We start from the raw sequence: 57,671 nt of genomic DNA on the forward strand, positions 1-57,671 counted from the left end.
GATCTCCACCGGTTTGCCGCCCGGCCCCAGCACCACGGTGTGGATCGACTGGTAGCCGTTCGGTTTCGGGTTCGCGACGTAGTCGTCAAACTCATCCGGCATGTGGCGGTAATGGGTGTGAACAATCCCCAGCGCGGCATAACAGTCCTGCAGGCGCTCGGCAACGATTCGTACGGCGCGCACATCAAACAGCTCATCAAAGGCGAGATGCTTTTTCTGCATTTTGCGCCAGATGCTGTAGATATGCTTCGGCCGGCCATAGACCTCGGCCTTCACGCCCTCTTCTTTCATCGACTTACGTAAGCCGCCGACAAACTCCTCGATGTAGTGTTCGCGGTCGATACGGCGTTCGTGCAACAGCTTAGCGATACGTTTGTATTCCGCCGGATGCAGGTAGCGGAAGCAGTAATCCTCCAGCTCCCATTTCAGCTGGCCGATCCCCAGACGGTTCGCCAGCGGGGCATAGATATTGGTGCACTCTTTCGCCGCCAGCACGCGTTCGTCTTCCGGCGCATCTTTGACTTCGCGCAGATGGGCTACGCGTTCGGCGAGCTTAATGACCACGCAGCGGAAGTCATCCACCATGGCCAGCAGCATACGGCGAACGTTATCGACCTGTTCGGAAGAGACGGAGTCGGTATGGGTAGCTTTAAGCTGACGGATAGCCGCCATGTCGCGTACGCCGTGTATCAGCGAGACGATCGACTTACCGACGCTTTCGCGCAGCACCTCTTCGGAGACCACCTCGGCGTCGGCCAGCGGGAAGAGCATGGCGGCGAGCAAAGTGTCAATATCCATGCTCAGCATGGAGAGGATCTCCACCATCTCTACGCCGCGCCACAGCAGCAGCTCGGCATCGGGATGCCCTTGGGTGGTGCGCAGACAATAGGCCCAGGTTTCGGTTAAGCGTTCACACGACTGCTGGCTGGAAATCCCCAGACTTGCGATCCATTTTTGTGGGTCAAACTCACCAGCTTTATTGAGATGTGCACTTCTTACCGCAACCATTGTCCTCTCCTTTTGGGACCGTGCCTGTCGAATTCGACAAGCCGAAACTAATCGATGTGCTCAAACAACGCCATGGATTCCAGGTGTCCAGTGTGCGGGAACATATCCAGCATTGCCAGACGCGTAATTTGGTAACCCGCACGCAATAATGCCTCACTATCCCGGGCAAGCGTCGCCGGATTGCAGGAGACATAAACCACGCGCGTTGGCGCGAGTTTAATAATATGCTGCATCACGCCAGGCGCGCCAGCGCGTGCCGGGTCGAGCAGGATTTTATCGAAACCGTGCTTCGCCCAGGGCTGCTGCGTGACATCCTCTTCCAGGTTCTCATGAAAGAATGTCACGTTGTTCAGCTCATTGTGACGGGCGTTGTCACGCCCTTTTTCCACCAGCGCTGCCACCCCTTCGACCCCCACCACGCTCTGTGCCCGCGTGGCCAGCGGCAAGGTGAAGTTACCCATACCACAAAACAGATCCAGTACCCGGTCGTCACGCTGAACGTCAAGCCAGGCCATTGCGGTCTCCACCATTTGCTGGTTAACCCCGTCGTTGACCTGAATAAAATCGCGTGGGCTGAACGTTAAGCGTAGCCCGTCTGAATCATACCAGGGGCTTTCACCGCTAAGCTGCTCAAGTATCTCGCTTTGCGGAGCGAGATAAAGCGCAAGCTGATGGGAATGCGAAAAGCGTTCCAGTTTTTCGCGATCTTTCGCACTGAGCGGCGCGGTATGGCGCAAGACCATCATTGGCCCGTTGTTCGCCTGCACCAGTTCAACGTGGCCGAGATGACGCACACCCTCCAGTCCGGAGAGACATTCGCGCACCGCGGGGAGCAATGCCTCAAGTTGGGGCGCAAGAACGGGGCACTGTTTGACGTCAACAATATCGCTGGAGTTGGCTTTACGAAAACCCATTTCCAGGCGTTCTGTTTTCGGCTGATAGTTAAGGCTCAGCCGCGCACGACGCCGATAGCCCCAGGGCGTGTCGGCGATAATCTCGTTGACCTCATTTTTCAATAAACGCGCCAGCGCGCTGCTTTTGCTTTTCTCTTGCAGGGCAATGCTGGCATGCTGTTGCTGGCAACCGCCACAGACGCCAAAGTGCGGACAACGCGGGATTTCGCGTTCGGGGCTATCATTCAGGCGGCGTTTTACCTGGCCGCGGGCATACTGACGTTTCTCTTCCGTCAGGGTGATTTCCGCCCGTTCCCCCGGTAACAAACCCGGAATAAATAACGCCTTACCGTTATGGCGCGCCACGCCCTGACCGAAGGGATCAAGGTCGGTGACATCAACAGTTATGATCTGACGCGTCGTCACGCGTCGCTTTGCAGAGTAGAATTGCGCCATTGTCGGGATTTATCTCGTATGAACTTATTGACTCTAATTGTCCCATAACGGAACTCCATGACCAACTACAGCCTGCGTGCGCGCATGATGATTTTGATCCTCGCCCCGACCGTTCTCATCGGTTTGCTTCTGAGCATCTTCTTTGTTGTGCACCGCTATCATGACCTGCAGCGTCAGCTGGAAGACGCAGGAGCCAGCATTATCGAACCGCTGGCCGTCTCCAGTGAATACGGTATGAACTTGCAAAATCGCGAGTCAATCGGCCAGCTTATTAGCGTGTTACACCGGCGTCATTCGGAGATCGTGCGAGCCATTTCCGTCTATGACGAACATAACCGTCTGTTCGTGACCTCAAATTTCCACCTTGATCCTGGCACGCTGAAAATCCCGGATAACACGCCGTTTCCCCGCAGGCTGAGCGTGGTGCGCCGCGGCGATACCATGATTTTACGCACCCCGATTATCTCCGAAAGCTATTCGCCTGATGAATCCGCCGTATCGGATGCGAAAACCAGCAGTAATATGCTGGGATATGTGGCGCTGGAGTTGGATCTTAAGTCCGTGCGGCTCCAGCAGTACAAAGAAATTTTCATCTCCTCGGTGATGATGCTCTTCTGTATCGGTATCGCCCTGATCTTTGGCTGGCGCCTGATGCGCGACGTGACTAGCCCTATCCGCAACATGGTGAACACCGTTGACCGTATTCGTCGGGGTCAGCTTGATAGCCGCGTTGAAGGATTTATGCTCGGCGAGCTGGATATGTTGAAAAACGGCATTAACTCCATGGCGATGTCGCTGGCTGCCTACCACGAGGAGATGCAGCACAACGTTGACCAGGCCACCTCGGATTTACGTGAAACCCTGGAACAGATGGAGATCCAGAACGTCGAGCTGGATCTGGCCAAAAAGCGTGCCCAGGAGGCGGCGCGCATTAAATCTGAGTTCCTGGCCAATATGTCGCACGAGCTGCGTACGCCACTGAATGGCGTGATTGGCTTTACCCGCCTGACGCTGAAAACGGAGCTTAATCCAACCCAGCGCGATCATCTGCATACCATCGAGCGTTCGGCGAATAACCTGCTGACTATCATTAACGATGTGCTCGACTTCTCGAAGCTGGAAGCGGGCAAGCTGATTCTGGAGAGTATCCCCTTCCCGCTACGTAACACGCTGGATGAAGTGGTTACGCTACTGGCCCACTCCTCCCATGACAAGGGGCTGGAGTTAACGCTTAACATCAAGAATGATGTGCCGGACAACGTGATTGGCGACCCACTGCGCCTACAGCAGGTGATCACGAATCTGGTGGGCAATGCCATTAAATTTACCGAAAGCGGCAATATCGACGTCCTGGTGGAGAAACGCGCGCTCAGTAACACTAAAGTGCAGATTGAAGTACAGATCCGCGACACCGGCATTGGCATTCCTGAGCGCGATCAGTCCCGGCTGTTCCAGGCATTTCGTCAGGCGGATGCCAGTATCTCGCGGCGCCATGGCGGTACCGGGCTGGGTCTGGTCATCACCCAGAAGCTGGTGAAAGAGATGGGTGGGGATATCTCCTTCCACAGTCAGCCGAACCGGGGCTCCACCTTCTGGTTCCATATCAATCTCGATCTTAACCCCAACGTGGTGACCGATGGCCCGGTCATGGACTGCCTGCGGGGCAAGCGGCTGGCTTACGTTGAGCCGAATACCGCCGCGGCTCAGAGCACGCTGGATGTGCTCAGCATCACCCCGCTGGAGGTGATTTACAGCCCGACCTTCTCGGCGCTGCCGCAAGACCATTACGATATCCTACTGATGGGGATCCCGGTGACCATTACCGGTGAACTGACCATGCAGCAGGAGCGGCTGGCAAAAGCCGCGTCCATGACCGATTACCTGCTGTTAGCTCTCCCCTGCCACGCCCAGATTAACGCCGAAGAGCTGAAGCATGACGGCGCCGCGGCCTGTCTGTTAAAACCGCTCACCTCCACGCGCCTGTTGCCAGCACTGACTGAATATTGTCGTCTGAATCATTATGCCGTGCCGCTGGTGAACGATGAGAGCAAGCTGTCGATGACGGTGATGGCGGTGGACGATAACCCGGCAAACCTGAAGCTTATTGGCGTACTGCTGGAAGATCAGGTACAGCATATTGAACTGTGCGAAAGCGGGGCAAAAGCGGTGGAGCGCGCCCGGCAGATGCAGTTTGATCTGATTCTGATGGATATTCAGATGCCCGACATGGATGGCATCCGCGCCTGCGAACTAATTCGTCAACTGCCGCACCAGCAGCAAACGCCGGTGATTGCCGTTACGGCGCACGCGATGGCCGGACAGAAGGAGAAGCTGCTCGGCGCAGGCATGAATGACTATCTGGCCAAGCCGATCGATGAAGAGAAGCTGCATAGCCTGCTGCTGCGCTACAAACCCGGCCCGACAACCACCAGCTGGATTGCCCCGCCTGAAAGCCCGGAGCCGGCGATAAACAATAACGCTACCTTCGACTGGCAGCTGGCATTACGCCAGGCGGCGGGGAAACCGGATCTCGCCAGGGAGATGCTGCAAATGCTGATCGCTTTCCTGCCGGAAATTCGCAACAAGGTGGAAGAACAACTGGTTGGAGAAAATCCGCCGGATCTGCTTGAAGCCATCCATAAGCTGCATGGCAGCTGCGGCTATAGCGGCGTACCGCGTCTGAAAAATCTCTGTCAGCTACTGGAACAGCAGTTACGTTCCGGCACCCCGGAAAGCGAGCTGGAGCCTGAGTTTCTGGAACTGCTGGATGAGATGGATAACGTCACGCGGGAAGCCACCAAAATTCTGGTGTTGTAACCGCCAGCGGGAGCAAAGGGAGCTCAGGCTCCCATTCCCACTTTCACTGCCGCCGCAACGTTGCGGGCCGTCATGCGAACGTTCTCGCTGGCGTTTTCCAGCGCCTCTTCCAGCGTGCAGATGGTATAGAGGACGCTAAAGACGGCATCCAGTCCGTGGTCATGTACTACGCCCACGTCGGCGGTCAGGCTGCCGGCGATGCCGATAACCGGCTTGTTGTAACGTTTAGCGATTTTCGCCACGCCGACGGGCACTTTGCCGTGAATGGTCTGGCTGTCGATGCGCCCTTCACCGGTGATCACCAGATCCGCATCGGCTACCTGCCGATCAAGATCTAGCGCGTCGGTCACGATCTCAATTCCCTGGCGCAGGTGCGCACCACAGAACGCGTAGAGTGCGGCACCCATCCCCCCCGCAGCCCCCCCGCCTTCGAGGCTGAGTACATCAATGTCGAGATCCCGGGCGATCACCTGCGCATAGTGTTCCAGCGCCTTATCCAGCCGCGCGATCATCTCAGGGGTCGCCCCTTTTTGTGGGCCAAAGACGGCGGTAGCCCCCTCCTTGCCGGTGAGCGGATTGGTCACGTCACAGGCCACATCAATGCGGCACCCGGCCAGCCGTTTATCCAGACCGCTAATATCAATGCGTGAAATGTTCTCCAGCGCCTCGCCGCCGGGGCCAATTGGCTCACCCTGCGCGTTAAGAAGCTTCGCCCCCAGCGCCTGCACCATACCGGCACCGCCGTCGTTGGTTGCGCTGCCGCCGATGCCGATAATGATATGGTTAACGCCTGCATCCAGCGCATGGCGGATCAGCTCTCCGGTTCCCCAGGAGGTGGTTTTGAGTGGATTACGTTGAGCAGGGGCAACCAGTTCAAGGCCGCTCGCCGCAGCCATTTCAATAAAGGCGCTCTCTTTGTCACCCGAGCGGCCATAAAACCCCTCAACGCTTTCGCCCAGCGGCCCGGTTACGCGCACGTGAACAATTTCGCCCTGAGTGGCGGCCACCATTGCTTCGACGGTGCCTTCACCGCCATCAGCAACCGGCAGTTTGACGTACTCTGCCGTGGGAAAAATCTCGCAAAAACCTTGCTCAATCGCCGTTGCGACTGCCAGAGCACTCAAACTTTCTTTGTATGAGTCCGGTGCAATCACTATTTTCATAAGCCGTCCTTACGCCTGTTAACTCTCGTTAGCTTACACCCGAATAATCGGAGGAGATGCCGGCCCCGTCAGGAACCGGCATGCGGCTTAACGCACCATGCAGGGGCGTTTGTTATCAAACGTCCAGTTCGGGATCAGATACTGCATGCCCATCGCGTCATCACGCGCGCCCAGCCCGTGCTTCTGATACAACTCGTGGGCTTTCATTACCTGATCCATATCCAGTTCAACGCCAAGACCCGGCTTCGACGGCACCTGTACCATCCCGCCCTTGATCTCAAACGGCTCTTTGGTCAGACGCTGGTTCCCCTCCTGCCAGATCCAGTGGGTATCGATAGCGGTAATCGTCCCCGGTGCCGCGGCGGCCACGTGGGTAAACATCGCCAGCGAGATATCGAAGTGGTTATTGGAGTGTGAACCCCAGGTCAGGCCGAACTCGTGACACATCTGCGCCACCCGCACGGAACCATGCATCGTCCAGAAGTGCGGATCGGCCAGCGGAATATCGACCGACTGCAGCGAGAGCGTGTGCCCCATTTGACGCCAGTCGGTAGCGATCATATTAGTAGCGGTGGGCAGGCCCGTCGCGCGGCGGAACTCCGCCATCACTTCACGGCCTGAGAAGCCCTGTTCGGCACCGCACGGATCTTCCGCGTAGGCCAGTACCCCTTTCAGCTGTTTACCAATGCGGATGGCCTCTTCCAGCGACCAGGCCCCGTTGGGATCCAGCGTCACGCGCGCCTGCGGGAAACGTTTTGCCAGTGCGGTAATGGCCTCAGCCTCTTCTTCGCCAGCCAGCACGCCCCCTTTCAGTTTGAAATCGTTAAAGCCATATTTTTCATAGGCTGCCTCTGCCAGACGCACCACCGCATCCGGAGTCATCGCCTCCTCGTGACGGATGCGATACCAGTCGAGTTTCTCATCCGGCTGGCTTTGATACGGCAGCGGGGTCAGTTTGCGATTGCCCACAAAGAACAGGTAGCCCAGCATCTCCACTTCGCTGCGCTGTTGACCGTCGCCCAGCAGCGAGGCAACGTTGACGCCCAGGTGCTGACCGAGCAGATCAAGCAGCGCCGCTTCAATCCCCGTGACCACATGGATGGTCGTACGCAGGTCAAAGGTTTGTAGACCACGCCCGCCCGCATCACGATCGGCAAAGGTGCTACGTACTACGTTAAGGATGTTTTTGTATTCACCCAGCGGTTTGTCCACCACCAACGGAATCGCATCTTCAAGCGTTTTGCGGATCTTCTCACCGCCCGGAATCTCACCCACGCCAGTATGGCCAGCGTTGTCTTTAATGATCACGATGTTACGGGTGAAGAACGGGGCATGTGCGCCGCTCAGGTTCATTAACATGCTGTCATGGCCGGCGACCGGGATAACCTGCATGGAGGTGACGACAGGGGTAGAAAAAGTACTCATATTTCAATCCTTTTAATCAGTGGCGACCAAACGCCGGGCGTTTGCGATCAAATGTCCAGCCGGGGATGAGATACTGCATCGGGCCTGCGTCATTACGCGCCCCACCAGGCAGCTTTTTATACAGCGCATTGGCTTTATGGATCTGATCCCAGTCGAGCTCTACGCCGAGACCCGGCGCATCCGGAACAGCAATCATGCCGTTCTTAATTTCCAGAGGATTTTTGGTCAGGCGCGCATCGCCCTCCTGCCAAATCCAGTGCGTATCGATGGCGGTCGGCTTACCGGGCGCGGCGGCCCCCACGTGGGTAAACATCGCCAGCGAGATATCAAAGTGGTTATTGGAGTGGCAGCCCCAGGTTAAGCCCCAGTCGTCGCACAGTTGCGCAACGCGCACTGCGCCGGAGAGGGTCCAGAAATGGGGATCAGCCAGCGGGATATCGACCGAGTTCAGCATCACCGCATGACCCATTTCACGCCAGTTTGTCGCGATCATGTTGGTGGCCACTGGCAGTCCGGTGGCGCGGCGAAATTCCGCCATCACCTCGCGTCCGGAGAAGCCCTGCTCTGCCCCACACGGATCTTCCGCGTAGGTCAGGACATCCCCCAGCCCTTTACACAGCGCGATAGCCTCGTCCAGCAGCCAGGCTCCATTAGGATCCACGGTGATTCGCGCCTCAGGGAAACGCTTTTTCAGCGCCCGAATGCTGTCGATCTCCTGTTCGCCCGGCAGCACGCCGCCCTTCAGTTTGAAATCTTTAAAACCGTAACGATCTTGCGCCGCCTCGGCCAGGCGGACCACGGCCTCGCTGGAGAGCGCCTCCTGATGGCGCAGGTGATACCAGTCATGGCTGCCAGGCGTATGCGCCAGATAAGGCAGATCGGTTTTGTTGCGATCCCCGACATAGAACAGATAACCCAGCACCGTGACCGCATCGCGCTGTTTGCCCGGACCAAGCAGTTCGCAGACCGGCACATGCAGCGCTTTCCCCAGCAGATCAAGCAGCGCGGCCTCCAGCGCCGCCACCGCGTTGACCCGCAGTTCAAAGGTCCAGGCACCTTTGCCAAAGGTATCGAAATCTGCTGACTGATTGCCCTTATGTACCTGTTGCACCACTTTATTCAGGCGGGCGACCTCTTGCCCTACCACCAGCGAAGTGGCATCCACCAGCGTCTGATAAATAACTTCGCCGCCCGGCGCTTCACCGACGCCGGTATTCCCGGCGTTATCCGTCAGCACCACGATGTTACGGGTGAAGTAAGCATGGTGCGCACCGCCGATATTCAGCAGCATACTGTCCTGGCCGGCGACAGGGATAACCTGCATATCCGTCACAATGGGGCTTGCTTGAGTGTTCATCAGGCGCGTTCTCCCACAGGTTTCAGTTCAATACGTTTAATATCTCCCACCAGCACCAGGTAGCTCAGTACGGCGACCAGAGCATGAACGCCCACATAAATCAGCGCGCCATTAAAGGAGCCCGTGGTTCCCACGATGTAACCAATGGCAATCGGGGTAACGATACCGGAGATATTGCCGAACATGTTGAACAGACCGCCGCTCAGGCCGCTGATCTCTTTTGGCGCGGTATCGGCCATGACGGCCCATCCCAGCGCACCGATGCCCTTGCCGAAGAAGGCCATCGCCATAAAGCCGATAATCATCCACTCGGCGCTTACGTAGTTGCAGAAGATCATGGTCATGGAGAGCAGCATGCCCAGTACGATGGGGGTTTTACGCGCAATATTCAGCGAACCGGTACGACGCATCAGCCAGTCGGAAATGACCCCGCCCAGTACCCCACCAATAAAGCCGCAGACCGCCGGAACAGAGGCGACAAAGCCCGCTTTCAGAATCGACATGCCGCGCGCCTGCACCAGATAGACCGGGAACCAGGTGATAAAGAAATAGGTCAGGGCGTTGATACAGTATTGACCCAGATAGATGCCAATCATCATGCGCGAGCCGATGAGCTGTTTGATCTGCCCCCATTTCTGGCTGAACGGTACTTTTACTTTCTCGCTTTTCTGATCCATGTTGATCAGCGCGCCGCCTTCAGCAATGTACTCCAGCTCTTTTTTATTCACGCCAGGGTGTTGGTTCGGCTCGTGGATCACTTTCAGCCAGATAAAGCTGATTACGATCCCCAGTCCGCCCATGAAGAAGAACACGTGCGACCAGCCCACCTCGTGAGTCAGCCAGCCCATGATCGGTGCAAAAATAACCGTGGCGAAGTATTGCGCCGAGTTAAAGATCGCCACCGCCGTTCCCCTCTCCTGCGCCGGGAACCAGGCCGCCACGATTCGACTGTTTCCCGGGAACGATGGCGCTTCTGCCAGCCCGACCAGGAAGCGCAGCGTAAAGAGCGCAACGATAATGCCAAAACCGCTAAAGATATCGACGAACCCCTGCAGCAGGGTAAACATGGACCAGATAAAGATGGACCAGAAATAGACGCGTTTGGAGCCGAAGCGGTCAAGCAACCAGCCGCCGGGGATCTGGCCAATAACATAGGCCCATGAGAAAGCGGAGAAAACATAACCCATACCGACGGGATCGAGCCCGATATCTTTTGCCATCTCTGAACCGGCAATTGACAGGGTGGCGCGGTCGCCATAGTTAAAGGATGTGACGATAAACAACATCACCACTATCCAGTAGCGAGCGTTAGTGCGCTTCTCAGCGCTGCTTGCCGCGTGGCTAAATGTACTCATTGTTGCACTCCTGAATCATAGCTTTTATCGCTACGTTCATTCTGAACAGCACAACCTGTAGGGTAATCAGAATGACGTGTTAGTGTTTTGCAGTTTTTGTACTCAAGGTCATATTTGCCTTGTTGGCTGCATATTTTTTAACTGGCGAGAAAAGTATAAGAAAGGGGCAACCTCTCCCTCACCGTGCAACACCACAACATTGGCGGATCGCATGCAGGTTGTTTTTGGCATAAGCCCAACCCAATGGAAGGCAGTTCACGGAAACGTGGCTGAAGTGAAAAAGTGGGGGGAAGAAAGAGAAGAATGTGAAACAGGTCGCTTGACGCAATAGAAAGCCCTCCCGGCGCGGGAGGGCCAGCCTTTAGCCGAGAAGTGTGCCCCAGTGTTCAACCCAGGGGTTGGATTCGCTCTCGGGTTCAGGATGCTCGGCGGCGTCAATCATCAGCATGTCGCCCACGCGCTTAGCACTCTGTTCCTGTAACAGGGCATCGAACAGCTTACCGCCACCGCAGAAGTTGGCGTAGCTGCTGTCACCGAGCGCGATAATGCCGTAGCGCATCTCAGGCTGGTATCCCAGATCTTTAAGCCCCTGGAACAGCGGAACAATACTGTCGGGCAGATCGCCCTGCCCGGTAGTGGACGTGACGACCAGCGCAAACTGCCCCTGATACTTCTGCCAGTCGGCCAGTTCAGGATCTTCATACACCGTCGCTTTATGGCCCATCTCCCCAAGGATGGTCTCGGCCTCTTCGGCGACCAGTAGCGCGTTGCCGTACATCGTGCCGACAAAAATTCCGACCTCAGCCATACATGACTCCCTACGTTGAATGCGTTTGCTGTTCATCCTGAACGTTGGCGGCAGCAAACTCAACCCTTTCATTTTCGGGGAGTTGTCCACGCCAGCCAAACTGTGACAGGGCCTGCATCCATACCTCATCCAGCCCGGCGCGGATAACCAGCGGCTCGCCGGTGAAGGGATGCGTCAGACTCAGCTGGCTGGCATGCAGCATCAGACGATTGCAGCCAAAATGTTCTGCGGCGCTGCGGTTCTGGCGCAGGTCGCCATGCTTGCTGTCGCCGATAATCGGGTGGCGGAGATGGGCCAGATGACGACGAAGTTGATGTTTGCGCCCGGTTTTGGGCTCCAGCTCCACCAGACTGTATCGGGTAGTGGGGAATTTACTGGTAGCCACAGCCATTTCGGTGGTGGCAAAGCCGCGATAGTGCGTCACCGCAGGCTGTGGGTCTTTGTCTTCGCGCGCGTATTTATCGCCGATTTTATCCAGCTCTTCCACCAGCGGGTAATCGAGGGTCGCCGTCTCCGTTAACCAGCCGCGCACAATAGCGTGGTAACGTTTCTGGATCTGATGCTGTTCGAATTGCTGCGACAACAGGCGCCCGGCCTCGCTGGAAAGCCCCATCAGCAGGACACCAGAGGTAGGGCGATCGAGACGATGGACAGTAAATACGTGCTGCCCAATCTGGTCGCGCACGGTTTGCATCACCACCACTTTTTCATCGCGATCGAGCCAGCTGCGGTGCACAAGCCAGCCGGAGGGCTTATTCACCGCCACCAGCCACTCATCCTGATAAAGGATTTCAATCATGCTTTGCCGCCGAACAGGGCGTCGAGCGCCTCGAGTTCCGCCAGCAGCGCATCGCGCGCGGGGTGGGCGGCATCCAGCGCCATTTCGTAATAGGGTGCAACGGCAAAAGCTTGCGGCAGCGGATGACCGCTATCAAGCAGAGCGTGCAGTCGCGGGATCATTACCCACTGCAGCCACTCAAACGGTGCCAGGGTGTCCAGGCAGAATGGCTGCGTACTGGCAAACGCCTCTGGCGCTGGCGCCGCTGTTTGCCAGAGCTGCTGCGCCTGCATTAGGGCTTCGAGTGCGTGCAACTGCGCGCGCACGCTTTCGTGATGGGTCATATCACCTCCACTGAAAATCTGAACGGCGCGCAGCATAGCAAAGACCGCGCAGAAATAAAAAAAGGGAGCACTGTAAAAACAGTGCTCCCGGTTCGTTTCGCAGCAATCCAGCTACTTTTCGTGCTCCCTGCTCATCCGTGACAACTTTTCCTCTGACCCGAAGGCCTGGTCATCCGTTTACCGCTGCATCCTGCATCACACCGTCCTGGCGTGATTGTCCATCCTGAGACGTCCTGGCCTTCCTGACCCACCGGGCATCCTGACCGGCTCTCGTTCTCCTTCCTGGAGGTGTCCCTTACGCGTCCTGCGTGTTCCGCTTTGCTTCGTCCAGAAGCCTTCCTTGTAACGCCTTCCTGACGTGTCCTGCTTTAGTAACGCCATCATCCTGATGTTCGTTGCTGGTGTTGACTTCCTGTCAACGAATATAGAATCCGCCATTCCGCTTCGTCTTACAAGGCATGCTGTAAGCCTGACGAAGGCGGCGCTAAGTGAATAGCAGCGTGTGCTACCATATAAATGGTTGATTATATGAAGATAAAAAGAATTTTCTGAAAAACTATCTTAAGAAGATTCCAGCGATCTCTCACAAGCTTTGTAAGAGATCTCTTACAAGACGAGTAGTATGCCGGATTACACGACGGGCTGTAGTTGATTGAGGAAATCCGCAAGATTATTTGCGAGAACTTCACGTTGGCGGGTGCCGAGCGTCTCTCTAATCACCTTGCCGGAAAGGTTGCACAGGGAAATTACGTCCAGCTCGCTATCCAGTGTGGCAATAAAAAACGTAGGGGATAGCTTAAGGCGTTTCTGTGTGACCAGATGGCCGATCAGATTTTCCTGCACACGCTGGAAATCGGTTTCGCTCCAGCTTTGCAGCAACATCATCGTGCAATTGCCAAATCTGGCGCCCATATCCCCGGCAAACTGTGAGGTATAGAAAGCAGTAACGGCTGGTTGTACCACAATGTCCATCGCCCGTTCAATGCCCTTTACATTCTGCTCAGCAGTGAAAGGTTGCGGCTGCCAGATGACCGCGCCGTCGCAGGTGCTGATGATGCACGGAGAGGGAACCCCTACGTACTCTTCGCTTTGCGGCCAGGTGCCCTTTTGATCATGCCAGGCATCACAATAACGTGTGGTAAAGCCCTTCAGGGCAGCTGCGATCTCTTTTTCCACCGATTTCTCTCTTCACTTAAGCCAGGATACACTCAGCTCTATAGTTTACCGTTAAAGCGACAATGAAACATGTCTTACGAAGGAAATCAGGCCCTGACGGGCTTAACATTGGGTAAAACCACCGATTATCGTGATGTCTATGACGCCAGCCTGCTCCAGGGCGTGCCGCGTAGCCTGAACCGCGACCCGCTGGGGCTGAGCGCAGATGCTCTCCCCTTCCATGGCGGTGATATCTGGACGCTGTACGAGCTTTCATGGCTCAATTCGCGCGGCCTGCCGCAAGTAGCGGTGGGCCATGTCGAACTGGACTACACCAGCGTGAATCTGGTGGAATCCAAAAGCTTTAAGCTCTATCTCAATAGCTTTAATCAGACGCGATTCACGAGCTGGGAAGAGGTACAAGAAACCTTGCAGCGCGATTTAAGCGCCTGCGCCCAGGGTAAGGTGACGGTGGCGCTCTATCGCCTGCATGAACTGGAAGGCCAGCCCATCGCCCACCTGCACGGTACCTGTATCGACGAGCAGGCCATCGACATCGACAACTACGAATTTGACACCGCTTATCTGCAAGATGCTGCCAGCGGCGATGTAGTGGAAGAGACCCTGGTGAGCCACCTGCTCAAATCTAACTGTCTGATCACCCATCAGCCGGACTGGGGCTCGGTACAGATTCAGTACCGCGGTGGCAAAATCGATCGTGAAAAACTGCTGCGCTACCTCGTCTCTTTCCGTCATCACAACGAATTTCACGAGCAGTGCGTAGAGCGGATTTTTAATGACATTCTGCACTTCTGTCAGCCAGAGTCCCTGAGCGTGTACGCCCGCTATACCCGCCGCGGCGGCCTGGATATCAATCCATGGCGCAGTAACAGCAATTTTGTGCCGGCCACCGGCCGCCTGGTCCGTCAGTAAAGTAAATAATTTCACAATAATGCGCGGTCTGTTCCGCGCTTTAGGTTGTGAAAGGTCATAAGCCAGGGCTATTGTAATCAACAGGGAATGACGATAAACGTCCCATAAGGAGCTCACTTGATTACACATATTAGCCCGCTTGGCTCTATGGATATGTTGTCGCAGCTGGAAGTGGACATGCTTAAAAGCACGGCCAGCAGCGATCTTTATCAACTGTTTCGCAACTGTTCACTTGCCGTTCTGAACTCCGGAAGCCTGACCGATAACAGCAAAGAGCTGCTCTCGCGCTTCGAAAGTTTTGACATTAACGTCCTGCGTCGCGAACGCGGCGTGAAGCTGGAACTGATTAATCCTCCGGAAGATGCCTTTGTGGATGGGCGCATTATTCGCTCCCTGCAGGCGAACCTCTTTGCGGTGCTGCGTGACATCCTGTTTGTTAATGGCCAAATCAGCAACGCCGGGCGATTCCAGCATCTGGATCTGGAAAGCTCGACCCACATTACCAACCTGGTCTTTTCTATTTTACGTAACGCCCGTGCCCTGCACGTGGGCGAAGCGCCGAGTATGGTCGTCTGCTGGGGTGGCCACTCCATCAACGAAACCGAGTATTTGTATGCCCGTCGGGTGGGGACCCAACTGGGCCTGCGTGAACTGAATATCTGCACCGGCTGCGGCCCGGGCGCTATGGAAGCGCCAATGAAAGGGGCTGCCGTAGGCCATGCCCAGCAGCGCTACAAAGAGGGGCGTTTTATCGGGATGACCGAACCCTCGATCATTGCCGCTGAGCCGCCTAACCCGCTAGTTAACGAACTGATTATCATGCCGGATATCGAAAAACGCCTTGAGGCGTTTGTCCGTATTGCGCACGGTATAATCATCTTCCCGGGCGGGGTAGGTACCGCAGAAGAGCTGCTGTACTTGCTCGGCATTCTGATGCACCCGGCGAACAAGGGTCAGGTGCTGCCGCTGATCCTCACCGGCCCGAAAGAGAGTGCAGATTACTTCCGCGTGCTGGATGAATTTATTGTCCATACGCTGGGCGAAGCGGCTCGTCGTCACTATCGCATCATCATCGATGACGCGGCGGAAGTGGCGCGGCAGATGAAAAAAGCGATGCCGCTGGTCAAAGAGAACCGCCGCGAAACCGGCGATGCTTACAGCTTTAACTGGTCTATCCGTATCGCGCCGGATCTGCAGATCCCGTTTGAACCGTCGCATGAAAATATGGCGAACCTGAAACTTTACCCTGATCAGCCCGTGGAAGTTTTGGCTGCGGATCTGCGTCGTGCCTTCTCTGGCATCGTGGCGGGTAACGTGAAAGAGGTCGGGATCCGCGCCATCGAGGCGTACGGTCCTTATAAAATACATGGCGATCCTGAAATGATGCGCCGTATGGACGACCTGCTGCAGGGCTTCGTTGCTCAGCATCGTATGAAATTACCGGGCTCTGCCTATATCCCCTGCTACGAAATCTGCGCCTAATCTGCTTTTGCCCGGTTAACATGCCGGGCAATTTTCCTCCCCTGCGCCCCTCATCATCTTGTTCATAGTCATCAGGCATATAGACACACCCCTATCATTCCTCAATCTTATAGTTTTTCGCATTCTGCTACGTGCGCAAACGTTTACCTGGAATGTGTAACCGGAAAATATCACCACTAATCAAGGTTATTTGCTGGAATATCCTGAAAATCACCATCTTTACAGCGTAAGCCACCTATCTCTCTGGTAACGCTTTCAGCCTGTATGTCGTTAATGGTAGCCTTCGCGCCCGTAAATTCGCTTTGAAGTTTTTTTAGCAGATAAATGGTCTAAAGATATGCATCTCAAAAGTGGATTATTGCAATTGGGATCAAGATCACTGAAGGATTCATAACGAAAATGTATCTTTCCGCCCGCCAATAGTTACGGGCAAAAATTATATAAAAACCGTCACTAAACGAATTTCATATTACCGTTGGGCACTTTTTTATCGGATTCGACTAAAAAAACCTGACAATTCGCTTCCTCCAGGAGATACAGATGGAAACTACTCAAACCAGCACCGTTGCTTCGATTGATTCCCGAAGCGGCTGGCGCAAAACGGATACCATGTGGATGCTTGGCCTGTACGGCACAGCAATCGGCGCTGGTGTACTGTTCCTTCCAATCAACGCAGGCGTAGGCGGTCTGATCCCGCTGATCATCATGGCGATCATCGCTTTCCCGATGACCTACTTTGCCCACCGCGGTCTGACCCGTTTCGTCCTGTCCGGTAAAAACCCGGGTGAAGACATCACGGAAGTGGTTGAAGAACACTTCGGCGTTGGCGCAGGTAAACTGATTACCCTGCTCTACTTCTTCGCGATTTACCCGATTCTGTTGGTGTACAGCGTGGCAATCACCAACACGGTTGAAAGCTTTATGACGCACCAGCTGCAGATGACTCCGCCACCGCGCGCTATTCTGTCGCTGATCCTTATCGTGGGCATGATGACTATCGTTCGTTTCGGCGAGCAGATGATCGTGAAAGCGATGAGCGTGCTGGTCTTCCCGTTCGTTGCGGCGCTGATGCTGCTGGCTTGCTACCTGATCCCACAGTGGAACGGTGCAGCGCTGGAAACCCTGTCTCTGAGCAGCGCTTCCGCAACCGGCAACGGCCTGCTGTTGACCCTGTGGCTGGCAATCCCGGTGATGGTCTTCTCCTTCAACCACTCGCCGATCATCTCCTCCTTCGCAGTAGCGAAGCGTGAAGAGTACGGCGATAAAGCAGAGAAGAAATGCTCCAGCATTCTGGCACGTGCGCACATCATGATGGTGCTGACCGTTATGTTCTTCGTCTTCAGCTGCGTACTGAGCCTCTCTCCGGCGGATCTGGCGGCGGCGAAAGAGCAGAACATCTCTATTCTCTCTTACCTGGCGAACCACTTTAACGCACCGCTGATTGCCTGGATGGCGCCAATTATCGCCATTATCGCGATCACTAAATCCTTCCTGGGCCACTACCTGGGCGCACGTGAAGGCTTCAACGGTATGGTGATTAAATCTCTGCGCGGTAAAGGCAAGAGCATTGAAATCAACAAGCTGAACAAAATCACTGCGCTGTTTATGCTGCTGACCACCTGGGCAGTTGCAACCCTGAACCCAAGCATCCTGGGAATGATTGAAACCCTGGGCGGCCCGGTTATCGCGATGATTCTGTTCCTGATGCCGATGTATGCGATTCAGAAAGTGCCTGCGATGCGTAAATACAGCGGCCATATCAGCAACGTATTCGTTGTGATTATGGGCCTGATTGCCATCTCCGCTATCTTCTACTCGCTGTTCGCTTAATTCCTTTCGCGCCGTCCTCGGGCGGCGCACTCTCTCCTCTTCAGACTGAAAGCAACGGACGCATCATGATTAGCGTATTCGATATTTTCAAAATCGGCATTGGTCCCTCCAGCTCTCATACTGTTGGCCCAATGAAAGCCGGTAAACAATTCACGGACGATCTGATTTCACACGGCATTCTCCATGACACCACCCGCGTAGTCGTGGATGTCTACGGCTCCCTCTCCTTAACCGGAAAAGGTCACCATACGGATATCGCCATTATCATGGGTCTGGCGGGTAACCTGCCGGATACCGTCGATATTGATGCGATCCCGAGCTTTATCCAGGACGTGAATACCCACGGTCGTCTGCTGCTGGCGAACGGCGAGCATGAGGTTGAGTTCCCGGTTGACCACTGCATGAATTTCCATGCGGATAACCTGTCGCTGCATGAAAATGGCATGCGTATTACCGCGTTAGCTGGCGATAAAGTCCTGCACAGCAAAACCTATTACTCTATCGGCGGCGGTTTCATCGTCGACGAAGAACACTTCGGGCAAAGCAGCAACGACACCGTGGCGGTGCCTTACCCGTACAAATCGGCAGCCGATCTACAACGCCATTGTCAGGAGAGCGGTCTGTCGCTCTCTGGCCTGATGATGAAAAACGAGCTGGCGCTGCACAGCAAAGAAGAGCTGGAACAGCACTTTGCAAACGTCTGGGCAGTGATGCGTGGCGGGATCGAGCGCGGGATTACGACCGAAGGCGTATTACCGGGTAAGCTGCGCGTTCCACGTCGTGCCGCCGCGCTGCGCCGCATGCTGGTCAGCGCCGATAAGACCACCACAGACCCGATGGCGGTCGTGGACTGGATCAATATGTTTGCGCTGGCCGTGAACGAAGAGAACGCCGCTGGTGGACGTGTGGTAACGGCACCGACCAATGGCGCGTGCGGGATCGTGCCGGCAGTACTGGCTTACTACGACAAATTCATCCGCGAAGTGAACGCTAACTCACTGGCACGCTATATGCTGGTCACCAGCGCGATTGGTTCGCTCTATAAGATGAATGCGTCTATCTCCGGCGCCGAAGTGGGCTGTCAGGGTGAGGTTGGCGTGGCCTGCTCGATGGCTGCTGCCGGTCTGGCTGAGTTGCTCGGCGGTAGCCCGGCGCAAGTCTGTATTGCGGCGGAAATCGGTATGGAACACAACCTTGGCCTTACCTGCGACCCGGTTGCCGGACAGGTACAAGTCCCCTGCATTGAGCGTAACGCGATTGCCTCGGTAAAAGCGGTTAACGCTGCGCGTATGGCCCTGCGCCGCACCAGCGAGCCGCGCGTCTGCCTCGATAAGGTTATCGAAACCATGTTCGAGACCGGTAAAGACATGAACGCCAAATACCGCGAAACCTCCCGCGGCGGCCTGGCGATGAAAATCGTTGCCTGCGACTAACCTTTAGCGCCTCGTTTTTGCGAGGCGCTTTCCCGTTTCACCCACCACGCGTAGTTTCATCCTGCCGACAGTGATACCCTTTATTCACAAGATGGAAGGAGATTATCTGTGGCTGTTCATTTGCTTATTGTCGACGCGCTTAACCTGATTCGCCGTATCCATGCGGTACAGGGTACGCCCTGTAAGGATACCTGCGTCCACGCGCTGGAGCAGTTAATCCGCCACAGCGAGCCCACGCATGTGGTGGCGGTGTTTGACGACGAAGCGCGCAATACCGGCTGGCGACATCAGCGTTTGCCCGACTACAAAGCCGGACGCGCTCCTATGCCCGACGACCTGCACAGCGAAATGCCAGCCCTGCGTACGGCATTTGAACAGCATGGCGTTCCCTGCTGGGGGGCCCAGGGCAACGAAGCCGACGATCTCGCTGCTACGCTGGCAGTCAAAGTAGCCAGCGCCGGACACCAGGCCACTATCGTCTCTACCGACAAAGGCTACTGCCAGTTGCTCTCCCCCACCATCCGCATTCGTGATTACTTTCAGAAACGCTGGCTGGATGCCCCCTTTATCGCCAGTGAATTTGGCGTGACCCCTGAGCAACTCCCCGACTACTGGGGGCTGGCAGGCATTAGCAGTTCAAAGGTGCCCGGCGTGGCCGGTATCGGGCCGAAAAGCGCAGCCCAGCTCTTGAACGACTTTCACTCTCTGGAAGGTATCTATGACCGGCTGGATGAGGTGCCTGAAAAGTGGCGTAAGAAACTGGTGGAGCATAAAGAGATGGCGTTTATCTGTCGGGACGTGGCGAGATTACAGACGGATTTACAGCTCGACGGGAATTTACAGCAGTTGCGGTTAACGCGGTAATTCCCTTCAACCTAGCCCTCTCCCGGGGGAGAGGGGATCAGACCGCGCAGACTTTTCCCCCTCGCCCCTTGGGGATGAGGGGATTTCAGTGCACTATCGCTCGTCGCGGCGTCCACCGACCGCAGCCCACCAGCGACGAACATGTACCGTCACCTCTTCGCGATCGTGATACAACTGACGCGCCTGGATCACCACGTTAATACCGTTAGCATCCATCTGCTCCTGAATATAAGCCAGGTTCTGCGACACCTCTTCGTAGCGCTTCTTCATTGGCAGCTTGAGGTTGAAAATGGTTTCACGACACCAGCCATTTACCAGCCAGGAAGCCATCAGCGCAGCCACTTTCGCCGGTTTTTCCACCATATCGCATACCATCCAGGTGATGTTATTGCGGGTCGGGCGATAGCGGAAGCCATCCTCACGCAGCCAGGTCACCTGCCCGGTATCCATCAGGCTCTGCGCCATCGGGCCGTTATCAACGGAGGCAACCCACATGTTGCGCTTCACCAGCTGATAGGTCCAGCCACCAGGGCAAGCCCCCAGATCCACCGCGTGCATGCCATTAGCCAGGCGTTCGTCCCACTCATCAGCCGGAATAAAGACATGAAACGCCTCTTCCAGCTTCAGCGTGGAGCGGCTCGGCGCGTCAGACGGGAACTTCAGGCGCGGGATCCCCATATAGAACGGTGAGTTATTGGTGGTCAGCGAGTAGCCTGCGTAGCAGCAGCCCGGGGCAATGAAAAAGATATGCACAACAGGACGTTTTGGCGTCTCGTAGTTGGTCAGTACGCCTGCTTCACGCAGAGCTGCACGCAGCGGTACGGTGAATTTGCGGCAGAACTTCATCAACTCTTTGCTTTCGTTGGTATCAGCGACTTCAACGCGCAGATCGCCCCCCTTCTCAACGACACCCTGCAGCATACCGACGATAGGCGTAATACGATCTTCAGGCGGGAGATCTTTGAGCAGCTCGCCTGCCACAAACATCTGGCGGGCAAAAATCAGGGAGCTAAACGGCAGCTCGCGCACCAGTTTTTCCGCGTCATCCGGCTGATAGCACTCGAATACCACATAACCCGAGTCCTCTTTGACGCGGGCAAAACCAAATACCTCGCGCTTAGCGGCTTTATCGGTGATTTCCGCAGCGCACTCTTTCTCAAAGCCCGGGCGACAATATAAAACAACTTTATTCATGAACAACGCCCTTGCGTTTCAGACGGATAGAACCAATCAACATTAAAAACCACCCCACCAGGAAGCAGACGCCGCCGACAGGGGTAACAAACGCCCAGAGGCGTAAATGTGACAGCGCCAGGCAGTAAAGGCTGCCGCTGAACAATACGGTACCGAGCGCGAGGAAAACGCTGCTCCAGTAGAACCAGATGCTAATGCGGCGCTGCATGGCAACCGCTAAACCAAATATCGCCAGGGTATGAAACGCCTGATACTCAAGGCCGGTCTGGAGCCAGCCCATCTCGACAGCACCCAACGATTTACTTAATACATGCGCACCGAAGGCGCCCAGCGCAACGAAAATAAAGCCACTTATTGCGGCGAAAATTAGCATGAAACGGCTGGTCATGTTCCTGTCCCAAAGTCATGCGTGCAGGCACGCGAAATCATTTATTGCTCATAACGAAAGCGGAATTTCTCTTGCTCACTGGCCGCTTTCGCCAGTATCCATTGCCGGAAGGCGGCTATTTTACCCAGTTCTGCCTGACTGTCATGACAAACCAGATAAAACGCATTTTTACTGACCAGAACATCATTAAATGGACAGACCAGGCGGCCTGCCTCAATTTCGGACTGCGCCATCACGTTGTTCGCCAACGCCACGCCCTGCCCGTGAATAGCAGCCTGTAACACCATCGCGCTGTGGCTGAAGATGGGCCCCTGCTGCACATTGATATGGTTCAGACCCAACTGACGGGTATAAGTTTGCCAGTCGCGGCGAGAAGCATCATGCAAAAGGGTATGTTTCGCCAGGTCGGCAGGTGTTTTCAGCGCCTTTTCACCCGTTAATAATAGCGGTGAGCAGACCGGCAGCAGATATTCTGCGTATAATTTTTCGACACGCAAGCCCGGCCAGTTACCGCGACCATAAAAAATCGCCACGTCGACATCATCCGCGAGCTTATCTTCCTGACGGTCTACCGCCTGGATTCTAACGTCGATTCCCGGATAAGCTGAGTTAAAGCTTGTGAGCCTCGGCACCAGCCACTGGATGGCAAAACTGGGCAATAAACTGACCGTCAGGGCTCCTTTTGCACTGCGCGCTTGCAGTTTGCGGGTCGCCTCCGTCAGCTGTGAAAAAATCTCTTTGATATCCTGAAAATAGCTCTGTCCCTCTTCCGTTAATAAGAGAGAACGGTTGCGTCGACGGAACAGCTTAAGCCCCAGAAAGTCCTCAAGAGACTTGATTTGATGACTTACTGCGGCCTGCGTCACAAATAGCTCATCTGCCGCGCGAGTGAAACTCAAATGGCGGGCAGCAGCATCAAAAACACGTAATGCGTTCAGTGGTGGTAATCGCTTTGACATGGCTTTATGGCTTAGATGTTAAAGGCTTTTAACAAACAGGAAACAATAGTTAACCTATTAGTTTTTTTTATCTGAGCCATTATAATTTGTCCGTTGAGGAACTACCAGCAAATACCTATAGTGGCGGCACTTCCTGAGCCGGAACGAAGAGCTTTTTCGGAATGCGTGTTCTGAGGGGCTTTTGGCTTACGGTTGTGATGTTGTGTTGTTGTGTTTGCAATTGGTCTGCGATTCAGACCACGGTAGCAACGCTACCAATTTTTCACTTCCTGTACATTTACCCTGTCTGTCCATAGTGATTAATGTAGCACCGCCTAATTGCGGTGCTTTTTTTTGTCTGCTATTCCCTTACTTGTTCAGCTCTACCATCTCTTTTACATCAGAGCGGTTGATCTGCTGCTTATTCCCGTTGGCATCCTTATAGGAAATCATACCGGTATCGTTATCGGTCTGCGGCTTCCCTTCAGACACGATGGAACGACCATCGTTGGTATGCATCACATAGTTATTACCAGAACAGGCGCTCAGGGCAAAAGTAAACATACAGGCAGAGATGATCGCGGCAGTCTTTTTCATAATTCTTCTCCTTCAGCAATTAATGCTATTCATAGCTCGTTTTATGACAGGCTCAGACACTCACCTAACACTATTCAGCATAACGTGCTTCACGCAGGATGCCAGGATAAACAGACAATTCCGATAGAGATCAACCTCCTTGCTCTGCCGGGAATTTTGCGCGACGATCTAGCGATGACCATGAGGAGTCCCATGAACGCTTTCAGTCCTGCCCACTTTCGCGCCCAGTTTCCGGCGCTGGCTGATGCCGGCGTCTACCTTGATAGCGCCGCTACCGCCCTTAAGCCCACGGCGGTTATCGAAGCCACAAACCAGTTTTACAGCCTGAGCGCGGGCAATGTGCATCGTAGCCAGTTTGCCGAAGCCCAGCGCCTGACCGCGCGCTATGAAGCGGCTCGCGAACAGGTGGCGCGCCTGATCCATGCCGAAAGCGGCAAAAACATTGTCTGGACCCGCGGCACCACCGAAGCGATAAATATGGTGGCCCAGAGCTTTGCTCGCCCGCGTCTGCAGCCGGGTGACGAGATCATTGTCAGTGAAGCTGAGCATCACGCCAATCTTGTCCCGTGGTTGATAGTGGCAGAGCAGACCGGCGCCAAAGTCGTGAAATTGCCGCTGGGTGCCGACCTGCTGCCCGATATTTCGTGTCTGGAGGCGTTGATTACCCCACAAAGCCGGATCCTCGCTCTCGGGCAGATGTCGAACGTCACGGGGGGCTGCCCCGATCTCGCCCAGGCGATAACCCTGGCTCACGCCCATAATATGGTGGTAATGGTGGACGGCGCTCAGGGAGTGGTGCACTTCCCGGCGGATGTACAGGCGCTGGATATTGATTTCTACGCTTTCTCAGGCCACAAGCTGTATGGTCCTACCGGCATCGGCGTCCTTTACGGAAAGGCTGAATTACTGGAGCAGATGTCGCCCTGGCTGGGCGGTGGAAAAATGATTACTGAAGTCAGTTTTGACGGATTCAAAACACAGCCGGTCCCTTATCGCCTGGAGGCCGGTACGCCGAACGTCGCGGGGGTGATAGGCCTGAGCGCCGCCCTGGAGTGGCTTGCAGACATTGACGTGGCGCAGGCCGAAAGCTGGAGCCGTGGGCTGGCGACGCTGGCTGAAGAGGCATTGAAAACGCGTCCGGGCTTCCGTTCGTTCCGTGTTCAGGACTCCAGCCTGCTGGCCTTTGATTTTGCAGGCGTTCATCATAGCGATATGGTTACGTTGCTTGCCCAGTCAGGTATCGCCCTGCGTGCCGGGCAGCACTGCGCCCAGCCGCTGCTGGCAGCACTGGGCGTAAGCGGCACCCTGCGCGCGTCCTTCGCCCCTTACAATACCCAAAGCGATGTCGAGGCGCTGGTCGCCGCCGTGGATCGCGCACTTGCACTACTGGTGGATTAATGACAAGCCCTACCCTGGCCGGACACCCGTTCGGCACCGTCATCACTGAAGAGACGTTAAAAGAGACCTTCGCTCCACTTAATCAGTGGGAAGATAAATATCGCCAGCTCATCCTGCTTGGCAAACAGCTGCCAGCGCTTTCCGATGAACTCAAAGCGCAGGCCAGAGAGATCCCCGGTTGTGAAAACCGCGTCTGGCTGGGTGTCACCCGGGTAGGTGATAAGCTGCATTTTATGGGCGACAGTGAAGGGCGTATTGTGCGGGGACTGCTGGCCGTGCTGCTCACGGCTATCGAAGGTAAAAGCGCAGCGCAGCTGCTGGCACGCGACCCGCTCACGCTGTTCGATGAGCTGGGGTTACGCGCTCAGCTCAGCGCATCCCGCAGCCAGGGGCTGAATGCGCTGAGTGAAGCGGTGCTGGAGGCAGCGCGTCAGGCCTGACGGTTCGCCTTCGCCATCATCTTCTTCAGGGCGTGAGAGACCGCCACAAAGCCAAAGGAGGCGGTCACCATGGTGGCCGCACCAAAGCCGGAGGCACAATCCATCCGTTTTGGCCCTTCCGCCGTGCTCTTCATTGCGCAGACGGTGCCATCGGCCTGCGGATAAACCAACGCTTCCGTCGAGAAGACGCAGTCCACCCCCAGTTTACCTTTGCTGTTTTTGACCACGTTGAAATCGCTTTTCAGCCGCTCGCGTAATTTTGCCGCCAGCGGATCCTGAATGGTTTTTGCCAGATCGCTCACCTGAATCTGGGTCGGATCAATTTGCCCGCCAGCTCCCCCCGTGGTAACCAGGGGCACCTTATACCGACGGCAGTAAGCAATCAGCGCCGCTTTCGGGCGCACGCTATCAATAGCATCGATCACATAGCTATAACCGGCACTCATATACTGCGCCACGTTATCTGCCGTCACGAAATCATCGATCACCGTTACCCGGCACTCAGGGTTGATCTGGCGAATACGATCCGCCATGACTTCAGATTTGGCCAGGCCCACGCTGTCGCGCAGGGCATGGATCTGCCGGTTGGTATTGGTGACGCAGACATCATCCATGTCAATAAGCGTTATGGCGCCGATACCGGTTCGCGCCAGCGCTTCTGCCGCCCAGGAGCCGACACCGCCAATCCCGACTACGCAAACATGCGCCCCGGCAAAGAGTTGCAGGGCATTTTCACCGTAAAGACGCGCTGTGCCGCCAAAACGCTGGCGCCAGGCGTCGCTGATTACCACAGACATATGACCTCAGATGTAAAAAGGGGTGAGAGTTATCCCTCACCCCGGCCCCCGTCAGAGAGCAGAAAGCATGACGTTAATGTACCACATTTAGCCGCTAAAGACGCTGCCACCCGCGCCCGGCGCCGTTTTCAGCACCCAGACGCGGCCATAGTGGTTATACCAGCCCGCGCGGTGACCCGCATCCGGGCCAATCCCCTGATAGATATCGAAGTGCTGGCCCTTAATGGCGCCACCTACGTCGAGAGCGACCATCAGGCGCAGTTCGTACTGACCGGAGAACTTACCGTTATTATCCAGCGTCGGTACCTCTGCTAACAGCGTGGTGCCTGGCGGGATCACCGTACGGTCAGAGGCGACGGACGCGCGGCCAATCAGCGGCACCGCGCTTGCCCCTTTCACTGGCGCAAAGTTTTGCGGTTTAAAGAAGACGAAGGAAGGGTTCTGCTCCAGCAGTTCACGGACTTCGCTTTCGCTGTGCTTCTCGCCCCACTCACGGATAGCCTGCATCGACATATCTTCGCGTTTAACTTCACCGCGGTCGATCAGGACTTTGCCGATGCTGCGATAGGCATGGCCGTTTTTACCTGAATAGCTAAAGAAGTTAAGTGGGCTGCCATCACCGAAATCGATATAGCCACTGCCCTGCACATCCATAATGAAGTTATCCATCAGCGAGTTGCTGTAGGCGAGGATATAGTTGTCACTCAGCGCCCCCGCATAGATCTCGGCGCGGGACGGCAGGCGGCCACGCTTCGGTGGCATACGGTAGATAGGATACTGGAACTCACCCTGGCGGGTATGACGCGCTTGCACTACCGGCGTGTAGTAGCCGGTAAACTGGACGTTGCCATAGTTATCGGCCCCTTCCATCTGCCAGGCATCAATACCGTACTGACGCAGCATGCGGGTATCTCCCCCGGCGCGTAACCACTCCTGAATCGCGTTATAGACGGCATTCTGTGAGCCATACAGGCGCGGAGAGGCGGTACGGATCTGGCTTACCTGCTCAGCAAAGTCACCACCATTTATTGGCGCCCCGACGGCATCGGGCTGGTTCACTAAGGAGAAAGGCTGGGTAAATTTCCCGTCTTTATATTGCTGACCGCGATCGGTCGGTTTGGAGGAGCAGGCCGCAAGAATCGCTACCATTGCGCCCGTCATCAGATACTTCGCCCAACGTCCTTTCATTATATCTCGTCTTTTAGTTGCCCGTTTCTGCGAAATGAAGATAACAAACCGCTACAGTGATTGAAATGCGATTACATGCCCAAGGGCAAATTTTGCGCAAAAAATCGCCTTATTGTATCTAATTCGTTCAATTTACATACTATTAGGGTATTTTTACTTAAAAAGGGTTGCAACAATGAGTCAGCAGAGTATAGTGCGCATCCACGGACGCGGGGTGGAGCAGCCTGGTAGCTCGTCGGGCTCATAACCCGAAGGTCGTCGGTTCAAATCCGGCCCCCGCAACCAATTAAAATTTGATGAAGTACAAGTAGTACGGTGACGCGGGGTGGAGCAGCCTGGTAGCTCGTCGGGCTCATAACCCGAAGGTCGTCGGTTCAAATCCGGCCCCCGCAACCAATCAAAATTTAATAAAAATAGAAGCAGTACGGTGACGCGGGGTGGAGCAGCCTGGTAGCTCGTCGGGCTCATAACCCGAAGGTCGTCGGTTCAAATCCGGCCCCCGCAACCAATACTTCGAAAACATTAAACACCCATCTGGGTGTTTTTTTGTATCTGCGATTTGTGAATCGGCCGGGCGTGAACCCGGCGTGCCTCCACTACCCTCTTCTGGCCAGCGTCGCGCCATCAGAAAAGTAAGCTTTAATCCCGGCCAGAATCGACTCGGCCACTTCCTGCTGGAATTTAGCGGTCTTAAGCTTACGCTCTTCTTGCACGTTACTGATAAAAGCCGTCTCGACCAGAATCGACGGAATATCCGGTGCTTTCAGCACGGCAAAGCCGGCCTGTTCAACGCTGTTTTTATGCAGTTTGTTGATGCCGCCAAGTTTACCCAGCACCGCTTTACCAAATTTAAGGCTGTCGGTGATAGTGAGCGATTGCACCATATCAAACATCGTGTGGTCGACGTAGCGGTCGCCGCTTTTGCTCACGCCGCCAATCAAATCCGAGGCGTTCTGCGTATCGGCGAGATAGCGTGCTGCGGTACTGGTGGCCCCTTTCGTTGAGAGCGCGAAGACGGAAGACCCGCTCGGCTGGCGGCTGGTAAAGGCATCCGCATGAATCGAAACAAAGAGATCCGCACGCTGCTTCTGCGCTTTGGCCACGCGCACCTTCAGCGGGATAAAGACATCTTCGTTACGCGTCATATAGGCGCGCATATTGCCTTCCCGATCGATCAATGCCTTCAGGCGACGGGCGATCTGCAGTACCACATCTTTTTCGCGCGTATGGTATTTGCCCACCGCGCCGGAGTCTTCTCCGCCATGCCCCGGATCGAGCATGATCACTATCGGGCGATCGCGCCCGGCTTTTCCTGGCTGAGGGCCACTCTGGGCCGGAGGAACCTGCCGGTCAAGATCGCCTTTGTTGTAATCTTCCAGCAGGGCCAGCAGCGGATCCTGAATGTCTGTGGCATTGGCCGGATAAAGATCCATCACCATACGCTCCTTGAAACCCGCGACCGGCGCCAGCGCAAACAGCTGCGGCTTCACGTTTTGTTTCAGTTCAAACACCATGCGCACGGTATGCGGATCAAACTGCCCTACCCGCGCAGACTTGATGTAAGGATCATCGCCGCGGATCTGCGCGCTCATCCCCTTCAGGACGGAGTTAAGATTGACACCTTCAAGATCCACTACAACGCGCTCAGGGTTGCTCAGGGCAAACTGCTTATATTTCATCACCCGGTTCGATTCTACCGTGACGCGGGTATAGGTTGAGGATGGCCAGACGCGTACAGCCACGACCTGCGTGACAGCAGCAAGCCCAACCTGACTCACACTGAGTAACCACATGGCCCCGGCCCCTTGTAACAGACGGCGGCGGCTTAAAGCTGACTTGGATCCCGACATGCTTCTCCCGAGCAAAGAAATCGTATTTATACACAAAACGTCCAAATTGACCGAAAACTTTAACGAATGACGCATAAACTGTCATCTATTAAAGGGTAAACAATCCTTAGCTAATGCCTTGCTTATATAGCTATTTCTTCGTATCACCCAAAATTTAGGCTTGCGCTCGCGGCCACGATCGAATAAAAATACATTAATTACGAATAAAAATTCATTGAGGGTTGTGCCGTGGTGAAGGAGCGTAGAATCGAACTGGTCCAGGGATTCCGCCATTCTGTTCCCTATATCAACACCCATCGTGGGAAAACCTTTGTCGTGCTGCTCGGCGGCGAAGCCATTGAACACGAAAACTTTTCCAGTATCGTCAACGACATCGGCCTGCTGCACAGTCTGGGTATTCGCCTGGTTGTGGTGTATGGTGCCCGGCCGCAGATCGACGCCAATCTGGCCTCTCATCACCACGAACCTATCTACCATAAACACACTCGTGTTACCGATGCCAAAACGCTGGAACTGGTTAAGCAGGCAGCGGGCCTGCTGCAGCTGGATATCACCGCACGCCTCTCAATGAGCCTGAACAATACCCCTCTGCAGGGGGCACATATCAACGTGGTGAGCGGCAATTTTATTATCGCCCAGCCGCTCGGCGTGGATGACGGGGTGGATTACTGCCATAGCGGCCGTATACGGCGTATCGACGAAGAGGCGATTCATCGTCAGCTGGACGGCGGTGCCATCGTACTGACGGGGCCGGTCGCCGTCTCCGTTACCGGCGAAAGCTTCAACCTCACCTCGGAAGAGATTGCCACGCAGCTGGCTATCAAGCTGAAAGCCGAGAAGATGATTGGTTTCTGCTCATCGCAGGGCGTGACCAACGAGCTGGGGGATATTGTCTCTGAGCTGTTCCCTAACGAAGCGCAGGCCCGCGTAGAGTCTCTCGAAGCCCAGGGCGATTACCACTCTGGCACCGTGCGCTTCTTGCGGGGGGCGGTAAAAGCCTGCCGCAGCGGGGTGCGTCGCAGCCATTTGATTAGCTATCAGGAAGATGGCGCGCTGTTGCAGGAGCTCTTCTCGCGCGACGGCATTGGTACGCAGATCGTCATGGAGAGCGCCGAGCAGATACGCCGCGCCACCATCAACGACATCGGCGGAATTCTGGAGCTGATCCGCCCGCTGGAGCAGCAGGGGATTCTGGTGCGTCGTTCCCGCGAACAGCTGGAGATGGAGATCGACAAGTTCACCATTATTCAGCGCGACAACCTGACTATCGCCTGTGCGGCTCTCTATCCCTTCCCGGAAGAGAAGATCGGTGAGATGGCCTGTGTGGCCGTGCACCCGGATTACCGCAGTTCGTCACGCGGTGAAGTGTTGCTGGAGCGTGTTGCCGCCCAGGCGCGGCAAATTGGGCTGAATAAACTCTTCGTCCTCACTACCCGCAGCATTCACTGGTTCCAGGAGCGTGGCTTCACGCCGGTGGATATTGACTCTCTGCCTGAGAGCAAAAAAGAGATGTATAACTATCAGCGCCGTTCCAAAGTGCTGATGGCCGATCTCACCTGAACCCTCCCCTGCGGGAGGGGCAGTTACAGCGCTTCGAAAAGGGTGTTCAGGCCGCTACGCCGCTCGGTTCGCGTGGTGACAGCCTGCGTCAGGACACTCTCATCCGCATACAAAGATAAGCGGCGACGCGCACGGGTAATGGCGGTATAGACCAGCTCACGGGTGACGACGGGCGACATCTGTACTGGCAGAATCAGCGCCGCATGATCGAACTCCGACCCCTGGGATTTATGCACTGTCATTGCCCATGCGGTTTCATTTTCCGGTAAACGGCTTGGCTGAACCGATTTCACGCGGCCATCCGGCATCTGGAACCAGACACGTAACCCCTGCCCGCGATCCAGGGCAATCCCGATATCCCCATTAAATAACCCGAGCGCGCTGTCGTTGCGCGAGATCATAACCGGGCGGCCCTCATACCAACGGGAGAGGGGCTGACGGGTAATCTTGCGTTTTTGCGCCAGTACCTGCTCCAGCTTCTCGTTCAACCCTGCCACACCGAAGGGCCCTTCTCGCAGCGCACACAGCAGCTGGAACTCGCCAAAGGCGGCGATGACTGCCTCCGGGGAGGCTTGCTGCTGAACGGCCTGCAGGAAGCGCTGATATCCGTCCAGAGCATCGTCGAGCATGCTCAGATACTCTTCACCGCTTTGTAGCGCCTTTTTCTCAATATCGCTGAAACGACCATCAAAGACGGTACTTAAGGCCTGGCGATCGCCGCGATTGACCGCCGCCGCCAGCTGACCAATGCCGGAGTCACTACCAAATCGATAGCTCTTTTGCAGCAGGCACAGGCTGTCGCGCAGCGCCCCTGCCACCTGGCTGGCATTACCTTCGAGCGCGTAGCCCGTCAGGCCAGCAAGCTCCTGCGCGCGCTGGGCAGTGAATCCCGCGCTGGCCCAGGTGCAGATATCCCCCAGCACCGCGCCGGCCTCTACCGAAGCCAGCTGATCGCGATCGCCTAAGAAGATCACGCGCGCATGCGCAGGCAGCGCATCGATCAGGCGCGACATCATCGTCAGGTCAATCATGGACGCTTCGTCTACCACCAGCACATCCAGATGCAGTGGATTACCTACGTGATAACGCAGATTCTGGCTACCCGGCTGCGCCCCCAGCAGGCGATGCAGCGTGCTGGCCTCGCTCGGGAACAGCTTGCGCTGCGCCTCTGTCAGGGGCAGTTTTTGCACTGCGCCCCCCAATGACTCCGTCAGGCGTGCCGCCGCTTTGCCCGTCGGTGCGGCCAGGCGGATACGGCATTTTGTCTTGCCGGCCATCTGAATCAGCGCGGCCAGCAGGCGCGCCACGGTGGTGGTTTTACCGGTACCCGGCCCGCCGGAAATGACCGAGATTCGACGTGTCAATGCGACTGCCGCGGCCACTTTTTGCCAATTCACGTCGCCCTCGACGCTAAACAGGTCGTTGAGCGTCTTCTGCATCTCTGCTTCATTGTGCGTTAAAGGCTGGTTCGCTTCCGTGAAGAAACGCGCCACGGCCTGCTCGTAACGCCACATCCGGTTCAGATAGAGCCGATCGTCAACCAGGATCAGCGGAGTAGGTTTCGCGCCATCGCTCACCGCCGGAGAGTCCATTAACGCTCCCCGCCAGTCGGGATCGTCCCCCAACAGATTAAAGCAGGCCAGCAGCGGGGCTGGCGTTTTCGCGTCGGGCTTCAGGCGCGATAATGGCAGGCAGACATGCCCTTCCCCGGCATCATAACTGAGTAAAGCGGCAGCCAGCATCAACGTCGGGTGGTCGTTATCTGCCACCATCATGGCAAATTGCACATCCAGACGACGCAACAGACGCTGCTCAACCGCCTCAAGTAAGCACTCCTGCATCGTCATTGCGCTACCTCCTCTGTGGTGCCAGCAAACAGGCTATCCATCTGGTTAATCAGGGCTTCGTCAGGACGCGTGCAGAAAATCCCCGATCCCGGCGCGCTGCCGTCGACGCCACGTAAAAACAGATAAATCACGCCGCCAAAATGGCGCTCATAAGTGTAATCCGCGATGCGATGACGCAAATAGCGGTGTAACGCCAGGGTATAGAGCTGGTACTGCAGATCATAGCGATGCGTCTGCATCGCCCGCGCCATCGCCTCCTGGGTGTAAGCATCACGGTTCTCGCCCAGCCAGTTAGATTTGTAATCCAGCAGGTAATAACGGCCGTTATGGCGAAATACCAGGTCGATAAAGCCTTTCAGCATGCCGCGAACCTGACGAAAGTCGAGAGGTGGGCAGCCCTGCGACAGGGGATCATATCGACGAATTAGCGCGTCCAGCGCCGTAGCGGTAAGCGGGCCAGAAATAGGCAGATAAAACTCCATCTCTACCTGTTTCTCTTTCGCCGTTAACTGACTCAGAGAGATGCCTTCATCGTTCAGCGGCGCCTGTAAAATACGGGTAATCCAGGCTGTCAGCACTGGTTGCCAGCGTACGTCGTACCCCCCTTTTTGCAGCACATCCGCTACCCAGGTTTCTGATAACGGCTGGGTAAAGTCGAGTGTTTCAAACAGGCTATGCAGAAAGGTCCCAGGGGACGCACCACGTGGAAACTGGTGCGGCGTCAGCTCCGGCTCCTGCGCGACTTCTCCAACGCCTGCGGCATCGACATCCAGCCGCGGCATCAGATCCTGTGCCAGCGCCTGGCCGTGCTGCTGCAAACCGGAGTAGCTAGTGACCCGCCAGTCATCCGCCAGCGCGCGGGCGATTTGTCGCGCCTGCAGCTCAGGAGATAACGATTCAGGCATTTGCCAGCGGTCGCTGTCTGCCACGCCGGCCGTGAGCAGCGAGATATGCTCATTGCAGAGCGCCTCCAGACACTGGCGCAGCCCGACGGCGTCTTTCGCTTCGCCTTTTTGCACCAGTCGCCCCAGCGCGCTGAGATGGAAATCGCTCTCGCCGGATTTATCGCCACGACGGCGTGATAGAGGAGCCACCCCCAGGCTGCAGTGCCATACGGAACGGGTGAGCGCCACGTACAGCAGGCGTAGATCTTCTGCCAGTCGCTCCGCCTCGGCAAGCTCAATACTGGCATCGGCCTTGCTGAGATCCAGCACCGCTTCGAAGGTTTTGCGATCGTGGTAGAAGGCCTGATCCTGCACCCGATAGTTAGCAATAAAGGGCAGCCAGACCAGCGGGTACTCCAGGCCTTTGGATTTGTGAATAGTCACGATCTGAACGAGGTGTTTGTCGCTTTCCAGGCGCATCTGCTGGCTGGAAGCATTGCTGTTTGGCTCGGCAATATGCTGCGCCAGCCAGCGTACCAGCGCGTGCTCGCTTTCCAGCTGCGAACCCGCTTCCTGTAACAGCTCGCTAATATGCAGGATATCCGTTAAACGCCGCTCGCCGCCGGGAGTGGCCAACATATTCTCGGCAATCTGTCGCTGCGTCATGACATCGCGCAGCATTGCCATCACGCCCCGCTTTTGCCAGCGGTCGCGATAGCGGGTGAACTCTTCTACTGCTGCATCCCAGTGGGTTTCATTATTATTCAGCGTATCGATATCCTGCGCGTTCAGCCCCAGCATAGAGCTGGCGAGCGCACTGCGCAGCACGTTTTCGCGCTCCGGCGCCAGCACCGCCTGCAGCAGCCAGAGCATCTCCTGCGCCTCCAGCGTTTCGAACACGCTGTCGCGGTTGGAGAGATAGACCGAAGGGATGCTGAGCAAGGTTAGCGCGTCGCGCACCAGCGCGGCCTCCTGGCGACTGCGCACCAGCACAGTGATATCCGATGCCTGCACCGGTCGGGAATCTTTGCCTGTATGCAGCACGGCTTCATTGCGCAGCCCGGCGCTCAGCCAGTCGCGGATTTGTGCCGCGCAGTGCTGGGCCATAAAGGCCTGGTAGTCTCCTACGCCGCAGCCCTCTCCTTCCATCAGCCAGAAACGCATCGCCGGCTGTGCTTCACCCTGGTATTCGAAACGTAACCCGGCATTTCTTTCAGCCCATTTGACCGGTTTGAAAGGAATGTCGCGGAACATGAAGGCATCGTCCATCTGCGAGAAGAGCCTGTTTACGCTCTCGACCATGCCAGGCGCGGAACGCCAGTTAGTATCCAGCGTATAGTGCGCCGCCACTTCGCCACGTGCTTTCATGTAGGTGAAGATGTCGGCGCCGCGAAATGCGTAGATCGCCTGCTTAGGGTCACCGATCAGCAGCAGCGCCGTCTCCGCTTGCTGGCGCCAGATGCGGCGAAAGATACGGTACTGTTGCGGGTCGGTATCCTGGAATTCATCGATCATCGCCACCGGGAATCGTTTACGAATCGCGGCCGCCAGCGCTTCGCCGTTTTCACTGTTAAGCGCAGCATCAAGTCGACTCAACATGTCGTCAAAGCCGAGCTCGCCTCGACGGCGTTTTTCACGCGCTACGGCTTCGCGGATCTCCACCAGCGCACGGGTAATCATTAAATCGTTCAGAGTAAGCGACTCAGCCAGTATCGCATCAATGGCGGCGAACAGCGGATGTTCCGGTACCTGGCCGCCCGCTTTGGTGCGTTCGGTCAGGGATGTCTGAGAGAATTTTTCCAGCGCGTCAGGCAACTGATAGCTACAGGTCTCTTCTTCAGCCCAGGCGTTAATTCTCTCAATGTATTTCGCCTGATTACCCCGGTTAAGCTTGCGCCTGTCGATGCCCGAATTTTCGATGATGGCATCAATCTCACCGACCCCACTGCGCCACTGCTCTTTCATCGCGTCGATCGTCGCGATGATCTTTTCATGGCGAGAGGCCAGGGTTTCATCCGCAGGCGGCGGGGATTTAATCACCGGGGCTTCCCCCTGCAGATAACGATCGATGGAACGCAGCAGCGCTTCCGGCCCTTTCCACAGGTCGTGAACAGCCTGGGCGATATCGCGCGGCAAGGGGTAACAATGGCGACGCCAGAAATCAGCGCAGGCCTGGTAGCGCAGCTCAGATTCATCTTCGATCAGCTGTTGTTCAAAGAGCATGCCCGATTCAAAGGCATTGAGGCTGAGCATCCGCTGACAAAAACCGTGGATAGTAAAGACCGCCGCTTCGTCCATCTGCCGCTCTGCCAGCAGCAACCATTGCGCCGCCTGTTCGGTATCGCCAATCTCTTCGAGCAGGCTGGCATAGAGCGGGTTATCGGTGGCGTTTCGCAGGCAGGCGATGCGTAGTTCGTGGATGTTGGCGCGGATACGGCCACGCAACTCTTCCGTTGCGGCCTCGGTGAAAGTCACCACCAACAACTCTTCAACGCTCAGGGGGCGGCTAAAGGCAGAACTGCCGCCCAGGCCAAGCAGTAGTCGCAGGTACAGGGCGGCGATGGTGAAGGTCTTTCCGGTTCCCGCTGAGGCTTCAATCAACCTTTCGCCCTGGAGTGCTAAACGAAGGGGATTAAGAGACTCAGCGGTATCGGTCATTCTTTCTTGCTCCATGGCAGTGATTGCTGCAGCTCACTTACGCTTTTCCAGACTTTCCAGCCGTCCGGGTGGAGGTATTCGACCTTCCCGTTCTGGCTACCTGACACCTGGGAGAGGATGGCCATCCCTTTAGGATCAACCACCGCCTGGTGGAAGAAGTCGGCCACTTTTTGCGGCGTGAGCTGCTTAATTTCGGCCACTACTTTATCACGCGAATCGAAGCGCATATTACCCCGATCGAAATCTTTGCTGATTTTTGAGGCCTCTTCGCCCAGGGTTTGTGGCGCCTGGTTGATCTGCGCAATCACTGCCTGCTGGATTTGGGCAAACTCTTCCGGCTTCATGGCGCGAAGCTTCGCCTCTGCCTGCGGGAAGAATGCCTGATAGCGTTGCCACAGATAGGCAGGCTGCTTATCGCTGCTTTGCAGCAGGAAGCCGAGCCCCCACTGGCGCCCGACGTTCATCGAGAAGGCAAAGACCGCATAACCCAGCTGTTCTTCAGTACGCAGCTGGTTATAGAACCATGGCTGAATGATCTGCCCCAGTACCGCGCTGTTTGCCGAACTGGCAAACTCGTCGTATCCGGTAGGGACAAAAACGGCCGCCAGCGCAGAGTCAGAGGTGTTGCTCTCTTTATCGAAAATCACGTTCTGCTGTTTTTCGACCAGCACATCCTGATTACGACACCATTCATTACCATGAGCATTCAACTGGTCACGGACATTTTTCGCCAGCGTTTTCGTCTGCTCTTCCGTCATATTTCCGACCACCAGAAACTCCGGACGGGCATTGGCTTTCAGCGCATCGCGATAGGCCATCACCTCTTTCAGACTGATAGAGGGCAGCAATGCACGGCGCTCTTCACGCTGGAAGTACGGAATCTGAGACAACATTTGCACCGGCATGATCGCCTGATCAAAAGCTTTGCCTTTTTCCGCCGAATCCATCATCTGGGCATACCATGACTTCGCCTGCTCCAGCTGATCCTCGGTTGGCGTATAGCTGAAATATCCCGCCAATAGGGCCTGGAAAAGCTGCGGCAGCCGTTGGGTATAACCGTTGGCATTGAGCATCAGGCCATTGTTGGCATTGGTCGAGAAGCTGATCCCGCCGACGGCGGCCTGGTTGCTGAGCTCGTCCAGCGCGATCCCCGCCAGATAATCATTCAGGGCAAACATCACCTGGTTGCGGGCACTGTTCATGGCCGCAGGATTACGCAGTATCACACTAACGTCGGCCTTCGGCTCGTTAGCAAAGTACTGGCTTGGGGTATAGACCACCCGCAGAGTTGGCTCATCGACAATCAGTTTGGGTTGAGGATAAGCCCCCTGAGGCTTGATCAGGGTGAAGTCATCAGGAATGTAAGGGTTCAGCTCCGGCAACTTGAGCGCGATGGCCGCCGATTTTTGCTGCCAGTCGGTAAAGGTTTTATCGCTAATTTTATCGACCTGATAAGGCGCATTGACGAAATAGGCTGTCTTGTTGTGCGGTTCATCCGGGCTGATATACCAGATGCGGGCATTCTGCGGCGTCATCATCTCCAGACGGGCTTTCACCGCGGCAGCATCGTATTGATCGGCAATATTGACCGCGTCAAGCGTGTGCTCAACCGGCACGCGGATCATGGTATCAGCCAGCCACTCGACGTAATCCATATCGCGGGTGATAGAGGGGTAACGGAAGTCGAGATCCAGCACGTGAGCCAGTTCGTCAAAGTAGCGCTTATCGACCCCTTTCTCGCGCAGCAGATTGAGGTAGCTGAAAATCGCCGCCACCACCTCGTCGCGATGGGCAAGGCCTTTATCGGTTAAGGTTGCGGAGATGGCGAGCACGCCACTGTTGCCGTTTACTACCGGATCGGAATCAGCGCGGATACCTTCTGCCAGCCCCTGCTTTTGCAGCCAGTCCGACAGCGTATCGGCGCTGCGGTTGCCGATGAGGTAGTTCACCAGTTCGTCGGTTTTACTGCGGAACTGGGCGGTGTTGTCGTCAATACGAAACTCGACGCGCAAGACTTTACGCGGCATCGCCGGTACGTAATGAATGATCACCCCTTTTTGTGCATCGGTCACGACCGGGACGTCAATTTGCGGTTTGGTGATGTTTTTATTCGGCACGCGGCCGTAAGTCTCAGCAGCGATTTTTGCCAGTGCTGGCAAGGGCTTATTACTGTACACCACCGCTTTCATCAGGTTGGCGGAGTAGTATTTATCGCGAAACGCATGCAGGGCATCCAGCACCGGGCTGCCGGGTTTGTCGCTCAGGGTTTCGAGGTTCCCACCAGAAAAACGGGAAGCCGGGTGCGCCGGGTTGATGGTCTCGGCGCTTACCTGGGCCATACGCATCCCGTCACGGGTACGGGCCAGCGTCAGCTCTGCGTTTACGGCGTTGCGTTCGCGATCGGCATACTTTTTATCCAGTAACGGCGAGGCAATCGCATCCGCAAGACGATCTACCGCCCCTTCCAGGGCGTCATTTTCCACTTCAAGGTAGAAGGCGGTGCGATACGGCGCGGTACTGGCGTTGTGGCTGCCACCGTGCATTTTTAAAAATTCGGCGAGACTGTCGGGCTGCGGGTACTTTTTCGAGCCCATCAGGATCATATGTTCAAGATAGTGTGCAAGCCCGGGATGCGCATCGGGATCTTCCAGCGAGCCAACCGGCACCACCAGCGCCGACAGCGACTTTACCGCCTGAGGATCGGAAACCAAAAGCACAACCATCCCGTTATCAAGCCGAATAGCCTGATACTGACGGGTGTCTTTGTCGCTTTTGCGGATCGTTTCCTGAAGGGGTTGCCAACCGGTGTTCGCCTGACTGAAGGGTGCCCAGAGGGCGACAAACAAAACAAACGCTTTCAACATGGTGCTGCCTGGCATTCACTACCTCATCATCACGGACGACATCATTAACGTGTTTCGTGCCGAACGCGCCGGCATCTCTTTATCGTGGTACATCAGTCCGTGACGCGATGGGCATCATAATTCAATGCTTATGACCGCGCAATTTTTATACAGCCGCCAGGACTAATTAAATTTGAACAAAGGTAACAGATAGCGCTGCGCCTCTTCCGTGATAGCGTCAAAGTATTCCGGTTCAAGGGTGCGCCATAAACGCTGATACCAGACATCATCCCCTTCGCCGCGCACCATCATATTGCCCTCGTAGGCCTGCAGGAACTTGCTACGCGCTTTTTGCAATGTGGCCTCATCGGTTAACATGACATTGTTTGTCGCGTCGTAACAGGTTTTTACCCATGCCCCCCCACTTTCTGGCAGCAGAAGTAGCGGTTGGTTCATTCCTTGCAAATAACCGGCAACAAGCTGTTCCAGATAGTGCATAGCCTGTTCCGCCGGAAGCGGCGGGAATCGCCACTCGCCATCCTTGCGCACAAAGAGCCGGCTTTCGCCTTCACCGCCACTGGCACAGTAGACAAGATGTTCCAGCCAAAGTTGCAACCCTTGTGAAACGCTCAACATCGCTGGGCGCCAGCGCAGCAGGCCATCCGGCTGTACATGCTGTAGCCAACCGGTGAGCGGGATACCGCTGCATTCGAGATCGATCTCCATGCTGATACCCGGCTGGCGACATTCAATCACGCGGGAAGCGAGCGTCTGCATCTCCTGACACTGAGTCTCCCAGACGATTTCGCCAAAGGCGCCATAGGGTAGCTGCCCCGCAGCGCGAAAACGACGAAACAGCATGTCGGCATCTTGCTCATCGACCAGCGCATTCAACAGTTGCTGATTAAGCTGATAACGGCTTAGTCCCTCCAGGGTAAAGGGCTCCGCATCGGGGATTTCGCTCTCTTCAGAGCGGAAGTTGACCTGCAGGCGCATCTGGAAAAAAGCGCGCACAGGGTGCGCCCAGAAACGCTGTAACTGCTCGAAGGTAATGGCGGTGATGGGCAGCGCTGGCAGCGGCTGTATAAAGTCGGTATGGGCTTTGCCTTCTCTCTTCGCCGCCGGTAACCATTCGCGGGCATAGCTCTGCTGCTCGCTTGCCACGTAGTTGGCTGGATCAAATGGCATGCGGCTGTGATAGCAGGTGATATGCGCTTTCACCCGCTTCTCGCTCTCATCACAGTTACGTTCTTCATCGCCCGGCAGGTAATGGCTCTGCCCGATATAGTCCACCAACTCCTGCACCAGCACGGAGGGGAAACGTTCGCTGTTATCCTGAATGGAGCGACCGATATAGCTGATGTAAAGTTTTTGCTGAGCTGAGATCAAGGCTTCAAGGAACAGATAGCGGTCATCATCACGACGACTACGGTCGCCACGCTGGGGATTCTGGCTCATTAAATCGAAGCCGAGCGGGGCCAGCGCGCGTGGATAGACACCGTCGTTCATCCCTAACAGGCAGACCACCTTGAACGGAATGGAGCGCATTGGCATCAGAGTACAGATGTTAACCGGCCCGGCCAGGAAGCGCTGGCTGATACGCTCCTGATCCAGACGCTGGGTCAATTCGTCGCGCAGCAGGGAGAGGGGAATCGCTTCGCCATAGTGAGAATTTACCCCCTCTTCGATGATCGCCTGCCACTGCTGCTCAATCAGCGCCATTGCCGCTTCGGTCTCCTGGTCGGGCAGGAAAAAGTCATTCAACATTTCCCGGGCGACTGGCAGCCACGCTTCCAGCTCCCGGCTCTCCATCAGCCTGCTACGCCAGCGGTTAAGCTGCATCAGCAACGAGGCAAGATGCCCAACCAGTTCGGCAATTAAGCCGCTTGATTCGTCATAAGGCAGAACGTCGTTCCACTCCCCCTGGCTGCTCTCCATGGCATAGCCGAGCAGCATACGGGTCAGCCCGAATTGCCAGGTGTGCTGGCCCGTCACAGGCAGTTCAAACGCCTGCACGTTGTCGTCATCCATCCCCCAGCGCACGCCCGATTCGTTTACCCACTGGCGCAGGTAACGTAGCCCCTCTTCATCAATGTCGAAACGAGCAGCCAGCACCGGCACGTCCAGCAGCGCCAGTACGGTTTCAGGCACAAAGCGGCTGTCTGGTAGCGTAAGCAGACTGATAAAGGCCTGCAGGGCCGGATGAGACTGGCGCGCGCGACGGTCAGATACGGCATAGGGAAGATAGCGATCGCCCGTCGCGCTGCCAAACACCGCCTGAATAAAAGGACTGTAGCTATCGATATCGGCCACCATGACCACGATATCGCGTGGAGTGAGCGACGGATCGTCCTCGAGCATCGCCAGCAGTCTGTCATGCAGCACTTCTACTTCACGCTGCGGGCTATGGCAGATATTGATGGTCACGCTGCGATCCTCGGGATCAAGCAGGCGTTTTCTATCGCTGCGGGCAAACTCATCGGCAGTGATTCCCGCGACGGCACTGTTTTCCAGATCCAGAATATCCAGTTGAACGTTATGCAGCAGGCTGTCGGGCGTGATATCTACAAACGCATCCACATCCCCTTCACCCGTTTCCGTGATCTCCGAAAGCATGTAGATATAGTCGCGTCCCAGCTTGCCCCAGGAGGCCAACAAAGGATTCGCCAGCTCATGGATCCCTTCATCGTTAAAGCGTTGCGCCGCCGTCTCGCTGTCTTTGAACAGCGGGACACTGCGCTCATCGAAAAGACGTCGCCGCTGACGGGTCAGCCTGCGTGCCAGCCAGCGGGCATCCTGAATATCACCCCAGTAGTGACGACAGGGATTGGTAAAGAGAATGTGGATATCAATGTGTTTACCCAGCGCATTAAGCGCCTTCAGGTAGACCGGCGGCAAAGCAGAAATACCGCAAATAAAGACCCTTGAAGGCAGGCCTTCTGGTGCAGAGTCTGCAGACTCCAGCATGGCGATGAAACGCTCATATAAATTGGCACGGTGCCAGCGGGGCTGCCCCAGCGCGTGCGTATGTTCCACCAGTGCCTTCCAGAGCGGGGCCTGCCAGATTTGCGCCTGATCCAGGCCATCAATCAGTTCACCCGCTTCCCAGCGGGTGAGCCATTCCGGGCGATAGACCAGATACTGGTCATAGAGATCCGCCGTCCGCGAGGCCAGCTGGAAGATTTTTCGCTTATCCGTATCGTCGTTGAGATAGTGCCGCAGCATGGCAAACTCATCGCGGGGTAACATATCGGGCAGAAGCGACATTAGCTTCCAGCTCATGCTCTGCTTATTGAACGCGCTCTGTTCTGGAATTTCTGGCAACACGCGGACGAACATATCCCAGATAAAGCTGGCGGGCAGCGGGAAATCAATATTGGCGGCGATACCAAATTTTTGCGACAGGGACATCTGCAGCCATTGGGCCATACCGGTGCTTTGAACCAGGATCATCTCGGGTTCAAAGGGATCGTCGAGCCGTTGCTGTTCGACGATGAACTCCATCAGTGCTTCCAGCACATCCAGGCGGTTTGAGTGGTAGACCCTTAACATAACTGCTCTCAACTATTTGCTGATCGGACAGTGCAGGCGTGTCATCTGCCCCTGTCGACCTTGTGGAGAAATAAGTGTGACCGAGATGCTGACACATCCGGCGTGCGTTGTCTGCCCCCGGTTTATTTGCCAGCCTTCCGGGAGAGTGCTGGCGTGGAGCTGAGACTGGTTCCAGCCATGGCGCCAGAGCTGGCGATAGTGATCGAGCATGACGAACCGGCTGGCCAGGGCACGATGATAGCCCGCCAGCATCGTGACGACCATGATCATCAGCGCCATTGCCAGTAACACCTCGACAATACTGAATCCACGCTGTCTGCTGATTATTTTACCTGACACAGTGCGGTCTCCTTTATGGGGCAAAAGTCGCTCCAGCCGTGGCGGGAAAATACGACCTCACCGGAGGGGACGCTTCCTAACCGCCACAGCGTGCTGCCTTCGCTGCCGGCAATCAATAGACGCTGGTCATCCCCAACAGGACGCAGACACGCCCACCACGTCTGACTGGGATGCTTTTGGCATTGCTGCTCAGCGACAGGCTGCCAGCCAAGGGTGCGCGCCCACTCCATCGCTGACTGCGCCCCGGCCTGCTGCTGTATAGCATGACGTTCAGCATTGACGATGAACAACAGCGTATTCAGTTGCTGGTTGTGCCCGGCCAGCAATAGCGAGCCCAGCATCAGGATCATCAATACCATTGCCAGCGAAGAGATCCCTTTTTGCCGCTTCACAGGTTATACCCCGTCACACTGTGATAGGCCTGGAAAACCCGCCCCTGCCGACCTGCAAACGCGGCAGAAAGTGCCAGGGTAAGCTCCGGGGCAAACCCCGCTCGCTGCACCTTTTCTACTTTAAAATGAACAACCGTGACCCTGTCCGGATCCGTTATCCGCTCCCAGCCTTTACCCCAACAGGATGTAGCCCCGCGCAGCGTTTCCAGTGCCCCGGCATTCAGACGAAATCCCGTTTGCTCCGCCGCCGTTTGTGGGGTGGTTTCCCAACGGCCATTACTGTTTTCATCCCATTGCACAATGACGCACTCACCCTGCGCGCTAAGCTCTAACGCAGCCCCCTGACAGGTGCCGGCGCAGAAACCCGCGCGCTGCAGATGTTTGCCAATACCTGCTAATCGCAGCCCGATCTCCTCTTCAATTTCCTGCTGCGCGGTCTGCGTTTGCAGCGCCCGCTGCAGCCCCGGCAGGAAACGGACGGCACTGAGCAGCAGCAGGCTGCTGATGGCCATCGCGATCAATACTTCCGTCAGTGAAAAGCCTGTCTGTTTTAGCGGCATGCAAATTCTCCCTTTGCGCTGCACATCCTGATGCGGCCCCAGGATGAGACAATCACCAGCCACTCTCCCGCCGGGCTTTGAAGGTGAATGCGCCCGGCCCAGGCCGTATCCCGAAGCCCATAGAAGCCTAGCCCGGGCGTGATCGCTTTGACGCTGATGGCTGGCCAGAGGGGGATTAGCACCCAGGGATCATGCTGCTGGCACGCGACTGCCTGCTCCCTTTGCAGGCACCAATGTTGACCGCGCTGCCCGAGTACCACCCTATGGTCGCGGTTATTACGCCAGGCATCGTTGCGCAGTATAACCAGGTAGTCACGTACCTGACGTGCGGTCTGCCAGAGTTGCTGCTGTTGCTGCCAGCTTCGCCAGCCATACAGCCCCGCCGCGCTTAGCGTCACGACAAGCGAAATAGCCACCAACGTTTCGATGAGCGTAAAGCCCTTTGCGATTTTCATGTGCGGAGTGTGGCGCAGCGGCGAAGCGCTGGCGACAGGCAAGTCGGCGGTTTACGAGGCGGTTTCCACGCTTTTTTTGACATTGCAGCCCGTTGCAAACAGGGCGGAAGCAGGGCCGCAAAAAGAGATTACAGGCAAAAAAAAACCGGCGCCCTGGGGCACCGGTTGTGTCAGCATGACCGGGTTAGATCGCGACCGGCGCCTTGATGCCAGGGTGCGGGTCGTAGCCCTCGATTTCGAAGTCATCAAAACGATAATCGAAGATAGAGTCGGGCTTACGCTTGATCACCAGTTTCGGCAGGGCACGCGGTTCACGGGTGAGCTGCAGATGGGTCTGCTCCATATGGTTGCTGTACAGGTGGGTATCTCCCCCCGTCCAGACGAAGTCACCCACTTCCAGATCGCACTGCTGCGCCATCATATGTACCAGCAACGCATAGCTGGCGATGTTAAACGGCAGACCGAGGAACACATCGCAAGAACGCTGGTAGAGCTGGCAAGAGAGCTTACCGTCTGCCACATAGAACTGGAAGAAGGCGTGGCATGGCGCCAGCGCCATCTTATCTAGCTCGCCGACATTCCAGGCAGAAACGATGATCCGGCGCGAATCCGGGTCATTCTTCAGCTGGTTCATCACGGTGGTGATCTGGTCAATGTGACGGCCATCTGGCGTAGGCCAGGCGCGCCATTGCTTGCCGTATACCGGCCCCAGATCGCCGTTCTCGTCGGCCCATTCGTCCCAGATGGAGACATTGTTTTCATGCAGATACGCAACGTTAGTATCACCCTGCAGGAACCACAGCAGCTCATGGATAATCGAGCGCAAATGGCAACGCTTGGTGGTGACCAGCGGGAAGCCCTCTTGCAGATTGAAGCGCATCTGGTGGCCAAAAATGGAGAGCGTACCGGTGCCGGTGCGGTCGTTTTTCGGCGTGCCCTCATCGAGCACTTTTTGCATCAGGTCAAGATACTGTTTCATGAGACCTCAGGAAAGCTGTTGCTGTGGGCGACGACGATAAGCCCAAATCATCATGATAATACCCGCGACAATCATCGGGATGGAGAGAATCTGCCCCATGCTGATGTACTGCACCCACTCGCCGGTGAACTGCGCATCCGGTTGGCGGAAGAATTCCACGATAATGCGGAACGCCCCGTAACCTATCAGGAACAGACCCGACACGGCCCCCATTGGACGCGGTTTGCGGATAAAAATGTTCAGAATGATAAAAAGTACTATGCCTTCCAGCGCCATTTCATACAGCTGAGACATGTGTCGCGGCAGAACGCCGTAGGTATCGAAAATCGATTGCCATTCAGGATGCGAGGGCAGCAGCGCCATATCTTCCGCGCGGGAAGCCGGGAAGAGCATGGTGAAGGAGACGTTAGGATCGACACGTCCCCACAGCTCGCCGTTGATAAAGTTACCGAGACGACCTGCACCCAGGCCAAACGGGATCAGCGGCGCGATGAAATCTGACACCTGGAAGAAGTTACGTTTGGTGCGATAAGCGAAGATCACCATCACCAGAATGACGCCAATCAGGCCGCCGTGGAACGACATGCCGCCATCCCAGACGCGGAACAGATAGAGCGGATCGCTGAGGAACACCGGGAAGTTGTAAAACAGCACATAGCCGATACGTCCGCCGAGGAATACCCCGAGGAAGCCGGCATAGAGCAGATTTTCAACTTCGTTTTTGGTCCAGCCACTGCCGGGACGGGAGGCGCGACGGCCTGCCAGCCACATGGCAAAGATGAAACCAACCAGATACATCAGGCCGTACCAGTGAAGCGCAACGGGTCCAATTGAGAAAATGACCGGATCAAATTCCGGAAAATGCAGATAGCCACTATTCATCTGTCACCACAGGATCTTGTTATTCCGCCGAAAAGAGGTGGACAGCGGTAAAAATGCCGCCCGTGTTTATCGGGGGCTCCAGGGTTGCGAATCATAGCACAAGGGAGACGGCGACGCGGTGGTGAAGTTGTAAAAGATATGTATACCCTCTCGTCACCGGGAGGGTATCGCTTTTTAGCGCCCGCCGCGAATCAGGCCACCCATCCCACGGCGCTCCATGAAGGCCGCAACCTGATGACGTACCTCTGTCGCCAGTTGGGCTTCGAGACTGCGCTGGGCCAACTGCTGCGCGTCTTCATATTCAATATGGCGTAACAGGTATTTGACGCGCGCCACGGAACGCCCGTTCATGGAGAGGTGGCGGAAGCCCAGGCCGACCAGAATCGCTACGCACATGGAATCACCGGCCATTTCGCCGCAGAGCCGCAGGTCGAGACCCTGCTGTTCTGCTTCCCGGGCAATCATCGCCAGCGCACGCAGCATGGCCGGGTGCAGGCTGTCGTAGATACTCGCCACACGGGTATTGTTACGATCAACCGCCAGCATGTACTGCGTGAGATCGTTGGTGCCCACGGAGATAAAATCGACGCGAGAAGCCAGCTGGGGCAGCATGAACACCATTGAGGGTACTTCAAGCATCACCCCGATACGCGGTTTCGGGATCGCATAGCCGATCATCTCTTCCACTTCGCGCCCGGCACGTTCGATCAGGCGTTTCGCCTCGTCGATCTCGTCGATGCTGGTAACCATCGGCAGCAGAATACTGAGATTGCCGGTCGCGGCGTTGGCGCGTAGCATGGCCCGCACCTGGATCAGGAATATCTCGGGCTGATCGAGCGTAATCCGGATCCCGCGCCAGCCGAGGCAGGGATTCTCTTCGCTGATCGGCATATACGGGAGCTGCTTGTCCGCCCCCACATCAAGGGTACGCAGCGTGACAGGTTTATCATTGAACATCTGCAGCATGCCCTGATATTGCGCGACTTGCTCCTCTTCCGACGGGAAGCCGCTTTGCAACATAAAGGGGATTTCGGTGCGATAAAGTCCAATGCCGTCGATACGGCTACCCAGCTTTTCTTCATGCTCCGGGCTTAAGCCAGCGTTGAGCATGACTTTGATTCGCTCGCCGCTTTTCAGCGCAGCGGGCAAGTTAACATCGTCTTCTGCCAGACGACTCAGCTCATTCTCTTCAACAATAAGCTTTTGATATTCTTGCAGGACTACCGGTTCAGGATCGACCAGCAGTTCTCCGCGATAGCCATCCACCACCAGCGTACGGCGATGCAGTACTGAAGGCTGGATGTCTGCCCCCATGACCGTTGGGATCCCCAGCGCGCGCACCATGATGGCAGCATGCGAGTTAGCTGCCCCGTCGCGCACGACAATCCCGGCGAGGCGATCTTGCGGCAGCTCCGCCAGCGTAGTCGCTGACAGCTCATCGGCCACCAGCACAAAGCGTGCAGGCCAGGTATTGGGTCCCTGAATGGTGTCGTCAAGATGGAAGAGCAGGCGCTGACCCAACGTACGCAGATCCCCTGCCCGCTCTTTCAGATAGCCATCGGTCAGGGCCGCAAACTGCTCGGCAAATTTTTCAATGACCTTTTTGACCGCCCACTCGGCCACCGAGCCGTTATCCACCTCAGCAAAAAGCTCCCGACGCAGACGCGCATCTGACAGCAGGTGGGAGTAAAGATCGAAAATGGCGGCCGTCTCTTTCTGCGCACCGGCGGCAAAGCGTTTACTGTAGCGGCGAAACTCACTGGCTGCCTCTTCCAGCGCGCCGGTTAGTCGCTCTCGCTCAAGGGCGGTATCCAGCGTAGAGGCTTCGTAAACCTGCTCCATTAACGGCAGGGTTGCGTCCATCCAGCCTTCGGCGATAGCGACGCCCGGCGAAGCAGGCAGCGCGCGTATGCGCGTCTGGCGATATTGACCAAACAGCGCCGCGAGCTGGGACTGGGAGAGAATGGCTGCCATTTGCGTGGCCAGCGTAACGAGGAAAGACTCTTCACTTTCGTCGTACTGACGCAGTTCGCGCTGCTGAACGACCAGCACGCCAAGCAGCTGACGACGCTGAATAATGGGAACGCCCAGAAATGCCCGGAAGCGTTCTTCTTTTACGGAGGGGATATATTTAAAGCTGGGGTGTTTCTGCGCATCCGCCAGGTTGATAGGCTCAGCAAGGCGCCCAACCAACCCGACGATACCTTCATCAAATGCAAGCGCGACGGTACGGCCGCGTGGTTTTTTCAAACCTCGCGTGGCCATCAGATAATAACAACGCCGATCATGGTCGGCCAGGTAGACCGAACAGACCTCAGTTTCCATCGCAAGACAGATGTCAGTGACCAGAATATCCAGCGCCTCGTTGAGCCGTGGAGCGCTGGCCACCTTCTCGACTATTTCTCGCAGGCGGGTGAGCATAATGTGCGTAGCTTAACCTCTTTTACGTCGCCAGGCAGGTGCACTTTGCGGCTTAGGAGGGGCCTCCTGAAGCGTCATGACGGCACTTGCGAACTCTTTCATTACCCTGCGGTAAACGTCGCGTTTAAACGACACGACCTGACGGACAGGATACCAGTAGCTAACCCAGCGCCAACCGTCGAACTCCGGCGTGCTACTGCTTTGCATGTTGATATCTGCGTCGCTGCTCACCAGTTGCAGAAGAAACCATTTTTGTTTCTGGCCGATACATACCGGCTTTGTGTCCCAACGCACCAAACGTTTTGGTAATTTGTAACGCAACCAGTTGCGGGTCGAAGCAAGGATACGAACATCCTTCCGGCTTAAGCCAACTTCTTCGTACAGCTCCCGATACATCGCTTGCTCTGGGGTCTCTCCGGGGTTTATCCCACCCTGGGGAAATTGCCAGGAGTGCTGGCCATATCGGCGGGCCCACATCACCTGCCCCTGACGATTACAAATTACGATTCCGACATTCGGGCGGTAGCCATCGTCATCAATCACCGGACTACCTCAAACTAAACTTTATATAGAAATGATTGTTTCACACTCCAGTGAGGCGGTAAACCACTCTCTTTCAGCCCTGCGGCCTAATAACATTTGAATAACTCACAAATTTCATCTGAGTTATAAACAGATGACCGAGCCGAAAGACGATTTTATTCACTTTTTCTGTGGATAGAGTTGTGAAGAAGTATGGAATTACCGATGGACAACCCAGATTACTCTTAATGATACGTAAAAATGGCACCCAAACAAAAGCTTTAAATACAGGGTATTACCCTGTTAATTCACTGCATAACATCGGTTAATGTGATGCAGGTCACAGGCAAGATCATTGTATTGATGAAAGATCCACCAGCGTCGGTTTTATCCACAGATTGTGCCAATAAGTTAGGCACATTTTGTCTGATTTTTCGATTTTGACCATACGTCAAGGCTGTAAATGGAACCAGTAGTCAGGGTTATCACCACTTATCCCATTTTTCTGTGGATAACATGGTGTAAGATCCTGTTCATTGTCAGTGACCAGAATTGAACAACCTTTTCGTGCCAGAAAAATTTCGCCTAAAAAGGTTAAGAAAAGCGTTATAAATCATTGGTCTGTTTTCTTTATACAGAACGGGATAAACTCATTCTCGATCGTGTATAACAACTGCTCATTTTTTAACCAATAGGTTCGTTATGTTTTCCCTCGTACCGTTAAGCTCTCCACCTGACAGCGAAGCACAGTTAATGGCCCAGGCCCAGCGGCTGGCAGGCTACTCTTTAGGAGAGTTGGCGCGGCTTGCAGGTTTACCCATTCCGCAGGATCTGAAGCGTGATAAAGGCTGGATCGGTCTCTTGCTGGAGGTGTGGCTGGGTGCCAGCGCCGGCAGCAAGCCGGAGCAGGATTTTGCGGCGCTCGGGGTAGAGCTCAAAACCATCCCGGTGGATAGTCAGGGTAAACCGCTGGAGACGACCTTTGTCTGTGTGGCACCACTGACGGGGAATACCGGGATCACCTGGGAAACCAGCCACGTGAAGCATAAATTGAACCGCGTCCTGTGGGTGCCGGTTGAAGGGGATCGGGCTATTCCACTGGCAGAACGGCGAATCGGTTCGCCGCTGATCTGGAGCCCTGACGAAGAAGAAGATCGGCAACTGCGGCTGGACTGGGAAGAGTTGATGGATATGATTGTCCTTGGCCAGGTTGAGCGTATCACTGCGCGTCACGGAGAGGTGTTGCAATTGCGTCCTAAAGCCGCCAATAGCAAAGCCCTGACCGAGGCCATTGGTACACATGGCGAGCCCATTTTGACCCTTCCGCGCGGATTTTACCTGAAAAAGAATTTCACTGGCGCCTTGCTGGCCCGCCATTTTTTGTTGAAAACATAGTTTTTCATGGCCATTTTCGTTATATCGCCCGCAATATGAGTATTTTTAAGATTTTACTGCTTTCGGCTTCGTAACTTCTAAGTTATTACTACACTAAGAAGAGTTTGAGCCAGTTAAAGGGGGTGGATATGAAAAAATGGGCAGTGATCATTTCAGCTGTTGGTTTAGCGTTTGCCGTTTCTGGTTGCAGTAGCGATTACGTCATGGCGACAAAGGACGGTCGGATGATTTTGACTGACGGCAAACCCGAAGTCGACGATGATACCGGTCTGGTGAGCTACCGCGATCAGCAAGGAAATTCGATGCAGATTAACCGCGATGAAGTTTCACAAATTATTGAACGATAAAGATTAAGGTCAGCGCCCGCTGGCCTTTTTGATTTTTCTCTTCCCCTTTTGCTTCCCCTCTGCCATGTTTATATTCCTTTGTCGGGAGGTTCCTGACCCATCTTATAAGTCACTATAAAGGAAGCCGGCTATGCATTATCACCGTATCCCCCATAGCTCACTGGAAATCAGTCAACTGGGGTTGGGCACCATGACATTTGGTGAACAAAATAGCGAAGCCGATGCCCATGCTCAACTCGACTACGCCATCAGCCAGGGGATAAACCTGATTGATGTGGCAGAGATGTACCCGGTGCCGCCGCGCCCCGAGACTCAGGGCTTAACGGAAACCTATGTTGGCAACTGGCTGGCAAAGCATGGCAACCGTGAGAAGCTGGTCCTCGCCTCTAAAGTCAGCGGGCCGTCACGCAACAATGACAGTGGGATCCGCCCGAATCAGATCCTTGATCGCAAGAACATTCGCGAAGCGCTGGATGCCAGCCTGAAGCGTCTGCAGACCGATTACCTTGACCTCTATCAGGTACACTGGCCGCAGCGACCAACTAACTGTTTCGGCAAGCTGGGTTACAGCTGGGCCGACAGCGCGCCGGTGGTGACCCTGCTCGAAACCCTGGAAGCGCTGACCGAGTGCCAGCGCGCCGGAAAGATCCGTTATATCGGTGTCTCTAACGAAACCGCGTTTGGCGTGATGCGCTATCTGCACCTGGCCGATAAGCATGATCTGCCGCGTATCGTCACTATTCAGAACCCCTATAGCCTACTGAACCGCAGCTATGAAGTGGGTCTGGCGGAAGTGAGCCAGTATGAAGGGGTGGAACTGCTCGCCTACTCGTGTCTGGCCTTTGGCACCCTGACGGGTAAATACCTTAACGGCGCGAAACCTGCCGGGGCGCGTAATACCCTCTTTAGCCGCTTTACCCGCTACAGCGGCGAGCAGTCGCAAAAAGCGGTGGCGGCGTATGTCGATATCGCGAAACGCCACGGTCTGGATCCTGCCCAGATGGCGCTGGCCTTTGTTCGCCGCCAGCCGTTTGTTGCCAGCACCTTGCTGGGCGCAACCTCGCTGGAGCAGTTGAAAACCAACGTTGAAAGCCGGCATCTCGAACTGAGTGAAGAGGTGTTAGCCGAGATTGAAGCGGTGCATCAGGTTTATACCTACCCCGCCCCATAACAAAAGCAAAACGGCAACCCAGAGGTTGCCGTTTTCGTCTCTGCCCTCTCCCTTATGGAGAAGGCATCAGCCCGCACAGGTTTACCGCCGACGCTGCCACATCCACAGCGCCGCAATCGCCAGCGCAAATAACGCGCCAAAGCCCACACCGATACCCACCACCGGCACTCCCACCTTCACCGCCAGCGAATAAAGGCCCAGCATCAGCAGCATCGCGATATTTTCGCCCAGGTTTTGTACCGCAATCGCATTCCCCGCCCCTACGGTGTGCTTGCCGCGCTCCTGCAAGAGCGCATTGAGCGGCACCACAAAGAAACCGCCGAACATACCGATCAGCAGTAACAGCGCATAGGCGGGCAACAGCGCGTGTTGTAACGTGAAGAACAACACCGCCACACCGATGAGGATCCCCGCAGGCATACAGCGCGCCACTGTTTGCAGCGTCACCAGTTTGGCTGCCGCGCCAGCGCCCACCACAATCCCTACCGCAACCATCGCATTAAGATAGGTTGGCGTGGCGTTATCCGTGATGCCAAGCGCAACTGGCACCCACAGAACCAGCAGAAAGCGTAGCGTAACCCCGGCTCCCCAGAACATGCTGGTTCCCAGCAGCGAAAAACGGGTTTCACCGTTATGCCACAGTACGCGCACGGCATTAAAGAAGCTGGCCGTCATTGGCGTAAAGCGCCAGGATTGTCCCGGACGGGCAACCGGCAGGCGCGGAATAAAGAGGTTTGCCACCACCGCCCCGGCATAGACAACGGCACACACGCCCAGCGCCGCCAGCACGTGCCAGTCGGCCAGCACGCCTCCCGCCATCGATCCCAGCAGAATCGCGGCAATAGTGGAGGATTCCATTAAGCCGTTGGCTTTCACCAGCTTATCGCCGGTCGTCAGCTCTCCCAGAATGCCGTACTTAGCCGGCGAGTAAGCTGCCGCCCCCACGCCCACCAGCGTATAGCCAATAAAGGGATTAACGCCGAAACAGATGCTGGCTGCGCCTAGCAACTTCAGGCCGTTAGCGAACATCATCACTCTGCCTTTCGGGAAGCTGTCAGCCACCTGCCCGACAAAGGGGGCAAAAACGATGTAAGCACCCACAAACACCATCTGCAGGATCGGCTGACTCCAGTCCGGATAGAACTGCTCTTTTAGCAGCGCCAGGGTGGCAAACAGCAGCGCGTTATCGCCGAATGCAGAGAGGAACTGGGCGGCGGTCACCGCCATCATCCCTTTCGACCACAGGGAAGTGTTAGTGTGTACTGACTCACGCATGTGGTTGTTCCGCCTCTTCAACCATCCCTTTCAGGGTCACAAAATCGGGTTTCCCGCTGCCCAGCACCGGCAATTGTTTCAGGAAACGGATATCACGCGGTACCGCCAGCTCCGGAATGCCGTGCTCGCGAGCATGCTGCAGCAGTTGCTCGCGCCTAAGCTCGCTATCGGTCGTGAAAAGCACCAGCGCCTCACCTTTACTGGCATCGCTTTTTACGACAGTGGCATGAAGTTTATCGGCAGAGACAGAGAGAGCCAGCTGCTCAACCATCTCCAGCGACACCATCTCGCCGGCAATTTTGGCAAAGCGCTTCGCCCGGCCCTGGATTTGCACGTAGCCCTGTTCGTCAAAACGAACAATATCCCCGGTGTCGTACCAACCGGTCTCGACCTCGCCGTTCACGTTTTCTGCCGTCGGCGCTTCCAGTACGCCCGGGTTTTCAACCCGCAGATAACCGTTCATGACGTTCGGCCCTTTTAGCTGCAGCCGACCACCCTCTTCTATGCCCGGCACGGCCATCAGACGTGCATCCATACCCGGCAGAATACGCCCGACGGTGCCCGGCTTCGCGGCCATCGGCACATTAATCGACACGACGGGCGCACACTCGGTAACGCCGTAGCCTTCCAGAATGCGCAGGCCAAATTTATCCTGCCAAAGCTGGCGAGTGCTCTCCTGCAATTTTTCCGCCCCCGCCACTACGTAGCGAATCCGGTGGAAGTCGTACGGATTGGCGAAGCGAGCATAGTTACCCAGGAAGGTCGAGGTACCGAAAATCACCGTGCAGTTACGGTCATAGGTCAGCTCCGGCACAATGCGATAGTGCAACGGGCTCGGATAAAGGAACACTTCCGCACCGGTCAATAGTGGGGTAAAGAGCCCAACGGTCAGACCAAAAGAGTGGAACAGGGGCAGCGCAGACATAAAGCGGTCTTTTGCCGTAAAGTCGGCGATAGTTTTAATCTGCTCTACGTTTGCCAGCAGGCTTTTATGACTGTGCACCACGCCTTTTGGGTTGCCTTCAGAACCGGAGGTGAACAGGATAATCGCCGCATCTTCTGGCTGCTGTTTGACCTGCGCAAGACGCGGGGCCAGCAGGTGCGCAAAGATCCACAGCTTATCGCCGGTTGTGACATCGGCTTTTAAATCTTCCAGGAACACCCAGCGTACCTGCGTCAGCTGTTCCGGCAGATGCCAGAGCTTGCCTTTATCGAGGAACTGGCGTGAGGTAAAGATGGTTTTGATCTGGGCGGCGGTGATGGCGCTGGTAAGCCCTTTCACCCCGGAGGTGTAGTTCATCATCGCCGGGATACGCCCGCGTGAGACCGCCCCGAAAATCACCGCGGCGCAGATCCCTGCGTTCGGTAGCATCAGGCCAATTTTTTCGCCCTGCTGGCTATATTTATCCAGGATGCGGCCTACGAACAGGGTTTTGGTCAGCAGTTTGCGATAGGTATCCGGCGCGAAATTGATGTCTTCAATACAGTTCTTCTTCGCCCCATAACGATACTGGGCCGAGAGCAGTGATTCATACAGCGTTTCGCGCGGACGCACCGCCATGCGTGCTTCCATCATGATTTGGTGCAGCATCTCACCGGCAATTTTGCGGCGATCGCGGGCGCGGGGCGCTTCAGGCATCGGCAAATGAGTAGGCGGCAGAATATGCAGGCTAATACGCGGGAAAAGGCGCTGTTTCACCAGCCCTTTCAGACGGCTGAAATAGGTCAGCTCAGCCCCTTCAATACGCAGCGGTACCACGGTCGCCCCGGATTTAGCCGCCACAAACCCCGCGCCGTCATAAATTTTCATCAGCGAGCCGGTAATAGAGATGCGCCCTTCGGGGAAGATCACCACCGGGCGACCCTGCTCAATCAGACGCACCAGATGTTTAATCATCATCGGTTTGGTGGGGTCGAGCGGCACGAAGTCGATCACTTTGGTAAGCCAGCGCATGTACCACTGTTGGCTAACGGAGGTATAGACGGCAAACACGGGGCGCACCGGCAAAAACAGCGCCAGTAAAATACCATCAATAAATGAGACGTGGTTTGGTGTGATCAGTACGCGCTCGGCGCGAAGCGCCTGAGTATCGCCCGTGAGGCGGATGCGGAAAAGAATACGGAAGAGTGTGCGAAAAAACCCAAAAAGCATTTCAACTCCCTTTGCCCTGACAATGTATGGGATGACTATAAATTGTGGCAGATTACACGAGAAGTGCGGCAGGGGCGACAGCTATATCCGGACAAAAAAAAACCTGCGCATCTGCGCAGGTTGGTGCAAGAGATGAGTACGCAGTACGTACCAAGAATTCTCACCAATCAATACCTCTGGGATCTTGATTGTGGCTGTTGGGCACGGGCTTCGCCAGCGTGAAAACGCAAGCGAATGAGCCTAAGTGCAACCAGGTGTGAATATTTCCGCCGCCTGTTACATATTGAGTTACAAGCAAAAAAAAAACCTGCGTAAGAACGCAGGCTGGTGTAACGCGGTTCATCAACTGGCGTTGATTCCACCTATCAATACCTCTGGGATCCTGAATGTAGCAAGGGGGGCCGGACGCCAGCCAGCGAACAATCGCAACAGCCTGCGCCAAAGTGTAAGCAAAGATTCATAATCACACGCTCCTGAAACGCCTTGCCGTGTAACGATTACACTGTTTTCGGTGACAACTCCTGCTTTTGTGATCGCCACGATTTTCCCAGGCTTGAATAGACCTCGCTTTTCCGCAACACTGTTAGGTGTGTAAACGCTTACCCAATACTGAAGGTGTTAAATGGCGACAATTAAGGATGTGGCCCGGCTGGCTGGAGTATCTGTCGCCACTGTCTCGCGCGTTATCAATGACTCCCCGAAAGCCAGCGAGGCCTCTCGCCAGGCGGTACTGACGGCGATGGAGTCCCTCAACTATCACCCTAATGCCAATGCCCGCGCCCTTGCTCAGCAGTCTACCGACACCGTCGGTCTGGTGGTGGGCGATGTCTCCGATCCGTTCTTTGGTGCCATGGTGAAAGCCGTGGAACAGGTTGCCTACCAGACCGGTAATTTCCTGCTGATTGGCAACGGCTACCACAGCGAGCAAAAAGAGCGTCAGGCCATTGAACAACTCATTCGCCATCGCTGCGCGGCGCTGGTGGTGCACGCCAAAGTATTGCCCGATGAAGAGCTCATTCATTTGATGAAGCAGATTCCCGGCATGGTGATTATCAACCGCATTATCCCGGGCTATGAGAAGCGCTGCGTGGCGCTGGACGACCGTTACGGCGCCTGGCTCGCTACCCGCCACCTTATTCAACAAGGCCATACGCGCATCGGCTATCTCTGCTCTAACCATCAAATTTCAGACGCTGACGATCGTCTGCAAGGCTATTACGACGCGCTGCGTGAAAACGGCCTGCCCTGCAATGATCGGCTGGTCACGTACGGCGAGCCCGATGAGAGCGGCGGGGAGCAGGCGATGACCGAGCTGCTGGGACGCGGACGTAATTTTAGCGCGGTGGCCTGTTATAACGACTCAATGGCCGCCGGGGCGATGGGGGTGCTGAACGATAATGGCGTTGAGGTGCCGGGCGAGATCTCACTGATTGGTTTCGACGACATTTTAATATCGCGCTATGTGCGGCCAAGGCTGACCACCGTGCGCTATCCGATTGTTACCATGGCAACCCAGGCTGCAGAGCTGGCCCTTTCCCTTGCAGAGAAACGCCAGCCGCCAGAAATCACCCATGTCTTTAGCCCGACGCTGGTGCGCCGTCACTCCGTTACGCCACCCGCCGAGGCGGTGAGCGAATAACGGTAGAGGTGCACCGTTTTGTCCGGGTACTCCAGCCCATCGCCGATATACTGCCAGCCGTAACGTTCGTAAAAGTCACGGCAGGCAGACCAGAGATGCAGCTCGTGATACCCGGCCTCTGTCGCCCAACGTCGTACATAATCCTGTAGTTGTCCCGCCAGCCCTTGTCCGCGTGCGGCTTCATCCACATACAGCGCTGCCAGCCAGGGATAGAGATCCTGACGGCTAATCAGATCGCAGCGCCAGAGCCCCACCGTGCCAAGCAGACGCTCGCCGTCGGTGGCGATAAAGGTCAGCGGCAGTGCCCCGGGCGTTTGGCTGTGCTGGACGATACTGGCGAAGAACGCCTGCGGTAATCCCTCACCAAAGGCCTGCCACAACCACTGCGCGACCTGCCCCGCATGCTGGGGGGCGGCGTACAGAGGCTGAATAGTCATACCAGCTTGCCCTGGAAAAGGGGCACCGATTCAAACAGATAGCCGTCAAAATCCGGTGCGTCTTCGTCAGAAAGCTCCAGCAGGCTCTTTTTGACGTTTTCCAGATGCTGAAACATGGCCTGCCAGGCGCCCATCACGTCGCGGCGACGCAATGCCGCCAGGATCGTCTGCCGATCGCCGAGCCACTTCAGACGATAGGCGCGACTGGCAATATGCACATTAAATTGTTGCCACAGCGGACTGCTGTCCATGTGGTGCCAGACGCTTTCGACCGTTGCCAGCAGCATCTGGTTTTGCGTGGCGCCCGCCAGCACCAGGTGGAACATTTTATTGTTGTCCTGGCTATTATCGTTAGCCGCAATCGCACGCTGCTCCTGCTCAATGATCCGCCGCAGGTTGTCGATATCAGCGCGGGTGGCCATTTTAGCGGCGAAAGCGGCGATATTGCTTTCGAGTAACTGCCGGGCCTG

General features: G+C 55.9%; 46 protein-coding genes and 3 tRNA genes (2 of these 49 cut by a window edge). 16 read left to right on the plus strand and 33 right to left on the minus strand.

Going from position 1 to position 57,671, the window contains the following annotated elements; genetic code table 11:
- Together relA and rlmD are read right to left on the minus strand one after the other, a co-directional pair.
- On the minus strand, positions 1-1,008 hold the beginning of the coding sequence (relA, locus tag WFN75_RS15545) for a GTP diphosphokinase (protein WP_325947760.1). 1,227 nt of this gene lie to the left of the window's left edge; 1,008 of the gene's 2,235 nt are visible here — the first part of the coding sequence; its start codon is at positions 1,006-1,008; its stop codon lies off the left edge, out of view.
- Positions 1,009-1,055: 47 nt separating this feature from the next.
- The gene (gene rlmD / locus WFN75_RS15550) at positions 1,056-2,357 is read right to left on the minus strand and encodes a 23S rRNA (uracil(1939)-C(5))-methyltransferase RlmD (RefSeq protein WP_207292326.1); all 1,302 of its coding nucleotides are present in this window, start codon (positions 2,355-2,357) and stop codon (positions 1,056-1,058) included.
- A gap of 57 nt (positions 2,358-2,414) precedes the next feature.
- Here rlmD and barA point away from each other — a divergent pair, with 57 nt between their 5' ends.
- Positions 2,415-5,174 carry a two-component sensor histidine kinase BarA gene (barA, locus tag WFN75_RS15555; RefSeq protein ID WP_212476410.1) on the plus strand — a complete coding sequence of 920 codons (2,760 nt, stop codon included), beginning with the start codon at positions 2,415-2,417 and terminating at the stop codon, positions 5,172-5,174.
- Positions 5,175-5,197: 23 nt separating this feature from the next.
- On the opposite strand, the gene WFN75_RS15560 is transcribed toward barA, so the two are convergent.
- The 8 genes from WFN75_RS15560 to syd form a co-directional block, all read right to left on the minus strand.
- Positions 5,198-6,337 carry a glycerate kinase gene (locus WFN75_RS15560; RefSeq protein WP_336996454.1) on the minus strand — a complete coding sequence of 380 codons (1,140 nt, stop codon included), beginning with the start codon at positions 6,335-6,337 and terminating at the stop codon, positions 5,198-5,200.
- An 87-nt stretch (positions 6,338-6,424) separates the two neighbouring features.
- On the minus strand, positions 6,425-7,762 hold the full coding sequence (gene gudD, locus WFN75_RS15565) for a glucarate dehydratase (RefSeq protein WP_040074238.1): 1,338 nt from the start codon (positions 7,760-7,762) through the stop codon (positions 6,425-6,427).
- Between the two features lie 16 nt (positions 7,763-7,778).
- Positions 7,779-9,119, minus strand: a complete 1,341-nt coding sequence (locus WFN75_RS15570) for an enolase C-terminal domain-like protein (protein ID WP_046887065.1) — start codon at positions 9,117-9,119, stop codon at positions 7,779-7,781.
- Positions 9,119-10,474, minus strand: a complete 1,356-nt coding sequence (gene gudP, locus WFN75_RS15575; protein ID WP_207292329.1) for an MFS transporter — start codon at positions 10,472-10,474, stop codon at positions 9,119-9,121. Before gudP ends, WFN75_RS15570 begins: the two co-directional genes overlap by 1 nt.
- A gap of 361 nt (positions 10,475-10,835) precedes the next feature.
- Positions 10,836-11,282, minus strand: coding sequence for a flavodoxin (locus WFN75_RS15580; RefSeq protein ID WP_040074235.1), 447 nt, complete (start codon positions 11,280-11,282; stop codon positions 10,836-10,838).
- 10 nt (positions 11,283-11,292) lie between these two features.
- On the minus strand, positions 11,293-12,081 hold the full coding sequence (gene truC / locus WFN75_RS15585; RefSeq protein ID WP_046887068.1) for a tRNA pseudouridine(65) synthase TruC: 789 nt from the start codon (positions 12,079-12,081) through the stop codon (positions 11,293-11,295).
- Positions 12,078-12,404: a YqcC family protein gene (locus WFN75_RS15590; RefSeq protein WP_040074233.1), complete on the minus strand. Its 327-nt coding sequence runs from the start codon at positions 12,402-12,404 to the stop codon at positions 12,078-12,080. Before WFN75_RS15590 ends, truC begins: the two co-directional genes overlap by 4 nt.
- Before the next feature lie 630 nt (positions 12,405-13,034).
- On the minus strand, positions 13,035-13,580 hold the full coding sequence (syd, locus tag WFN75_RS15595) for a SecY-interacting protein (protein WP_336996455.1): 546 nt from the start codon (positions 13,578-13,580) through the stop codon (positions 13,035-13,037).
- 69 nt (positions 13,581-13,649) lie between these two features.
- On the opposite strand from syd, the gene queF reads away from it, so the two are divergent.
- From queF to xni, 5 genes are all read left to right on the plus strand, one after another.
- Positions 13,650-14,492, plus strand: coding sequence for an NADPH-dependent 7-cyano-7-deazaguanine reductase QueF (queF, locus tag WFN75_RS15600; protein ID WP_336996456.1), 843 nt, complete (start codon positions 13,650-13,652; stop codon positions 14,490-14,492).
- 117 nt (positions 14,493-14,609) lie between these two features.
- Positions 14,610-15,974, plus strand: a complete 1,365-nt coding sequence (ppnN, locus tag WFN75_RS15605; RefSeq protein WP_336996457.1) for a nucleotide 5'-monophosphate nucleosidase PpnN — start codon at positions 14,610-14,612, stop codon at positions 15,972-15,974.
- Positions 15,975-16,514: 540 nt separating this feature from the next.
- The gene (locus WFN75_RS15610; protein WP_046887072.1) at positions 16,515-17,804 is read left to right on the plus strand and encodes an HAAAP family serine/threonine permease; all 1,290 of its coding nucleotides are present in this window, start codon (positions 16,515-16,517) and stop codon (positions 17,802-17,804) included.
- A gap of 65 nt (positions 17,805-17,869) precedes the next feature.
- Positions 17,870-19,237, plus strand: coding sequence for an L-serine ammonia-lyase (locus WFN75_RS15615; RefSeq protein ID WP_336996458.1), 1,368 nt, complete (start codon positions 17,870-17,872; stop codon positions 19,235-19,237).
- A gap of 108 nt (positions 19,238-19,345) precedes the next feature.
- Complete coding sequence (gene xni, locus WFN75_RS15620) at positions 19,346-20,101, plus strand: flap endonuclease Xni (protein ID WP_207292331.1); 756 nt, start codon at positions 19,346-19,348, stop codon at positions 20,099-20,101.
- Positions 20,102-20,194: 93 nt separating this feature from the next.
- Here xni and rlmM read toward each other — a convergent pair whose 3' ends face one another.
- From rlmM to WFN75_RS15640, 4 genes are all read right to left on the minus strand, one after another.
- Entirely contained in the window at positions 20,195-21,295 is a 1,101-nt protein-coding gene (gene rlmM, locus WFN75_RS15625; protein WP_040074225.1) for a 23S rRNA (cytidine(2498)-2'-O)-methyltransferase RlmM, read from the minus strand.
- Positions 21,288-21,683, minus strand: coding sequence for a DUF423 domain-containing protein (locus WFN75_RS15630; protein WP_040074224.1), 396 nt, complete (start codon positions 21,681-21,683; stop codon positions 21,288-21,290). The genes rlmM and WFN75_RS15630 overlap by 8 nt, the downstream gene beginning before the upstream one ends.
- A 41-nt stretch (positions 21,684-21,724) precedes the next feature.
- The gene (gcvA, locus tag WFN75_RS15635) at positions 21,725-22,642 is read right to left on the minus strand and encodes a glycine cleavage system transcriptional regulator GcvA (protein ID WP_040074222.1); all 918 of its coding nucleotides are present in this window, start codon (positions 22,640-22,642) and stop codon (positions 21,725-21,727) included.
- 348 nt (positions 22,643-22,990) lie between these two features.
- Positions 22,991-23,218 (minus strand): YgdI/YgdR family lipoprotein, encoded by a 228-nt coding sequence (locus WFN75_RS15640; RefSeq protein WP_040074221.1) that lies wholly within the window; start codon positions 23,216-23,218, stop codon positions 22,991-22,993.
- 192 nt (positions 23,219-23,410) lie between these two features.
- Here WFN75_RS15640 and csdA point away from each other — a divergent pair, with 192 nt between their 5' ends.
- Together csdA and csdE are read left to right on the plus strand one after the other, a co-directional pair.
- Positions 23,411-24,616 (plus strand): cysteine desulfurase CsdA, encoded by a 1,206-nt coding sequence (csdA, locus tag WFN75_RS15645; RefSeq protein ID WP_233800722.1) that lies wholly within the window; start codon positions 23,411-23,413, stop codon positions 24,614-24,616.
- Entirely contained in the window at positions 24,616-25,056 is a 441-nt protein-coding gene (gene csdE / locus WFN75_RS15650; protein ID WP_233800720.1) for a cysteine desulfurase sulfur acceptor subunit CsdE, read from the plus strand. The genes csdA and csdE overlap by 1 nt, the downstream gene beginning before the upstream one ends.
- Here the strand turns inward: csdE and tcdA are convergent.
- On the minus strand, positions 25,047-25,853 hold the full coding sequence (gene tcdA / locus WFN75_RS15655; RefSeq protein ID WP_207292334.1) for a tRNA cyclic N6-threonylcarbamoyladenosine(37) synthase TcdA: 807 nt from the start codon (positions 25,851-25,853) through the stop codon (positions 25,047-25,049). The two genes, csdE and tcdA, sit on opposite strands and share 10 nt — an antisense overlap.
- A gap of 87 nt (positions 25,854-25,940) precedes the next feature.
- Positions 25,941-27,041, minus strand: a complete 1,101-nt coding sequence (mltA, locus tag WFN75_RS15660; RefSeq protein WP_040074215.1) for a murein transglycosylase A — start codon at positions 27,039-27,041, stop codon at positions 25,941-25,943.
- 208 nt (positions 27,042-27,249) lie between these two features.
- Here mltA and WFN75_RS15665 point away from each other — a divergent pair.
- The 3 genes from WFN75_RS15665 (at position 27,250) to WFN75_RS15675 (ending at position 27,549) form a co-directional block, all read left to right on the plus strand.
- Positions 27,250-27,326: transfer RNA gene (locus WFN75_RS15665), tRNA-Met, on the plus strand.
- A gap of 34 nt (positions 27,327-27,360) precedes the next feature.
- Positions 27,361-27,437 (plus strand) — tRNA-Met (locus WFN75_RS15670).
- Between the two features lie 35 nt (positions 27,438-27,472).
- Positions 27,473-27,549, plus strand: a tRNA-Met gene (locus WFN75_RS15675).
- 88 nt (positions 27,550-27,637) lie between these two features.
- Here the strand turns inward: WFN75_RS15675 and amiC are convergent.
- Complete coding sequence (amiC, locus tag WFN75_RS15680) at positions 27,638-28,891, minus strand: N-acetylmuramoyl-L-alanine amidase AmiC (protein WP_040074214.1); 1,254 nt, start codon at positions 28,889-28,891, stop codon at positions 27,638-27,640.
- A gap of 228 nt (positions 28,892-29,119) precedes the next feature.
- Between amiC and argA the strand changes: the two genes are divergently transcribed.
- A complete protein-coding gene (argA, locus tag WFN75_RS15685; protein WP_040074213.1) occupies positions 29,120-30,451 on the plus strand; it encodes an amino-acid N-acetyltransferase in 1,332 nt (443 codons plus the stop codon).
- A 23-nt stretch (positions 30,452-30,474) separates the two neighbouring features.
- On the opposite strand, the gene recD is transcribed toward argA, so the two are convergent.
- The 12 genes from recD to rppH form a co-directional block, all read right to left on the minus strand.
- On the minus strand, positions 30,475-32,298 hold the full coding sequence (gene recD, locus WFN75_RS15690) for an exodeoxyribonuclease V subunit alpha (RefSeq protein WP_336996459.1): 1,824 nt from the start codon (positions 32,296-32,298) through the stop codon (positions 30,475-30,477).
- Positions 32,295-35,840: an exodeoxyribonuclease V subunit beta gene (gene recB / locus WFN75_RS15695; RefSeq protein WP_336996460.1), complete on the minus strand. Its 3,546-nt coding sequence runs from the start codon at positions 35,838-35,840 to the stop codon at positions 32,295-32,297. Before recB ends, recD begins: the two co-directional genes overlap by 4 nt.
- Positions 35,837-38,719 carry a pitrilysin gene (gene ptrA, locus WFN75_RS15700; RefSeq protein WP_336996461.1) on the minus strand — a complete coding sequence of 961 codons (2,883 nt, stop codon included), beginning with the start codon at positions 38,717-38,719 and terminating at the stop codon, positions 35,837-35,839. The genes recB and ptrA overlap by 4 nt, the downstream gene beginning before the upstream one ends.
- 147 nt (positions 38,720-38,866) lie before the next feature.
- A complete protein-coding gene (gene recC / locus WFN75_RS15705) occupies positions 38,867-42,235 on the minus strand; it encodes an exodeoxyribonuclease V subunit gamma (RefSeq protein WP_336996462.1) in 3,369 nt (1,122 codons plus the stop codon).
- Between the two features lie 12 nt (positions 42,236-42,247).
- Positions 42,248-42,574, minus strand: a complete 327-nt coding sequence (locus WFN75_RS15710) for a prepilin-type N-terminal cleavage/methylation domain-containing protein (RefSeq protein ID WP_301280678.1) — start codon at positions 42,572-42,574, stop codon at positions 42,248-42,250.
- Complete coding sequence (locus WFN75_RS15715) at positions 42,559-42,966, minus strand: DUF2509 family protein (RefSeq protein ID WP_336996463.1); 408 nt, start codon at positions 42,964-42,966, stop codon at positions 42,559-42,561. The genes WFN75_RS15710 and WFN75_RS15715 overlap by 16 nt, the downstream gene beginning before the upstream one ends.
- On the minus strand, positions 42,963-43,526 hold the full coding sequence (locus WFN75_RS15720; protein WP_336996464.1) for a prepilin peptidase-dependent protein: 564 nt from the start codon (positions 43,524-43,526) through the stop codon (positions 42,963-42,965). Before WFN75_RS15720 ends, WFN75_RS15715 begins: the two co-directional genes overlap by 4 nt.
- Positions 43,517-43,981 (minus strand): prepilin peptidase-dependent protein, encoded by a 465-nt coding sequence (locus tag WFN75_RS15725; RefSeq protein ID WP_336996465.1) that lies wholly within the window; start codon positions 43,979-43,981, stop codon positions 43,517-43,519. Before WFN75_RS15725 ends, WFN75_RS15720 begins: the two co-directional genes overlap by 10 nt.
- A 184-nt stretch (positions 43,982-44,165) precedes the next feature.
- The gene (gene thyA / locus WFN75_RS15730) at positions 44,166-44,960 is read right to left on the minus strand and encodes a thymidylate synthase (RefSeq protein WP_040074203.1); all 795 of its coding nucleotides are present in this window, start codon (positions 44,958-44,960) and stop codon (positions 44,166-44,168) included.
- A 6-nt stretch (positions 44,961-44,966) separates the two neighbouring features.
- Positions 44,967-45,842: a prolipoprotein diacylglyceryl transferase gene (gene lgt, locus WFN75_RS15735; RefSeq protein ID WP_040074202.1), complete on the minus strand. Its 876-nt coding sequence runs from the start codon at positions 45,840-45,842 to the stop codon at positions 44,967-44,969.
- Between the two features lie 174 nt (positions 45,843-46,016).
- Positions 46,017-48,263, minus strand: coding sequence for a phosphoenolpyruvate--protein phosphotransferase (gene ptsP, locus WFN75_RS15740; protein ID WP_046887085.1), 2,247 nt, complete (start codon positions 48,261-48,263; stop codon positions 46,017-46,019).
- 12 nt (positions 48,264-48,275) lie between these two features.
- Positions 48,276-48,806 (minus strand): RNA pyrophosphohydrolase, encoded by a 531-nt coding sequence (gene rppH / locus WFN75_RS15745; RefSeq protein WP_040074200.1) that lies wholly within the window; start codon positions 48,804-48,806, stop codon positions 48,276-48,278.
- Between the two features lie 681 nt (positions 48,807-49,487).
- Between rppH and mutH the strand changes: the two genes are divergently transcribed.
- The 3 genes from mutH to WFN75_RS15760 all read left to right on the plus strand — a co-directional run bounded on the left by mutH (position 49,488) and on the right by WFN75_RS15760 (position 51,698).
- Complete coding sequence (gene mutH / locus WFN75_RS15750; protein WP_040074199.1) at positions 49,488-50,180, plus strand: DNA mismatch repair endonuclease MutH; 693 nt, start codon at positions 49,488-49,490, stop codon at positions 50,178-50,180.
- A 128-nt stretch (positions 50,181-50,308) separates the two neighbouring features.
- On the plus strand, positions 50,309-50,527 hold the full coding sequence (locus tag WFN75_RS15755; protein WP_040074197.1) for a YgdI/YgdR family lipoprotein: 219 nt from the start codon (positions 50,309-50,311) through the stop codon (positions 50,525-50,527).
- Between the two features lie 130 nt (positions 50,528-50,657).
- The gene (locus WFN75_RS15760; protein ID WP_046887087.1) at positions 50,658-51,698 is read left to right on the plus strand and encodes an NADP(H)-dependent aldo-keto reductase; all 1,041 of its coding nucleotides are present in this window, start codon (positions 50,658-50,660) and stop codon (positions 51,696-51,698) included.
- 81 nt (positions 51,699-51,779) lie between these two features.
- On the opposite strand, the gene lplT is transcribed toward WFN75_RS15760, so the two are convergent.
- Together lplT and aas are read right to left on the minus strand one after the other, a co-directional pair.
- A complete protein-coding gene (gene lplT, locus WFN75_RS15765) occupies positions 51,780-52,973 on the minus strand; it encodes a lysophospholipid transporter LplT (protein WP_040074195.1) in 1,194 nt (397 codons plus the stop codon).
- Positions 52,966-55,125, minus strand: coding sequence for a bifunctional acyl-ACP--phospholipid O-acyltransferase/long-chain-fatty-acid--ACP ligase (gene aas, locus WFN75_RS15770; protein ID WP_336996466.1), 2,160 nt, complete (start codon positions 55,123-55,125; stop codon positions 52,966-52,968). Before aas ends, lplT begins: the two co-directional genes overlap by 8 nt.
- Positions 55,126-55,747: 622 nt before the next feature.
- Between aas and galR the strand changes: the two genes are divergently transcribed.
- Entirely contained in the window at positions 55,748-56,764 is a 1,017-nt protein-coding gene (galR, locus tag WFN75_RS15775; protein ID WP_040074193.1) for an HTH-type transcriptional regulator GalR, read from the plus strand.
- On the opposite strand, the gene WFN75_RS15780 is transcribed toward galR, so the two are convergent.
- A complete protein-coding gene (locus WFN75_RS15780) occupies positions 56,725-57,201 on the minus strand; it encodes a GNAT family N-acetyltransferase (RefSeq protein ID WP_286791467.1) in 477 nt (158 codons plus the stop codon). The genes galR and WFN75_RS15780 overlap by 40 nt on opposite strands.
- Positions 57,198-57,671 carry the 3' portion of a GntR family transcriptional regulator gene (locus WFN75_RS15785; protein WP_040074191.1) on the minus strand. The gene runs 300 nt beyond the window's last position, so 474 of the gene's 774 nt are visible here — the last part of the coding sequence; its start codon lies off the right edge, out of view; the stop codon is at positions 57,198-57,200. The genes WFN75_RS15780 and WFN75_RS15785 overlap by 4 nt, the downstream gene beginning before the upstream one ends.

This window comes from Leclercia sp. UBA7405, assembly GCF_037152215.1.
Taxonomy (GTDB): Bacteria; Pseudomonadota; Gammaproteobacteria; order Enterobacterales; family Enterobacteriaceae; genus Enterobacter; species Enterobacter pneumoniae.

Coding starts and splice junctions, on each gene's coding strand:
- rlmD (WP_207292326.1), bottom strand. CDS start 2,357: ATGGCGCAATTCTACTCTGCAAAGCGACGCGTGACGACGCGTCAGATC.
- barA (WP_212476410.1), top strand. CDS start 2,415: ATGACCAACTACAGCCTGCGTGCGCGCATGATGATTTTGATCCTCGCC.
- WFN75_RS15560 (WP_336996454.1), bottom strand. CDS start 6,337: ATGAAAATAGTGATTGCACCGGACTCATACAAAGAAAGTTTGAGTGCT.
- gudD (WP_040074238.1), bottom strand. CDS start 7,762: ATGAGTACTTTTTCTACCCCTGTCGTCACCTCCATGCAGGTTATCCCG.
- WFN75_RS15570 (WP_046887065.1), bottom strand. CDS start 9,119: ATGAACACTCAAGCAAGCCCCATTGTGACGGATATGCAGGTTATCCCT.
- gudP (WP_207292329.1), bottom strand. CDS start 10,474: ATGAGTACATTTAGCCACGCGGCAAGCAGCGCTGAGAAGCGCACTAAC.
- WFN75_RS15580 (WP_040074235.1), bottom strand. CDS start 11,282: ATGGCTGAGGTCGGAATTTTTGTCGGCACGATGTACGGCAACGCGCTA.
- truC (WP_046887068.1), bottom strand. CDS start 12,081: ATGATTGAAATCCTTTATCAGGATGAGTGGCTGGTGGCGGTGAATAAG.
- WFN75_RS15590 (WP_040074233.1), bottom strand. CDS start 12,404: ATGACCCATCACGAAAGCGTGCGCGCGCAGTTGCACGCACTCGAAGCC.
- queF (WP_336996456.1), top strand. CDS start 13,650: ATGTCTTACGAAGGAAATCAGGCCCTGACGGGCTTAACATTGGGTAAA.
- WFN75_RS15610 (WP_046887072.1), top strand. CDS start 16,515: ATGGAAACTACTCAAACCAGCACCGTTGCTTCGATTGATTCCCGAAGC.
- WFN75_RS15615 (WP_336996458.1), top strand. CDS start 17,870: ATGATTAGCGTATTCGATATTTTCAAAATCGGCATTGGTCCCTCCAGC.
- rlmM (WP_040074225.1), bottom strand. CDS start 21,295: ATGAATAAAGTTGTTTTATATTGTCGCCCGGGCTTTGAGAAAGAGTGC.
- WFN75_RS15630 (WP_040074224.1), bottom strand. CDS start 21,683: ATGACCAGCCGTTTCATGCTAATTTTCGCCGCAATAAGTGGCTTTATT.
- gcvA (WP_040074222.1), bottom strand. CDS start 22,642: ATGTCAAAGCGATTACCACCACTGAACGCATTACGTGTTTTTGATGCT.
- WFN75_RS15640 (WP_040074221.1), bottom strand. CDS start 23,218: ATGAAAAAGACTGCCGCGATCATCTCTGCCTGTATGTTTACTTTTGCC.
- csdA (WP_233800722.1), top strand. CDS start 23,411: ATGAACGCTTTCAGTCCTGCCCACTTTCGCGCCCAGTTTCCGGCGCTG.
- csdE (WP_233800720.1), top strand. CDS start 24,616: ATGACAAGCCCTACCCTGGCCGGACACCCGTTCGGCACCGTCATCACT.
- tcdA (WP_207292334.1), bottom strand. CDS start 25,853: ATGTCTGTGGTAATCAGCGACGCCTGGCGCCAGCGTTTTGGCGGCACA.
- mltA (WP_040074215.1), bottom strand. CDS start 27,041: ATGAAAGGACGTTGGGCGAAGTATCTGATGACGGGCGCAATGGTAGCG.
- amiC (WP_040074214.1), bottom strand. CDS start 28,891: ATGTCGGGATCCAAGTCAGCTTTAAGCCGCCGCCGTCTGTTACAAGGG.
- recD (WP_336996459.1), bottom strand. CDS start 32,298: ATGACGATGCAGGAGTGCTTACTTGAGGCGGTTGAGCAGCGTCTGTTG.
- recB (WP_336996460.1), bottom strand. CDS start 35,840: ATGACCGATACCGCTGAGTCTCTTAATCCCCTTCGTTTAGCACTCCAG.
- ptrA (WP_336996461.1), bottom strand. CDS start 38,719: ATGCCAGGCAGCACCATGTTGAAAGCGTTTGTTTTGTTTGTCGCCCTC.
- recC (WP_336996462.1), bottom strand. CDS start 42,235: ATGTTAAGGGTCTACCACTCAAACCGCCTGGATGTGCTGGAAGCACTG.
- WFN75_RS15720 (WP_336996464.1), bottom strand. CDS start 43,526: ATGCCGCTAAAACAGACAGGCTTTTCACTGACGGAAGTATTGATCGCG.
- WFN75_RS15725 (WP_336996465.1), bottom strand. CDS start 43,981: ATGAAAATCGCAAAGGGCTTTACGCTCATCGAAACGTTGGTGGCTATT.
- thyA (WP_040074203.1), bottom strand. CDS start 44,960: ATGAAACAGTATCTTGACCTGATGCAAAAAGTGCTCGATGAGGGCACG.
- lgt (WP_040074202.1), bottom strand. CDS start 45,842: ATGAATAGTGGCTATCTGCATTTTCCGGAATTTGATCCGGTCATTTTC.
- ptsP (WP_046887085.1), bottom strand. CDS start 48,263: ATGCTCACCCGCCTGCGAGAAATAGTCGAGAAGGTGGCCAGCGCTCCA.
- mutH (WP_040074199.1), top strand. CDS start 49,488: ATGTTTTCCCTCGTACCGTTAAGCTCTCCACCTGACAGCGAAGCACAG.
- WFN75_RS15755 (WP_040074197.1), top strand. CDS start 50,309: ATGAAAAAATGGGCAGTGATCATTTCAGCTGTTGGTTTAGCGTTTGCC.
- WFN75_RS15760 (WP_046887087.1), top strand. CDS start 50,658: ATGCATTATCACCGTATCCCCCATAGCTCACTGGAAATCAGTCAACTG.
- lplT (WP_040074195.1), bottom strand. CDS start 52,973: ATGCGTGAGTCAGTACACACTAACACTTCCCTGTGGTCGAAAGGGATG.
- aas (WP_336996466.1), bottom strand. CDS start 55,125: ATGCTTTTTGGGTTTTTTCGCACACTCTTCCGTATTCTTTTCCGCATC.
- galR (WP_040074193.1), top strand. CDS start 55,748: ATGGCGACAATTAAGGATGTGGCCCGGCTGGCTGGAGTATCTGTCGCC.
- WFN75_RS15780 (WP_286791467.1), bottom strand. CDS start 57,201: ATGACTATTCAGCCTCTGTACGCCGCCCCCCAGCATGCGGGGCAGGTC.